The 56,134-nt window shown below is 70.5% G+C and carries 55 protein-coding genes (1 of these 55 cut by a window edge); 38 read left to right on the top strand and 17 right to left on the bottom strand.

The features are described 5' to 3' along the window. The 6 genes in view from VFX14_14595 to VFX14_14570 are tightly spaced (at most 19 nt apart) and all read left to right on the top strand, a layout consistent with a single transcriptional unit that may run on beyond the window. A protein-coding gene (locus VFX14_14595; protein ID HEU5190910.1) for a CpaF family protein crosses the window boundary here: on the top strand, positions 1–580 show its end. Its footprint begins 788 nt before the window's first position; the window shows 580 of its 1,368 coding nt (coding positions 789–1,368); its start codon lies beyond the left edge, outside the window; it ends in the stop codon at positions 578–580. Continuing rightward, the gene (locus VFX14_14590) at positions 580–1,515 is read left to right on the top strand and encodes a type II secretion system F family protein (GenBank protein ID HEU5190909.1); all 936 of its coding nucleotides are present in this window, start codon (positions 580–582) and stop codon (positions 1,513–1,515) included. The genes VFX14_14595 and VFX14_14590 overlap by 1 nt, the downstream gene beginning before the upstream one ends. A 7-nt stretch (positions 1,516–1,522) precedes the next feature. Next, on the top strand, positions 1,523–2,461 hold the full coding sequence (locus VFX14_14585; protein HEU5190908.1) for a type II secretion system F family protein: 939 nt from the start codon (positions 1,523–1,525) through the stop codon (positions 2,459–2,461). Beyond that, a complete protein-coding gene (locus VFX14_14580) occupies positions 2,458–3,075 on the top strand; it encodes a hypothetical protein (GenBank protein ID HEU5190907.1) in 618 nt (205 codons plus the stop codon). Before VFX14_14585 ends, VFX14_14580 begins: the two co-directional genes overlap by 4 nt. 19 nt (positions 3,076–3,094) lie before the next feature. Further along, a complete protein-coding gene (locus VFX14_14575) occupies positions 3,095–4,309 on the top strand; it encodes a pilus assembly protein TadG-related protein (GenBank protein HEU5190906.1) in 1,215 nt (404 codons plus the stop codon). Next, positions 4,306–4,647, top strand: a complete 342-nt coding sequence (locus tag VFX14_14570) for a hypothetical protein (protein HEU5190905.1) — start codon at positions 4,306–4,308, stop codon at positions 4,645–4,647. The genes VFX14_14575 and VFX14_14570 overlap by 4 nt, the downstream gene beginning before the upstream one ends. A 98-nt stretch (positions 4,648–4,745) precedes the next feature. On the opposite strand, the gene VFX14_14565 is transcribed toward VFX14_14570, so the two are convergent. Then, positions 4,746–5,201, bottom strand: a complete 456-nt coding sequence (locus VFX14_14565) for a hypothetical protein (GenBank protein ID HEU5190904.1) — start codon at positions 5,199–5,201, stop codon at positions 4,746–4,748. Between the two features lie 1,036 nt (positions 5,202–6,237). Here VFX14_14565 and VFX14_14560 point away from each other — a divergent pair. From VFX14_14560 to VFX14_14540, 5 genes are read left to right on the top strand one after another with little or no spacing between them, the layout of a single operon-like run. Continuing rightward, complete coding sequence (locus tag VFX14_14560; protein ID HEU5190903.1) at positions 6,238–7,287, top strand: hypothetical protein; 1,050 nt, start codon at positions 6,238–6,240, stop codon at positions 7,285–7,287. Further along, the gene (locus VFX14_14555; GenBank protein HEU5190902.1) at positions 7,257–8,174 is read left to right on the top strand and encodes a prenyltransferase/squalene oxidase repeat-containing protein; all 918 of its coding nucleotides are present in this window, start codon (positions 7,257–7,259) and stop codon (positions 8,172–8,174) included. The genes VFX14_14560 and VFX14_14555 overlap by 31 nt, the downstream gene beginning before the upstream one ends. Before the next feature lie 8 nt (positions 8,175–8,182). Continuing rightward, on the top strand, positions 8,183–9,187 hold the full coding sequence (locus tag VFX14_14550; GenBank protein ID HEU5190901.1) for a DUF362 domain-containing protein: 1,005 nt from the start codon (positions 8,183–8,185) through the stop codon (positions 9,185–9,187). Beyond that, the gene (locus VFX14_14545) at positions 9,180–9,902 is read left to right on the top strand and encodes a retroviral-like aspartic protease family protein (GenBank protein HEU5190900.1); all 723 of its coding nucleotides are present in this window, start codon (positions 9,180–9,182) and stop codon (positions 9,900–9,902) included. The genes VFX14_14550 and VFX14_14545 overlap by 8 nt, the downstream gene beginning before the upstream one ends. Further along, the gene (locus VFX14_14540; GenBank protein ID HEU5190899.1) at positions 9,899–11,221 is read left to right on the top strand and encodes a glycosyltransferase family 87 protein; all 1,323 of its coding nucleotides are present in this window, start codon (positions 9,899–9,901) and stop codon (positions 11,219–11,221) included. Before VFX14_14545 ends, VFX14_14540 begins: the two co-directional genes overlap by 4 nt. Here VFX14_14540 and VFX14_14535 read toward each other — a convergent pair. Then, complete coding sequence (locus tag VFX14_14535) at positions 11,200–11,742, bottom strand: hypothetical protein (GenBank protein ID HEU5190898.1); 543 nt, start codon at positions 11,740–11,742, stop codon at positions 11,200–11,202. The two genes, VFX14_14540 and VFX14_14535, sit on opposite strands and share 22 nt — an antisense overlap. 376 nt (positions 11,743–12,118) lie before the next feature. Between VFX14_14535 and VFX14_14530 the strand changes: the two genes are divergently transcribed. Both VFX14_14530 and VFX14_14525 read left to right on the top strand, forming a co-directional pair. Continuing rightward, positions 12,119–12,295 (top strand): hypothetical protein, encoded by a 177-nt coding sequence (locus VFX14_14530; protein HEU5190897.1) that lies wholly within the window; start codon positions 12,119–12,121, stop codon positions 12,293–12,295. A 49-nt stretch (positions 12,296–12,344) separates the two neighbouring features. Then, positions 12,345–13,913, top strand: a complete 1,569-nt coding sequence (locus VFX14_14525) for a hypothetical protein (GenBank protein ID HEU5190896.1) — start codon at positions 12,345–12,347, stop codon at positions 13,911–13,913. Positions 13,914–13,921: 8 nt separating this feature from the next. Here the strand turns inward: VFX14_14525 and VFX14_14520 are convergent, their stop codons facing one another. From VFX14_14520 to VFX14_14500, 5 genes are all read right to left on the bottom strand, one after another. After that, a complete protein-coding gene (locus tag VFX14_14520) occupies positions 13,922–14,068 on the bottom strand; it encodes a hypothetical protein (GenBank protein HEU5190895.1) in 147 nt (48 codons plus the stop codon). Between the two features lie 36 nt (positions 14,069–14,104). Continuing rightward, positions 14,105–15,928: a VWA domain-containing protein gene (locus VFX14_14515; GenBank protein HEU5190894.1), complete on the bottom strand. Its 1,824-nt coding sequence runs from the start codon at positions 15,926–15,928 to the stop codon at positions 14,105–14,107. Positions 15,929–15,937: 9 nt separating this feature from the next. Continuing rightward, positions 15,938–17,332 carry a magnesium chelatase gene (locus tag VFX14_14510; GenBank protein HEU5190893.1) on the bottom strand — a complete coding sequence of 465 codons (1,395 nt, stop codon included), beginning with the start codon at positions 17,330–17,332 and terminating at the stop codon, positions 15,938–15,940. Positions 17,333–17,419: 87 nt separating this feature from the next. Then, positions 17,420–18,184 (bottom strand): SDR family NAD(P)-dependent oxidoreductase, encoded by a 765-nt coding sequence (locus VFX14_14505; GenBank protein ID HEU5190892.1) that lies wholly within the window; start codon positions 18,182–18,184, stop codon positions 17,420–17,422. Next, positions 18,171–18,986, bottom strand: coding sequence for a creatininase family protein (locus VFX14_14500; protein HEU5190891.1), 816 nt, complete (start codon positions 18,984–18,986; stop codon positions 18,171–18,173). Before VFX14_14500 ends, VFX14_14505 begins: the two co-directional genes overlap by 14 nt. A 49-nt stretch (positions 18,987–19,035) precedes the next feature. On the opposite strand from VFX14_14500, the gene VFX14_14495 reads away from it, so the two are divergent. Together VFX14_14495 and VFX14_14490 are read left to right on the top strand one after the other, a co-directional pair. After that, complete coding sequence (locus VFX14_14495; protein HEU5190890.1) at positions 19,036–19,521, top strand: ASCH domain-containing protein; 486 nt, start codon at positions 19,036–19,038, stop codon at positions 19,519–19,521. Next, complete coding sequence (locus VFX14_14490; GenBank protein ID HEU5190889.1) at positions 19,518–19,871, top strand: nuclear transport factor 2 family protein; 354 nt, start codon at positions 19,518–19,520, stop codon at positions 19,869–19,871. The genes VFX14_14495 and VFX14_14490 overlap by 4 nt, the downstream gene beginning before the upstream one ends. A 16-nt stretch (positions 19,872–19,887) precedes the next feature. Here the strand turns inward: VFX14_14490 and ispG are convergent, their stop codons facing one another. Both ispG and VFX14_14480 read right to left on the bottom strand, forming a co-directional pair. After that, on the bottom strand, positions 19,888–21,093 hold the full coding sequence (ispG, locus tag VFX14_14485; GenBank protein HEU5190888.1) for a flavodoxin-dependent (E)-4-hydroxy-3-methylbut-2-enyl-diphosphate synthase: 1,206 nt from the start codon (positions 21,091–21,093) through the stop codon (positions 19,888–19,890). Positions 21,094–21,110: 17 nt separating this feature from the next. Next, positions 21,111–24,284 (bottom strand): patatin-like phospholipase family protein, encoded by a 3,174-nt coding sequence (locus VFX14_14480; GenBank protein HEU5190887.1) that lies wholly within the window; start codon positions 24,282–24,284, stop codon positions 21,111–21,113. Positions 24,285–24,353: 69 nt separating this feature from the next. On the opposite strand from VFX14_14480, the gene msrB reads away from it, so the two are divergent. Then, positions 24,354–24,770, top strand: coding sequence for a peptide-methionine (R)-S-oxide reductase MsrB (gene msrB / locus VFX14_14475; GenBank protein HEU5190886.1), 417 nt, complete (start codon positions 24,354–24,356; stop codon positions 24,768–24,770). Beyond that, positions 24,767–25,390, top strand: a complete 624-nt coding sequence (locus VFX14_14470; GenBank protein HEU5190885.1) for an LppP/LprE family lipoprotein — start codon at positions 24,767–24,769, stop codon at positions 25,388–25,390. Before msrB ends, VFX14_14470 begins: the two co-directional genes overlap by 4 nt. On the opposite strand, the gene VFX14_14465 is transcribed toward VFX14_14470, so the two are convergent. Beyond that, positions 25,387–25,920, bottom strand: coding sequence for a protoglobin domain-containing protein (locus VFX14_14465; GenBank protein HEU5190884.1), 534 nt, complete (start codon positions 25,918–25,920; stop codon positions 25,387–25,389). The genes VFX14_14470 and VFX14_14465 overlap by 4 nt on opposite strands. A 61-nt stretch (positions 25,921–25,981) precedes the next feature. On the opposite strand from VFX14_14465, the gene VFX14_14460 reads away from it, so the two are divergent. The 6 genes from VFX14_14460 to VFX14_14435 are packed head-to-tail and all read left to right on the top strand — an operon-like array spanning position 25,982 to position 31,396. After that, complete coding sequence (locus VFX14_14460) at positions 25,982–27,391, top strand: amidase (protein ID HEU5190883.1); 1,410 nt, start codon at positions 25,982–25,984, stop codon at positions 27,389–27,391. A gap of 4 nt (positions 27,392–27,395) precedes the next feature. Continuing rightward, positions 27,396–27,572 carry a hypothetical protein gene (locus tag VFX14_14455; GenBank protein HEU5190882.1) on the top strand — a complete coding sequence of 59 codons (177 nt, stop codon included), beginning with the start codon at positions 27,396–27,398 and terminating at the stop codon, positions 27,570–27,572. Continuing rightward, positions 27,563–28,984 (top strand): amidase, encoded by a 1,422-nt coding sequence (locus VFX14_14450; protein HEU5190881.1) that lies wholly within the window; start codon positions 27,563–27,565, stop codon positions 28,982–28,984. The genes VFX14_14455 and VFX14_14450 overlap by 10 nt, the downstream gene beginning before the upstream one ends. Next, on the top strand, positions 28,984–29,706 hold the full coding sequence (locus VFX14_14445; GenBank protein ID HEU5190880.1) for a haloacid dehalogenase type II: 723 nt from the start codon (positions 28,984–28,986) through the stop codon (positions 29,704–29,706). The genes VFX14_14450 and VFX14_14445 overlap by 1 nt, the downstream gene beginning before the upstream one ends. Before the next feature lie 9 nt (positions 29,707–29,715). Continuing rightward, positions 29,716–30,591, top strand: coding sequence for an alpha/beta fold hydrolase (locus tag VFX14_14440; GenBank protein HEU5190879.1), 876 nt, complete (start codon positions 29,716–29,718; stop codon positions 30,589–30,591). 1 nt (position 30,592) lies between these two features. Further along, the gene (locus tag VFX14_14435) at positions 30,593–31,396 is read left to right on the top strand and encodes a class I SAM-dependent methyltransferase (protein ID HEU5190878.1); all 804 of its coding nucleotides are present in this window, start codon (positions 30,593–30,595) and stop codon (positions 31,394–31,396) included. Here VFX14_14435 and VFX14_14430 read toward each other — a convergent pair. The 3 genes from VFX14_14430 to VFX14_14420 are packed head-to-tail and all read right to left on the bottom strand — an operon-like array spanning position 31,296 to position 34,816. Next, the gene (locus VFX14_14430; GenBank protein HEU5190877.1) at positions 31,296–32,957 is read right to left on the bottom strand and encodes a sigma-70 family RNA polymerase sigma factor; all 1,662 of its coding nucleotides are present in this window, start codon (positions 32,955–32,957) and stop codon (positions 31,296–31,298) included. The genes VFX14_14435 and VFX14_14430 overlap by 101 nt on opposite strands. A gap of 43 nt (positions 32,958–33,000) precedes the next feature. Next, positions 33,001–33,519 carry an ankyrin repeat domain-containing protein gene (locus VFX14_14425; GenBank protein ID HEU5190876.1) on the bottom strand — a complete coding sequence of 173 codons (519 nt, stop codon included), beginning with the start codon at positions 33,517–33,519 and terminating at the stop codon, positions 33,001–33,003. A 22-nt stretch (positions 33,520–33,541) separates the two neighbouring features. Further along, positions 33,542–34,816 (bottom strand): CoA transferase, encoded by a 1,275-nt coding sequence (locus VFX14_14420; protein HEU5190875.1) that lies wholly within the window; start codon positions 34,814–34,816, stop codon positions 33,542–33,544. 31 nt (positions 34,817–34,847) lie between these two features. Here VFX14_14420 and VFX14_14415 point away from each other — a divergent pair, with 31 nt between their 5' ends. The 8 genes from VFX14_14415 to VFX14_14380 all read left to right on the top strand — a co-directional run bounded on the left by VFX14_14415 (position 34,848) and on the right by VFX14_14380 (position 45,332). Further along, complete coding sequence (locus tag VFX14_14415) at positions 34,848–36,917, top strand: S9 family peptidase (GenBank protein HEU5190874.1); 2,070 nt, start codon at positions 34,848–34,850, stop codon at positions 36,915–36,917. A 27-nt stretch (positions 36,918–36,944) separates the two neighbouring features. Further along, on the top strand, positions 36,945–37,982 hold the full coding sequence (locus tag VFX14_14410; protein ID HEU5190873.1) for a phosphotransferase: 1,038 nt from the start codon (positions 36,945–36,947) through the stop codon (positions 37,980–37,982). After that, entirely contained in the window at positions 37,979–40,075 is a 2,097-nt protein-coding gene (locus VFX14_14405; GenBank protein ID HEU5190872.1) for a hydantoinase/oxoprolinase family protein, read from the top strand. The genes VFX14_14410 and VFX14_14405 overlap by 4 nt, the downstream gene beginning before the upstream one ends. After that, positions 40,072–41,772 (top strand): hydantoinase B/oxoprolinase family protein, encoded by a 1,701-nt coding sequence (locus VFX14_14400; protein HEU5190871.1) that lies wholly within the window; start codon positions 40,072–40,074, stop codon positions 41,770–41,772. Before VFX14_14405 ends, VFX14_14400 begins: the two co-directional genes overlap by 4 nt. After that, a complete protein-coding gene (locus tag VFX14_14395; protein ID HEU5190870.1) occupies positions 41,769–42,770 on the top strand; it encodes an ABC transporter substrate-binding protein in 1,002 nt (333 codons plus the stop codon). The genes VFX14_14400 and VFX14_14395 overlap by 4 nt, the downstream gene beginning before the upstream one ends. Beyond that, positions 42,770–44,212, top strand: a complete 1,443-nt coding sequence (locus VFX14_14390; GenBank protein HEU5190869.1) for an amidohydrolase family protein — start codon at positions 42,770–42,772, stop codon at positions 44,210–44,212. Before VFX14_14395 ends, VFX14_14390 begins: the two co-directional genes overlap by 1 nt. Positions 44,213–44,291: 79 nt before the next feature. Then, positions 44,292–44,750 carry a maleylpyruvate isomerase N-terminal domain-containing protein gene (locus VFX14_14385; GenBank protein ID HEU5190868.1) on the top strand — a complete coding sequence of 153 codons (459 nt, stop codon included), beginning with the start codon at positions 44,292–44,294 and terminating at the stop codon, positions 44,748–44,750. 15 nt (positions 44,751–44,765) lie between these two features. Then, a complete protein-coding gene (locus VFX14_14380; GenBank protein HEU5190867.1) occupies positions 44,766–45,332 on the top strand; it encodes an AAA family ATPase in 567 nt (188 codons plus the stop codon). On the opposite strand, the gene VFX14_14375 is transcribed toward VFX14_14380, so the two are convergent. After that, positions 45,322–46,869: an ABC transporter substrate-binding protein gene (locus VFX14_14375; protein HEU5190866.1), complete on the bottom strand. Its 1,548-nt coding sequence runs from the start codon at positions 46,867–46,869 to the stop codon at positions 45,322–45,324. The genes VFX14_14380 and VFX14_14375 overlap by 11 nt on opposite strands. 25 nt (positions 46,870–46,894) lie before the next feature. Further along, positions 46,895–47,434, bottom strand: a complete 540-nt coding sequence (locus tag VFX14_14370; GenBank protein ID HEU5190865.1) for a peroxidase-related enzyme — start codon at positions 47,432–47,434, stop codon at positions 46,895–46,897. A gap of 40 nt (positions 47,435–47,474) precedes the next feature. Here VFX14_14370 and VFX14_14365 point away from each other — a divergent pair, with 40 nt between their 5' ends. From VFX14_14365 to VFX14_14350, 4 genes are read left to right on the top strand one after another with little or no spacing between them, the layout of a single operon-like run. Then, entirely contained in the window at positions 47,475–48,479 is a 1,005-nt protein-coding gene (locus VFX14_14365) for an isocitrate/isopropylmalate dehydrogenase family protein (protein HEU5190864.1), read from the top strand. Next, the gene (locus tag VFX14_14360) at positions 48,476–49,498 is read left to right on the top strand and encodes an isocitrate/isopropylmalate family dehydrogenase (protein HEU5190863.1); all 1,023 of its coding nucleotides are present in this window, start codon (positions 48,476–48,478) and stop codon (positions 49,496–49,498) included. Before VFX14_14365 ends, VFX14_14360 begins: the two co-directional genes overlap by 4 nt. Beyond that, a complete protein-coding gene (locus VFX14_14355) occupies positions 49,495–50,358 on the top strand; it encodes a phosphoribosyltransferase family protein (GenBank protein ID HEU5190862.1) in 864 nt (287 codons plus the stop codon). The genes VFX14_14360 and VFX14_14355 overlap by 4 nt, the downstream gene beginning before the upstream one ends. A gap of 7 nt (positions 50,359–50,365) precedes the next feature. Continuing rightward, positions 50,366–50,818 (top strand): MaoC family dehydratase, encoded by a 453-nt coding sequence (locus tag VFX14_14350; GenBank protein HEU5190861.1) that lies wholly within the window; start codon positions 50,366–50,368, stop codon positions 50,816–50,818. 14 nt (positions 50,819–50,832) lie between these two features. Here VFX14_14350 and VFX14_14345 read toward each other — a convergent pair whose 3' ends face one another. Continuing rightward, on the bottom strand, positions 50,833–51,612 hold the full coding sequence (locus tag VFX14_14345) for a phytanoyl-CoA dioxygenase family protein (GenBank protein ID HEU5190860.1): 780 nt from the start codon (positions 51,610–51,612) through the stop codon (positions 50,833–50,835). Next, positions 51,609–52,628: a hypothetical protein gene (locus tag VFX14_14340; GenBank protein HEU5190859.1), complete on the bottom strand. Its 1,020-nt coding sequence runs from the start codon at positions 52,626–52,628 to the stop codon at positions 51,609–51,611. Before VFX14_14340 ends, VFX14_14345 begins: the two co-directional genes overlap by 4 nt. Positions 52,629–52,733: 105 nt before the next feature. On the opposite strand from VFX14_14340, the gene VFX14_14335 reads away from it, so the two are divergent. The 3 genes from VFX14_14335 to VFX14_14325 are packed head-to-tail and all read left to right on the top strand — an operon-like array spanning position 52,734 to position 56,059. Then, positions 52,734–54,254, top strand: a complete 1,521-nt coding sequence (locus VFX14_14335; protein HEU5190858.1) for an ABC transporter substrate-binding protein — start codon at positions 52,734–52,736, stop codon at positions 54,252–54,254. A 15-nt stretch (positions 54,255–54,269) separates the two neighbouring features. Beyond that, positions 54,270–55,190, top strand: a complete 921-nt coding sequence (gene nikB, locus VFX14_14330; protein HEU5190857.1) for a nickel ABC transporter permease — start codon at positions 54,270–54,272, stop codon at positions 55,188–55,190. After that, positions 55,190–56,059 (top strand): ABC transporter permease, encoded by an 870-nt coding sequence (locus VFX14_14325; GenBank protein HEU5190856.1) that lies wholly within the window; start codon positions 55,190–55,192, stop codon positions 56,057–56,059. The genes nikB and VFX14_14325 overlap by 1 nt, the downstream gene beginning before the upstream one ends. Positions 56,060–56,134 lie beyond the last annotated feature (75 nt).

Here is a 56,134-nt window from a genome sequence, read left to right as displayed (position 1 = left end):
GCTCCAGCTCCAGCAGGAGCACAAGGTCCGCCTGGAGACCCGCCCGGCCAACATCGAGGGTGCAGGAAACGTGACCCAGCGCGATCTCGTGCGGAACGCGCTCCGGATGCGGCCCGACCGGATCATCGTCGGTGAGGTGCGGGGCCCCGAGGTCCTGGACATGCTGCAGGCCATGAACACCGGCCACGACGGCTCCCTGTCCACCGTCCATGCGAACTCGACCCGCGACGCGCTGGCCCGGCTCGAGACCATGATTTTGCTCTCCGGCATCTCCCTCCCCGTGCGGGCGATGCGCGACTACATCGCCTCCGCGCTCGACCTGATCATCCATCTCTCGCGGCTGAGCGACGGGAGCCGGAAGATCCTCCGCCTCACCGAGGTGGTCGGCATGGAAGAGGACGTGGTGACCACCCAGGATATCTTCGTCTTCGAGCAGGAGGGCGTGGACAAGGATGGAAAAGTGATCGGCTACCATCGCGCCACCGGCGTTCGGCCCAAGTTCGCGGACCGGCTGCGCCGGGCCGGCATCGAGCTGGACCCGGACATCTTCAACCCGAACAAGCGGCAGGCGGTTCGTTGATGCCCCTGCTGGTCGCCGCGCTGACCTTCCTTCTCGTGCTGGCGCTGATCGCTGGCGTCACCTGGTCCTTCGAGGGAAAGCGCCGGCTCCGCGAACGGCTGGCCGGCGGGATGGCGGCAGGCGCCGGCGTCGACCCCGATCTCCTGCGGGCCCAAGCGCGCCTCGCAGCTTCGTCGTCGCGCCAGGCCGCCCTCTATGATCGTCTGGGACGCCTCGCGGCGCAGGCCGGCTATCCGGGGCTGTCCAACGACTTCCTCCTCTACGTCAGCATCGGCGCCACTCTGGGCCTCTTGCTGGGGTGGCTCCGGACCGGGCTCTTTGTCTGGGGCCTCGGGGCAGCGGCGGCGGTGGGTGCGGCCCCGATCTTGTTCCTCCTCTGGAAAAGGCAGAAGCGGATGCAGCGCTTCGAGGCCCAGTTCCCGGACGCGCTCGACGCGATGTCGCGCGCCATCCGCGCCGGGAACGCGCTCAGCAGCGCCATTCAACTGGTGGGCCAGGAGATGCCGAATCCTCTTGGAGCCGAGTTTACCCAGGTGTTCGAGGAGACAAAGCTCGGCTTGGATCCCGGCGAGGCGCTCTCGCGGCTGGCCGAGCGCACGCCGACCGACGACGTCCGGTTCTTCTGCACCGCGGTCCTCATCCAGCGCGGCTCCGGCGGGAATCTCGCCGAGATCCTGGACCGGCTCAGCGAGGTCATCCGCGAGCGCTTCAAGATCCTGAGCCACGCCCGCGCCCTGTCGGCCCAGCACCGCTGGTCGGCCATATGCGTGGGGCTGAGCCCGGTGGCCTTCGCCATCATGTTCGAGCTGATGAGCCCTGGGTACTTCACGCCCATGCTGGAGTCGCCTCTCGCGCCCGTGCTCCTGGGCGCGGGGCTGACCATGGAGGCCATCGGCTTCTTCATGGTGTGGCGCATCGCCAAGATCAAGGTATGAGGCGCTCATGAACCCACTCACCGTCGCGATCGTCACGTTCCTCCTGGTAGTTGGAGTGACGCTGGTCAGCGCGATGATCGTCATGCGGCTCTGGCCCGCCATCGGGCGCGGTCGGCTCTCCCGCGCGTCCACCGTCGCCGACGGGCCCGTGTCGATCCTGAGATTCGACAGCGAGCCCCAGTCGGGCCTCCAGCGCGCCATCGAGAAGATCGGTCGGAACGTCGTCCCGAAGGACAACGTCCGGCTCACGCGCTACCGGGTGCGCCTGACCCAGGCCGGCTTCAGCGATCCCCGCGGCGTCGCGATGCTCTGGGGCGCCAAGGTCGTGTGCGCGCTGATCGGGTTCCTCGCCTATCCCTTCTTCGGATTTCTCATGCAGCGGGTGCTCTCGAACACGCTGATCATCTCGCTGGTCTGCCTCGCGATCGGGTTCATGCTCCCGGACTTCTGGCTGTACAACCGGATCAAGGAGCGGCAGCGGGCGATCGTGAACATGCTGCCGGACGTGCTCGACCTCCTGATGGTCTGCGTGGAGGCCGGCCTGGGCTTCGACGCGGCGGTGGCGCGCGTGGCCGAGCAGGAGGAGCTGACGCGGAGTCCCCTCCACCAGGAGCTGATGCGCATGCACCTGGAGGTCCGGGCGGGCCGACCCCGCGAGGAGGCGATGCGGAGCCTGGGCGAGCGCTGCGGCGTCCAGGAAGTGCGCTCGATGGTGAGCGCCTTCGTCCAGTCCGATCGGCTCGGGACGCCCCTCGGCAAGACCCTCCGTGTCCACGCCGAGACGGCGCGCGTCCAGCGCCGGCATCGCGCCGAGGAGCGGGCGTCCCTCGCGCCGCTCAAGATGATCTTCCCGACGGTCCTGTTCCTCATGCCGGCGTTCTTCCTGGTGGCGATGGCCCCATCCCTCATCGGTCTCATCAAGTCGTTCAGGAGCCTCGTACAATGACGAAGACCCTGACCTCCCTCGTGCGAGTCACTGCCGTGCTGGTCGGCTTCCTTGCCCTCTGGGTCGCGCCGGTCGCGGCCCAGGACGTGATGGCCGAGGTGCGGACCTGGGACGGACAGTCCTGGCGCATCGCGCAGCCGTCCCTCGAGGTGTTCTACACGATCCCGGCCCCGCATCAGGGGGGTCCTGACCCCTATACGGCGGGGCCGAGCGGCAACACGTCCGGCGGGCAGGTGGGCACTGGATCGGCCGCGTTGCCGGTCTTGTCCGGGTCGGTCGGATCGCTGCAGAACTACTTCCAGGGCGGTCCGGAGCCCCGGCAGGGCCATCGCCAGGCCGACTACATCACCGTCCGTCGTGGTGGGATCGAGCGGCAGATCCCGCTCGTCAGCATCGCGAGCCTCACCTTCGCGCGTTACCTGGTGCCCAGCACGCTGCCGGCCTTTTACGTGAACCGTCATTTCCGGTACACTGCCACCGTTATCCTGACCGATGGTTCCCGGGTAGAGGCCGACTCCATCAACCTCGGCACCCTGGTCCTTCGCGGCCAGACGGCCTCGGGGCGTTTGGACCTGCCCTGGGAAGAGATCCAGTTCGTCAGCTTCCAGCGCTAAACGACGAGGAGCAGAACCCATGAGAATCCAGCGGGTCCGTGACTGGCTCAATAACGAGCGCGGCAATGTCCTGCTTTTCACGTTCACCCTGCTCGTCTTCCTGCTCGTGATGGGCGGGTTCGCGATCGACTTTGCCTATCAGGCCGCCGCCCGCACGGAGCTCCAGCGAACCATCGACGCCGCCGCCCTCGCCGGAGCTGGCAAACTCGGGTTCGACGACACGGTGTTTCCCACCGTGCGCGCCACCGCGCAGCAGTACGGGACGCTGAACCCGCTGCGCACCGGCACGCTCACGCTCAACCTCAATACCGCGAACGCCTCCAATGGCAACATCGTGCTCGGCATCTGGAACGCGGGGACCTTCACCCCGTCGCTAGTGGGCAGTCAGGTCAATGCGGTGCGCTGCCAGGTCCAGACCACGATCCCGACCTCGTTCCTGCGGCTGCTGAACATCGACACACTTCCGATCACGGCCAGCGCGGTCGCCATCTCCAACCCACCCGTGCTACCGGGCTGCGGCACTCCGATCCTGCCCATCGCGGTGACCCCTTGCGCCTTCTACGACGCGGGGACCGGACAGTTCAACAACAGCAATGGCTGCGGCACCGGGCTCACCTGGATCTCGAGCAATAACATCTGCAACAACCAGGCGGGCAGCCCGCAGTCCTGCAACAGCGCCGCTTGGGCCAGCCTCGACGGCAGCAACTGGACCAGCGGTCAGCATCAGGCGGCCATCACGAACGCGGGGCTCGGGGCGGGCGCTGCCTGCAATGCCACGGCACCGGCGGGGGGCAACACCTACCTCGACAACGGCATGGTGCAGCCCACCTTCAACCTGCTTCGGGACACCTTTACCACTAATCGGACTTCGACCCTTAGTGGCGACATCATCAAAATAGTGAACGGGACTCCCCAGGTCGTGTACCAGGCCTCGTGGGGCGGCTGGGAGGTGGGGGTCATGCTGGTGCAGACCGCTTGTCCTCCAGGCGCCATGACCGGGACGGCCCCCATCATGACTTACAGCAAATTCGTGGTGACCCAGGTCTTCGATCAGAACAACGGCTGCGTGATTTCCCCGAACATGGACCCACAGGCGGCGTCCTATTGCGGCACGCGCGACAACAGCCTCCGGGCGGTGTTCGGCTATTTCCGCTGCGACACGCTCGGCCAGGTGGCGACGATCGATCCGGCGCCCCGCACGGCGCTCGCAGCCAAGCTCAAGCTGGTCAGGTGATCGGCCGCGTCCTCGCGGCGCTTCTCGGCTGCGCCCTCGTGACCGGAGGCGCGGGCGTGGGGTTCGGCGAGCCTCGGCCGGCGCCGCGTCTCCTGACGGCCGAGCGCCTCACGCACGATGCGGGGTCGTCCGGGATCGTCGAGCACGCCACGCCGGTGGGCCCGCTCACCGGAGTCGAGGCTCTGTCCTCCACGTCGCCCGGCATGACCGGGACCTCCACCATCTACTCCGTGGGTCGTGACGTCCCGGCGTCGCCCCCGGCCCGCGTCGTCTCCCCGGATCATGCCGAGGCTCTCGAGCCCGCGGGGAAGGCCTTGGAAAGTCGCAGCAAGCCGTAGGTTAACGGCGGCAGCCTCGGCAACAATAGACGCATGAGTGATCCCATCTTTCCGTCGTGGCCGGCGCGATCCAGGCCGGCCGGACGCGGTCAAGGGGATCACGAAGCCCCATCGACTCCACCGGGGCGAAGGCCCTCGGCGCTCACGTTCGGCGTCTGCATGTCGGGCTCGCTGTCTCTCCATGTCATCGTGCTGGGGTTGTTGGTCTGGCTCGCGAGCCTCCCTCCCGGCATGAGCGCGCTGGAGGTGTTCCCCGTGCCCGGCTCCGGCGGCTCGATCTCGATCAGCGAATCGGCGTCGGGTGGACCCGCCCGTCCAGCGCCCGCGGCGGCGCCAGCGGCGACGTCGGCTCGAGCGAACAGTCCGGCCGCGCCGCCCGCACGGTCCGCACCAGCGCCGCCGCCGAGCCCGAGCCCCCCGCCGCCGCCCCGCGTGGATTCTGCGGCAGTGAAGTCTCCCGAGGTGCGCGCTCCGATTGCGACTCCGGATCCTCCGAAACCGGCGACGAGCACGCCGGCCGAACCGCCCGTGCCCATCCCGGTGCCGCCGATCACCTCGCCCGCGGTCGAGGCGGCTCCGACTCCACCCGTCATGACCTGGTCACCGCCGGAGCCCCCGCGTGAGCGGTCCCCCGCCGTGCCAGCGGAGCGGGAGACTGGACCGACGCCGGGCTCCACACCGGATGGACCCACGATTCCGCCGCCTCCCGTCAAGCCGCGTGAGGTGGAGGCGATCGCTGCGCTGCCCGTTCCCGCGCCGCCCGAGGAGATCGTGCGGCCGGAGCCCAAGACTCCTCCGCCGGTGACGCGGGCGCCGATCGTCGAGCCGTCTCCGCTGGCCGGACCCGGCGAGCGCGTCTCGACGGACAAGCCCGCGCCCAGCTCCCCTCCTGCCGAACCTGCCCCGACTCGCTCCGCGCCTGAGCGGCCGGCGACGCCAACCCCCAAGGTGGTAGCGGCGCCACGGCCTGCCGAGCCCGCGCCGGAGCTCCCGCCTGCGCCGCCGGCGCCGACTCCGACGGTGACCGTCCCCACGCCCCCTCCGCCGGCGCCCGTGGTTGCCGCGGCACCGGCTCCCGTCGTCCCGACTCCCGCTCCGTTGGCGACGCCGGCTCCCGCGCTTCCGCCTGCGCCGGTGGCGGTGCCGGTGGCTCCGCCGGCGCCCGTTCCTGTAGGCGACACGCCTGCTCCGGCCGTGCCCGCGCCCGTAGCCGCGACCCCCGCGCCAGTCACGCCGACGCCCGCCCCGGCTCTGGCGCCGGCCGCGCCGCCGCCGGCCCTGACGTCGGTCGCCGCGGCGCCAGCCGTTGCGCCGGCGGCGCCCACTGCCTCTTCCCCGGCGACGATGGCGCCTGCAGCGGGGCCTGCAACGCCAGCGCCGGCGGCCTCGGCACCCGTTGCCGCACCCCCCCGGCCATCTGCCGTTGCGCCTGCTCCCGTAACAGCCTCGCCGGGCGCGGGCGTCCCCGCGGCGCGCCCGGGTCCGTCCTCGTTCGCTCCGGCCGGACCGGGTGGAGCGGCTTCGGCCGGAAGACCCCAGTCCGCTGAAACGGGCGAGCAATCGGCTCAGCGCCCGGCGCCGAGCGCGCCGGTGGGCTCGCCCGTGGGGATCGGCCTCGCCCGCGCCATCGTGCAGTTCCACGGCGCGCGCCACCGCGTCACCGACCGTGCCGTCGAGCCGATGGCGGGGCGCATCATCGGGCCAGCGCCGGAGCGGTTCACGCTCTACGTCAATGGCAGCCCGCAACCCGTGACGGTGGAGGAGCGGAGCTTCTCCGCCTCGGTGACGCTGACACCCGGGTTGAATCGCGTGCGCGTGGTGGCGTCGGGGCCCGACCGAGCCGAGACAGAGGACTCGGTGACCGTAGAGTACGTACCGCCGGCGCCGAAGGGCCGCATCGTCCTGCTCAGCCCCGCGGATGGCTCGAGACTCTCCCCCGACGACCCGCCGTTCGTGGTGGTCGAGGGAAGGGCGGAGGACAAGTCCATCGGGAGCGTGTCGGTCGTCGTGAACGGTCGCGAGACGGTGGTGCCGGTTCGCGACGGGCGATTCCGTCACATCGCGCCCGCCACGGATCCCACGCTGAAGATCTGGGCCGAGGGCGCGGCCGCGGACGGGACCAAGCAACGGAGCGAAGCGGTCACGGTCTACGCGGAAGCGCCGACGGGATCCATGGGCATCCTCGTCGTCGATTGGCCGCCGCTCCATGCCGGCGACCAGGTCGAGATCACCGGCACCTGGCGAGGCATGTCCGCGAGGGTGGACGTTCCGACTCAGCCGCTCGTGCTGAAGAGCGGTGGGCCGTCACCGGGCGGCGGGCGCCCCGAGGTCTACTATCTTCGCAATCTCCGGCCGGGAGTCTACACGTTCGTCCTGCGCTATCGCACGCCCCAGCCCGCGGGCGCCGCGCAGCCGATCCTGTATCTCAACATCGGCGGTACCCTGATCCCGCACATGCTCAAGCCCGTGCCGCTCCAGGGCTCGGGCCGCGCCGTCATGGCGAAGGTGCTCCTGCCGCAGGGCATTCTCTGGGAGCAGGACGACTGGTTCTCGGGACGGAGCGAGAGCGCCGAGACCGTGACGAAGTTCCGCATTCCCGAAGGCATCACGTGGACCGAGCGAAAGATCGACCTCCGCTGACCGCGGCGCTCCTCGCCGCGCAGGACGCGGACGGCGGATGGGGCGCCGAGCCCGGCAAGCGCAGCAACACCGAGGCCACGGCGCTCGCGGTCCTGGCGCTCGCGAAGACCTCCGACTCCGCGGCGGCCTCGGCGCTGCGTCGGGGCCGCGACTGGCTGGTCGGCCATCAGCGCCCGGACGGGGGCTGGCCCCTCGGGGTCGGCCAGGATCAGAGCACCTGGCCGACGCCCCTGGCGGTGCTCGCGTTGCTGGGCCCGCCCGAGACGCGTGAGCAGGCCGCCGGGGGGCTCCGCTGGCTGGTCGGGCATGGCGGGATCGATCCCGGCTGGCTCATCCGCGCGCTCTATCGCCTCTGGCCCGCCGCGCTGCCCGTCCGGATGGATCCCACACTCAAGGGCTGGTCGTGGAATCCCGAAGCCTTCAGCTGGGTGGAGCCCACCGCCTACGCCCTGCTGGCGCTCAAGAAGGGACGCGCCGTGCTCTCGGGGCCCGACGTGGACGCCCGCATCCGCGAAGGCGAGTCGATGCTCTTCGACCGCGTGTGCGAGGGCGGGGGCTGGAACTATGGGAACACGAACGTGTACGGCGTGAGCGTCCCACCGTACCCGGAAGTCACCGCGATCGCCCTGATCGGTCTCCAGGACCGGCGCGACACGCCCGCCCATCGCGCGAGCAGCGAGGCGATGCGCCGCATGCTCGCGGAGGTCGATTCCGGGTTCGGCCTGAGCTGGGCAATCGCGTATCTCGCCGTGCATGGTCGGCAGACGGCCGCGGAGCGCGGGCGACTCGCGGCCAGCTATGCGCGGACCGGCTTTCTCGGCTCCACACGGACCCTGGCGCTCGCGCTCGTCGCGTCGGGCGCCCCCGAGGCCGTGTTCGGCCTATGAGGACGCCGATGACACGCCGTGGCTTCCTGGGTGCGGCCGTTGCGGTGCCGGTTGCCGGTGCGGTGCCGCTGGCCGCCGGCTGCGGGCGAACGCCGAGCTGGGATCGCGCCGCGTATCGAAAGGCCGACCGCTCGCGAGTCGCCATCCTGCCCGCCCGCGACTACACGGTGCCGCTGACCGACGTGGTGCTCCAGGGCATACGACATTTTCCCGTTGCCGTCGCCGGACGGAAGGTGGTGCTCAAGCCGAACCTCGTCGAGTTCGACCCGGCGGGCGTGATCAATACGCATCCGGCCGTCATCGCGGCCGCGGTGGAGGCCTTCCGCCGCCTGGGCGCGCGCGACGTGGTGGTCGCCGAGGGCCCGGGCCACCGACGTGACACCGAGCATCTGGTGGCCGCCTCCGGGCTCTTCCGCACGCTCACCGATCTGGGCGCGCGCTACATCGACCTCAACTACGACGACGTGCGATCGGTGACGCTGCGCAGCCGCTTCACCGAGCTCGGTCGGCTCCACCTGCCCGAGACCATACTCGGCGCGGACCTGATCGTGTCCATGCCCAAGTTGAAGACCCACCACTGGGCCGGGGTGACGCTCTCGCTCAAGAACATGTTCGGGGTCGTGCCGGGCATGGTTTACGGTTGGCCGAAGAACGTCCTGCACTGGGCGGGCATCCACGAGAGCGTCGTCGACATCAACAGCTCGCTGCCCGCTCCCCAGTTCGCCATCGTCGACGGCATCGTCGGCATGGAGGGCAACGGCCCGATCCAGGGCGACCCCAAGCCGTGCGGCGCGCTCATCTTCGGCGACGATCTCGTGGCGGTCGACGCGACGGCGGCGCGCCTCATGAGCATCGAGCCGCGGAAGATCACCTACCTCGAGCACGCGGCTCGGTTTCTCGGGAACGCGGAGCACGAGCGGATCGCGCAGATCGGCGAGTCCCTCGAGTCGCTGCGAAAGGAGTTCCGCGTGATTCCTCGCTTTGAGAGCGTCAGGGGAGTCGGCGGTGGGTAGGGCCCCAGCGCGCCTCCTCGTGCTCCTGCCCCTCGTCGCGCTCCTGGGGGCGGGTCCGGGCGATCTCAACGAGGCGGGCAAGGCCGCGTATCAGCGGGGCGAATATGCCGAGGCCGAGCGCCTCTTCAGCCAGGCGGTGGCCCGCACACCCAGTGACCCGCTGCTCCACTACCATCGCGGCGCCGCCCTCACCAAGCTAGGGCGCTTCCAGGAAGCCACGGTTGCCTACGAGACGGCCCTGCGCCTGAATCCACCGCCCGCGGTGGCGACGGCGGCGCGGGAGGGGCTCCGCGCCATCGGCGCCCTCGGGGCGCCGCCCAGACCGCGGCGGTCCGAGGAGACGGTCATCGCCCTGACCAAGGTTCCCGGCGGCTGGCTCACCGAGGTCGTCATCAACGGGTCCTGGACCGGCCCGCTCCTGCTCGACACGGGCGCGAGCGTGACCCTCATTTCGCCCGCGGTGGCCCGCCTCGCCGGGCTGGACATCGGGCCCGACACGCCCGTGGTCGAGGTGCAGGGGATCGCCGGGCGCACGCGGGGCCCCATCGTCACCCTGACTTCGCTCCAGGTCGGCGAGGTCGAGGCGCGCGGGATCCGCGCGGTCGTCGTCGGGCTGCCCACCGGCCTGAACGGCCTGCTCGGCAACTCCTTCCTGACCCGCTACACCTTCACCCTGGATCCGCGCGAGGGAGCGCTCCGGCTGCAGCCGCGATGACAGGCAGCCCCGTCGGCGAGGCACACCCGCGAGCGCTCTCGGCCCTCGGCCGCACGGCCGTCACCCTCGCCTGTCTCGCGCTCCTGGGCTGGAACGCGGCGCTCGTCCTGGTGATGGAGCGGGGACTCGTCCGGAGCGATTTCGGGAAGCTCCACGCATCCGCCCGGGCCTACCTCGCCGGTCGGGACATGTACGACCTGGGGCCGGCCACGCTGAGTCCGGTGCGCGGGATGAGCGGCGACATCCTCCACTACATCCAGTTCCTGAACCTCAATCCGCCCCATTTCCACCTGATCCTGCTGCCGCTGGCGCCGCTCCCCGGGCGCTGGGCGCTCGTGGTCTGGGGCATCGTGAGCCTGGCCTGTCTCGGCCTGTCGCTCCACCTGATCGCGCGTGAAGCCGGCGTGGTGCTCACGCCGTGGCGCCGGCGGCTCGTCGTCCTGGGCCTGCTGAGCTTCGCGGGGTTCGGCGCGGTGGCGGTGACCGGGCAGGTCTCCTTCGTCCTGCTCCTTCCCATGACACTGGCGTGGATTCGCGCGCGGCGAGGGAGCTGGGCCGAGGCCGGCGTCTACCTCGGCCTCGTGATGAGCGTGAAGCCCTTCCTTGGCATCTTCCTGCCCTATCTCGTGCTGCGCCGGCGGCTCGACGCGCTCGGCGCGACGCTCGGCGCGGCCGCGGGCGCGTTCTTGCTGGGGCTCGGGATCTTCGGGTGGGACGCCCATCGATCCTGGATCGCCGGGCTCTCCGCGGTGACGTGGGAGTGGGTCGCCATGAACGCGTCCCTGCTCGGCTTCCTCAAGCGCGTGCTCGCGCCCAGCGCGTACTACGCGCCCTTGTTCGACGCGCCGGGTCTCATCGGGCCGATCTGGCTCCTCCTGTCCGCGGCCGTCGGAGTCGTGAGTCTCACCATTGCCGCCACCGACTCGAGCGCCCGCACGGTCGATCGGGGCTTCGCGGTGCTCCTCTTCGCGGCGCTTCTCATCTCGCCGCTCGGCTGGACCTACTACTGGTGGCTCGCGCTCGGTCCGATGGTGGCGCTCGTCGCCGCGTGGAATCCCCTCGCGCAGGGGACGACCCTTTCGAGCACGGCCCGCTGGCGCCGGGCGCTGCTCCTCGTCGCGGTGCCAGGGCTCCTCTGGCCCCTACCCGCCACGGTGGCGTTCCAGCCCAACCCCTGGGCGACCGCGCTGACCGGCTCCGCGTACTTCTGGGCGACGCTGGCGCTCTGGGCGGCGTTGATCGCGGACTGGCGCCTGGCCGGCGGCCGCGTCGGCGCCCTCGTCGCCCGGGAGCGACGTCAGCTCCGGGACGCGGCGTGAAACTCGCGGAGCAGCTCTTCGCTGCTGGACGTGCCCCGGTGCCAGACCCACTTGACGTAGGAGCGGACGTCGGGGGCGTACCAGTACTCGTTCCGGTCGCCCTTGTCGCTCTCGTGCAGCACCTTGACCGTGTTGAAGCGCCCGGCCGGCACCTCGATGACCTCGGCGCCGAGGACGAGGAAGGTGTCTTCGCGCTGGACGCTCGCCGTCGAATCTTGGAGGGTCCCGCGGTACGTCCATCGTCGTCCCGGCTCGAGCGGCCAGGAGAACCATGGCAGGGGAGGGTTGATACGGCTCTCGATCTTCCGGTCGCGCGCGTGTCCGGCCCAGTGGAGCTGGGTCGTGTAGAAGTGCTCGAGCTCACCGACCCGGAGCACGTAGAACGGCGCGTTGCCGATGTCCCGCACCTCGACGACCTCGACGGTCTTGGTGCCTTGCTCGGTGCCGATGAGCACCCCGTAGATCCATCGGTCGCCGGGGCGCCAGAGCGGCGGCTTCTGGACGGCGCCGAGCAGCTTCATGGCGGCGGAGCCAGTGACCGGCTGAACCGGGGGCGTCGGTCGCGCCTCCGCCGGTTTCGGCGCTTCGGCGGGTCGCGGGGGCTCGGGCGGTCGCGGCGGGGCGGTCCGGGCGCCGCAAGCCTGGAGGGCCAGTGCCGAGGCGAGGAGCGCGAGCCCCGCCGCCGTCCGTGCTGCGAGCCGCCATCGTGCCACGGGCGGATGATCGCACGGCGGTTCGGGACAGCCCAATTTTCTGGTCGCCCGGTGCCCGGGGCGCCGAAAACACCAATGGACTTCACGAGTCGCGTGCTAGAAGTATCTCGGTGGAATCCCGGCCGCAGGTCGATGGGGGCCTGGACGCCGGTCGGCGCAGCTCACCATGAGCGGGAGGAGCAACATGAAGGTCGTTGGCGTGATCGCGATACTGGTCGGCATCATCTTCATCATCGTGCCCGCCTTGACCAACGCGTGGCAGCCCATGGGCTCGTGGTTGATCGCGGTCATCCTTATCGCGGGCGGGTTCTTCCTGTACCGCGGCTCGTTCGGGAGGTCGTCGCAGAAATCCAATATGTAGGGCTCGAATCTCGATCCTTCCCGTCACTGATGGCAACGGGCCCTTCGCGGTGACCGACGGCCCGGCGCGAGACGGGGAGCGCCCAGCCCCGGCCTCGCTCGCGGTGATCGCCCTCGTGATGGGCCTTGGCCTGTATCGATTCGCTCACACCCTCGCCGATCCCGACATCTGGGGGCACCTCGCCATCGGCCGCCTGTACTACGAGACGGGCCGGATCCGGCAGGCCGATCCCTTCTCCTACGTCACGGCGGGCCACGAGTGGATCAACTTCGAGTGGCTGTTCGAGCTCGGCCTCTACCGGCTCTTCGCCATGGCCGGGCCCCCCGGAATTGTTGCGCTCAAAGTCTCGGTGGGGCTCATCCTGCTCGGTGTCGTCTACCGCGTGCTCTGCCGCCAGGGCGTGCCCGCCGAGCGGGCCGGCATCATCGTGCTGGCGGTCATCCATTTCTTCGTGCCCTTCCTCATCACCATCCGGCCTCATCTTGTCACCTACTCGTTCTTCCTCGTCGTCCTCCTTCTCCTCCGCGCGATGGATCGAGGCAACGCGCGATGGCTTTACGCTGCTCCGGCGCTCTTCGCGCTCTGGGCGAACCTCCATCCGGGGTTTCTCGCCGGCCTTGCCATACTGGGAATCTGGACGGGACTCGAGCTCGTCCGCCGCCGGGTCGGGAGGGGGATGCTCGGGCCTCCCTCGGGCTTGTCGATGTGGACGGTCATCCCGATTCTGCTGGCCTGCGGGCTCGCCACTGGGCTCAACCCCTGGGGATTCCGTCTCCTGCCATTCCTCTGGCGCACGGCGACGGTGCCGCGTCTCGAGATCAGCGAGTGGCAGCCATTGCTCCTCGGCACCGGCCAGGGCGTTACCTACCTGGCCTTCGTGACGGCCGCGGCCCTGGGATGGTACTTCAGCCGACGGCCTCGGAGCTTTGCTCTCCTTGGGGTATTGGGGGTCTGTGTTCTGCTCCCGCTGAACGCGTGGCGGCACGTGCCCCTCGCCGCGCTGGCGATCGCCGTGCTCGCAGGCGAGCATATCGGGGATGCGTGGGCGCAATTGGCGGAAGCCTACACGCGGCGGATTCCCGCGCCCTCGGTCACGGCGAACCGGGTCCTCGTCGCCGCCGCAACGGTAGGAGCCGTCCTCTTCGTCGTGATGGCGGCGCCGCGCTTTGGCTGCATCGTCATCGACCCCCCGTCGGCCCTCGGCCAGCCCGTACGGGCGCTCGGCCTACTTCGTGCGAGCGGGGTCAGCGGCAATCTCGCCATCGAGTTCGACTGGGGACTCTACGCCATGTACCACGTGACCCCGACCTTCAAGATCTCGATGGACGGGCGCCGTGAGACAGCCTACGGCGAGGACTTGTACAACCAGTACCTCGACTTCAAGTTCGGCCAGGGCGACTGGGCCGCACTGCTGCGCGAGTACGACACCCAGCTCGCCCTGGTGCGCCGCTTCCAGCCTGCGGACAATCTGCTCCGCCTCAAGCCGGGCTGGACCCTGATCTACGAGGACCAGATGGCCGCCCTGTTCGCGCGGGCCGACCTGCCCTACCTCGACCGGCTCCGGTCGACTCCGCCGCCGTCGGTCCCGTACGACGGCGCAGGCCTCTGCGTGCCGTAGGGGCGCGATCAGGCGGTCTTGCGCCGCTTGGACCCCACGTAGTCGACCAGCACGTACTCGCCCAGGCGCTCCGGCGTGGCGAAGAAGGCCCGGCCGCGGTTGATGCGCGCCATCTGCTCCACGAAGGCCATCAGCATCTCGCTGCGCTCGAGCATGAAGGTGTTGATGGTGATGCCCTCGCGGGTGCAGCGCTACACTTCCTTGAGCGTCTCCTGGATGGTGCGGCGCGTGGGCGGGTACGCGAACTCCGCCTCGAGGCCCTCCATGTGCGCGGTGGGCTCGCCGTCCGTCACCATGATGATCTGCTTGTTGCCGCCCTTCTGCCGGCCCAGGAGCCGCCGCGCGAGCTGGAAGCCCGCGTGCATGTTGGTGCCCACACTCCACTCGCTGGAGTGCAGCCCTGGGAGCTGCTCGGCGCGGAACTCGCGCGCGTAGAGCGAGAAGCCCACGATGTGGAGCTGATCCCGCGGGAACTGGCCGCGGATGAGCGCGTTCAGCGCGAGCGTGACCTTCTTGGCGGCGAGGAAGCAGCCGTTAAAGATCATGGAGCGGCTCATGTCGAGCATGACCACGGTGGCGGCCTGGGTCGAGAGCTCGGTGCGGAACACCTCGAAGTCGTCGGGGGTCAGGCGCACCGGCGTGCCCGGGCCCTGCCGCTCCAGCGCGTTCATCAGCGTTTCCTTGAGGTCGAGAAGGAACGGATCGCCGAACTCGTAGCGCTTGGCGTCGTCGGTGCGGTCGCCACCCGCGCCGCGCCGCTCCACCGCATGGCGGCCGAAGCGGTCACGCTTCAGGTGCGCGAAGATGTCGCGCAGCGCCTTGTCGCCGATCTTCCGGAGCGCCCGGGCGGTCAGCTCGAGCTTGTCACCTTCGCGCTCGAGATAGCCGGCTTCCTCCAGCTTCTTGGTCAGCTCCTGGAGCTTTTCCAGCTCGCGGGCGGCCTTCTCTCCGAGCAGGCGCTCCACCTCGGCAGGGTCGAGCCCTTCCAGGTCCTTGGGATCGCGGACGCGGCGGAGCTGCCGCTCCAGCTCGTCCATCTTCTGGAGCTCTTCTATCAGCTTCATCGCCTCGCGGAGCGTGACCTCCCGGTCGCCGTGGAAGTCGTAGCGCCGCGCCATCTCGTCGATCGGCATCAGCTCCGCCAGATTCATGGCGAGCTGGGCCATCTCGGCCTCGAGGCGCTCGTCCTTCATGAACAGCGACTGCATCATGTCCTGGAGCTGGCGGCGCTGGGCGGGGGACATGCTGTCCATGAGCGACTGGAGCTGGGCGGCCTGGTTGCCGAGCTGCTCGAGGAGCTGGTCCAGGCTCTCCACGCCGGGGAAATGCGGCCCCCATTTGTCCTTGAATGCCTGGAAGTCGGGCTCGTTGCCGTCGGCGCGCTCGCGGAGCATGCGGTTGAGGTCGCGGAGCATCTCGCGCATCCGCGCCATGTCCTCGGGCGTCATGTTCTGCATCGAGCGCTGGAGGCCCTGCATGAAGGGCTGGAGCATCTGCTGCTGGAGCGACTGCATGAGCTCCCAGAACATGCGGTGGGCGTCGGGATCCATGAACTCGTAGCTCTGGAAGCCCCGGATGCGTCCGGCCGGCTCCTTGGGCATCGCGTCGAGGCTCTGCCGGCGTTGCGCGGCCATCTGCTCGAGCTGGCCCTGCTGCTCCGGCGTGATCTCGCCCTTTTCGCGCCGCTCCCGCGCGTCTGCCCGCCGGCGCTCGATGCCCTCGCGCTCGGTCTTCATGATCTCGTCGAGCTTCTTCTTGATGTCCTCCAGGGCGGAGCCGAGATCGTACCGCTCGAGCTGCTGCTGCCGCCGCTTGCGGAGCTGATTCACCATGTCCTGGAGGCCGGGCATGCGGCCGCCCTGCGGCATGGGCGCGCCCTGCTGGAAGAGGCGGCGCAGGGCGCTCCAGAGGTCGCCGTCCGACATGAGGTCGTCGGACATCGCCTCGAGGAGGTCGTCGGCGTCGGGATCGGGGACGTCCTGCGAGCCGTCCCAGCGCGAGTAGCGATAGAGCACGGTGGCCTCCTACTGGCCCCGGTAGCGATAGCGGCCCGCGTGCACGTCCTTGTTGAGCTTGCGCGAGAGGTGCAGGCCCTCGAGCACGAACTCCACCGCGGAGGCCACACCCGGCGGGTCGCCCGCGCCGAGCTTCTTGGCGGCGGCGTGGAGCGGCCGCACCTCGCCGATCTGGCGCACGTACTCTGCGGAGGGCATGTCGTCGGAGGCCTCGAAGCGGAGGCCCCCCTGGAACGCGGACACCACGTCGTCGAGCTCGCCGCCGGTGAACGAGCGGTTGAACACGTTGAGCACGGCGCGCTGGGCGAGCTTGGCGAGGATCTTGTCCTCGGCGCCATCGCCCACGGACTCCAGCTCGATCTTGCCGCTGGTGGAGGCGACGATGGCGCTGAGGTCGGTCACCCGAGGAGCGACCTGCGTCTCGCCGAGGCGGATGGCGCGCTTGAGCGCGTTCGACAGGAGATTCTCGTAGTTGCAGATGGTCACCCGCACCGACACCCCCGAGCGCTGGCTGATCTCGGATGACTTCCGCGCGAGATGGGTCAGCTCGGCCACGATCTGCTTCATGTATTCGGGGGCCCGCAGGGCGAAGCCGGCGGCGGGGAACTCCGTCCGCTCCGCGTCCATGATGGCGATCTCGTCCTCGAGCTTGCGCGGGTAGTGCGTGCGGATCTGGGAGCCGAAGCGGTCCTTGAGCGGGGTGATGATGCGGCCGCGGTTCGTGTAGTCCTCGGGGTTCGCGCTCGCCACCACGAAGAGATCCAGGGCCAGCCGCACCTTGTAGCCGCGGATCTGGACGTCGCGCTCCTCCATGATGTTGAGGAGGCCGACCTGGATGCGTTCGGCGAGGTCCGGCAATTCGTTGATCGCAAAGATGCCGCGATTGGTCCGGGGCAGCAGGCCGTAGTGGATGGTCAGCTCGTCGGCGAGGTAGCGGCCCTCCGCGACCTTGATCGGGTCCACCTCGCCGATGAGGTCGGCGATGGTGATGTCGGGCGTGGCGAGCTTCTCGCCGTAGCGCCGGTCGCGGGGAATCCACGCGATGGGGGCGGCGTCGCCCTTCTCGGCGAGGAGGGCGCGGCCCGCCGCGGAGATGGGCGCGAACGGATCGTCGTTGGTCTCGCAGCCGGCGAGGGCGGGCACCTCGGCGTCGAGCAATTCCACGAGCAGGCGCGCCATGCGCGTCTTGGCCTGGCCGCGCTCGCCGAGGAAGACGATGTCCTGTCCGGAGAGGATCGCGTTCTCGATCTGCGGGAGCACCGTCTCCTCATACCCGATGATGCCCGGGAAGATCGGCTGGCCGGTCCGCAGCCGCGCCATCAGGTTGTCGCGCAGCTCCTGCTTGACGGTCTTCGGGGTGTAGCCGGCGCGCTTCAGCTCTCCGACGGTGTGGGCGTTGGCCATGAGGGCTCCTTGAGATGACGACGAGGCTGCCGTCACTATGCGGCCGGGGCCGGAACGTGTCAACTCATCCGGGCCCCTGCGCGCGTCTCAGCGCCCGCCCGCGACGGCCAGGGTGTGGCCGGTGATGTAGCTGGCCTCCTCGGAGCCGAGGAAAAGGACGGCGTGGGCCACCTCGATGGGCTCACCGATGCGGTGGAGCGGCGTCATCCGCGAGGGGCTGAACTCCACCGTCGCGTCGAGACGACGGAGGTTCGGGCCGGCGCGCTCGGTGTCGATGGGGCCGGGCGCGACGGCGTTCACGTTGACGCCGTGCTCGGCGAGCTCGAGCGCGACGTCTCGCACGAAGCCATGGACGCCGGCCTTGGAGGCGGAGTAGGCAGCGCCGCCCTGATAGTATGCGGTCCACGGCGTGCCCTCGCGGGCGCCCGAGGACATGCAGACGATGCGGCCATAGCGCTGCCGCATCATGTGTGGGGCGGCCGCGCGCGTGCAGAGGAACGTGCTGCGGAGATTCAGGCGCAGGACGAAGTCCCAGTCCGCCACCGGCATCTCCCAGATCTTGGCGTTCCGGCTCCCGCCCACGTTATTGACGAGGATGTCGAGCCGGCCCCATCGCGCCATCGCGGCCTCGATGAGACGCGCGGCCGGGCCCTCCTCGGTGAGATCGCCGGCGACGGCGACGGCCTCCCCGCCGTCCTGCCGGATCGCCGCGGCGGTGCGCTCCACGCCGTCCGCCTCGAGGTCGCCCACCGCGACCCTGGCCCCCGCCCGCGCCAGCACGCGTGCGATCTCGCGGCCGAGTCCGTTCGCTCCGCCCGTCACCACCGCGATCCGACCCTCAACGCCCGGCATGCTGGAGCGCCTCCGTGATCCGTGCCGCCATGAGCCGCGCCCGCAGCGCCATCACCCGGCGCGCGGTGGCCGCCCGCGCCGCCGCGGGCCAGCCGAAATAGCCCCGTCCACCGGGGTCCATCTGCTCGAAGCGCCGCGCCCCGCGGGCGAGCGCAGCGCGAAAGTCAACCCATCGGGGAGGCAGCCGCCGCGCGATCGCCCGGCGCACCAGCGCCGGCCGCGCGTCGAGCACCAGCGCCGTCTCCATCTCGCCCGAATGCCACTCGCGCTCCGGCCGCGGGCTTCGCAGGAGGCGGAGGACCCGCGGCGTCAGCATCAGCGCCTGCTCCTCGGGCTCAGAGGAGAAGCCGGCGACCAGCACGGTGAGGCGTGGGCGCCGCAGCGCGCGCCGCGCCGCCGCGATCGCGCGCACGTGCTCGGGATCGGCCTGATAGTTGGTGAGGACGAATCGGCGGAAGCCGTGGCGCGCGAGGCCGCGCACGATGTCCACGATGGCGCCTGTCAGCGTACGGCCGCGGAGCGAGACCGTGCCGGGCCAGCGCTCGGCGAGGGGGCTCGCCCCGTAGGGCAGGGCGGGCGCCAGCACCGGCCGCCAGCCCGCGCGCGCGAGATGCGGCGCGAGCCGCCGCGCCAGCTCCTCCGCGCCGAGCCAGTCAACGAGAAGCGGCAGATGCGGGCCGTGCTGCTCCACCGCGCCCAGCGGGAGGAGCACCACGCTGCGCCGATCGCGCGCCAGCGCGCGGGCCTCGGGCCACGTGCACTCGGCGAGGCGGACGAGGCGGGGCCGGGCCGGCGCGGTCACGAAGCGATTCTATAGTGCCGCGACCGCTCCGTGGTTATCCTCTTCCTCGATGGAGATTCCGGAGCGTGTCCGGCCATTCTGGCAGCGGTTCCAGGCGTCGATCGCGTACGACGCCCGGCCGCTCTTCTACGAGGCGTTCCACTTCGACGACAACGAGCGCACCGCCAACGCGCTCGTGGCGCTCGTCCTCTCGGGGCAGAAGCGCGCGACGGCGGGATTGCTGTGGACCAACGAGTGCACCGGCAAGCCTCTTCCCACGGGCGGGGCGCTCAGCGTCGTGACCGACTGGAGCGGCACGCCCCGGTGCGTGATCCGCACCACGCAGGTGGACATCGTTCCGTTCGACGCGGTCAGCGAGAGCTTCGCCGCGCGAGAAGGGGAGGGCGACCGATCCCTGCGCTGGTGGAAGGACGCGCACTGGCGTTTCTTCTCGCGCGAATGCCAGCGGCTCGGCCGGGAGCCGGCGCTGGACATGCCGGTCGTGTGCGAGCAGTTCGTGGTGGTGTACCCGACGCCGGACCGAGGACCATCATGAGCGAGAACAAGCACACCGTGCAGACGTACATGGACGCGTTCGCGCGGACGGATCACGCGGAGATCCTGGCCTGCCTCACCGACGACGTCGAGTGGCTCGTCCCCGGCGCGTTTCACGCGGTCGGGAAGGCCGCCTTCGACCGGGAGATCGAGAACGACGCCTTCGTGGGGCACCCCACCATCCGCGTCAAGCGAATGGTCGAGGAAGGTGACGTCGTGGTCGCGGAAGGCACCGTGCGCAGCGCCCGGAAGGACGGCGGGACGCTGAATCTGGTCTTCTGCGACGTGTTCGTGATGCGGACGGCGAAGATACGCCACCTCACGTCCTACCTGATGGAAGTGAAGGCGTGAGGGGCGGGCGCGCCGGCTAGACGCGCGCGCGGTACCGCTTCTCGACGTAATCGTCGAGGATCTTCAGGAAGTCGGCGACGATGGTGTCGCCCTTGAGGGTGAGCTTGAGCGCGCCGTCCACGAACACCGGCGCCTTCGGCTCCTCGAAGGTGCCGGGCAGCGAGATGCCGATGTCGGCGTGCTTGGACTCGCCCGGCCCGTTCACCACGCAGCCCATCACCGCGACCTTGAGCTCCTCCACGCCGGCATAGCGGTTCTTCCAGGCGGGCATCTGGTCGCGGATGTAGGTCTGGATCTCCTCGGCCATCTCCTGGAAGAATGTCGAGGTCGTGCGCCCACAGCCGGGGCAGGCGGTGACCAGCGGCAGGAAGCTCCGCAGCCCGAGCGACTGGAGGATGAGCTGCGCGACCTGCACTTCTTCCGTGCGGTCGCCGTTGGGCTTGGGCGTGAGCGACACGCGAATCGTATCGCCGATGCCCTCCTGCAGCAGGATGGCCAGGCCCGCGGTGCTCGCCACGATGCCCTTCGCGCCCATGCCCGCCTCGGTGAGGCCAAGATGCAGCGGGTAGTCCGAGCGGGGCGCGAGCTTGCGGTACACGTCGACGAGGTCCTGGACGCCCGACACCTTCGCGGAGAGGATGATGCGGTCGTGGCCGAGGCCGGTCTCCTCGGCCAACTCCGCGGACTGGATCGCGCTCTCCACCATGGCGTTCATGGTGACGTCGCGCGCGTCGAGCGGCTGGGCGCTCTGGGCGTTCTCGTCCATCATCTGGGTGAGGAGGTTCTGGTCGAGGCTGCCCCAGTTGACGCCGATTCGCACCGGCTTGCCGTTGTCGATCGCGACCTGGACGATGGCGCGGAAGTTGTCGTCGTGGTGCTTGCCGCCCACGTTTCCGGGATTGATCCGGTACTTCGCGAGGGCCTTCGCGCACGCGGGGTACTTGGTCAGGAGCACGTGGCCGTTGTAGTGGAAGTCGCCGATCACCGGCACCGTGACCTGCTTGACGATCTCGGGGACGGCGCGCGCAGCCGCGTCGGTGTTGACGGTCACCCGCACGAGCTCGCTGCCCGTAGCATGGAGGGCGTTGACCTGGGCCACCGTGGCCGCCACGTCGGCGGTATCGGTGTTGGTCATCGACTGCACGACGACGGGCCGGCGGCCACCGACGGTGACTCCGCCCACGTCCACCGCCACGGTCTTTCGCCGCTCGGGAGCGCTCATGTCGACTTATCTTACCATCAGGGGCGCGTCCCCCAGAACCGCTCCCAGTCGCGCGCGCCCGTGTTCCAGGCGCCTTCCGCCATCTTCCCGAAGGTCGTGAAGGCCACCGCCTCGCCAAGCGCGCGGTAGGACTCGAACTGGTCGTCGTCGAAGAACTGATCCCCGGTGGTCTGATGGGGGAAGTCCGCGTTCTCCTGCCGGTAGTTCAGCACGGTGGCGGGCTCGTTCCCCACCAACGACGACTTGAGCACGACGAGATAGCCGGTCTCGGGGGGATAGATCTCGCGCCCTGTCGCGTCGACCACGCGCGGGTAGTGGATGACGCCGAGAGCGTGGTGCGAGCGGGTCCGGCCGGTGGCCGCGTCCAGACGCAACTCGTCGAGGTCGATGTCCACGACCACGTTCTCGTCGATGTAGATCTGCCGCAGCGCCTCGGTGAGCGAGCCGAAGCTGTGCGTGGGATCCGCCTCCGCGTCACAGGCGACGATGATCGCGCAGCGGCGCTTGAGCAGCGGGCAGATGCCGAGGTTGTCGCCGGTGTGGCCCCCGTCGGAGAGGTTCACCAGGCGTCGGTTGGCGTTCGTCGCGCCGAGGATCTCGCGCAGGAGGTAATGGGGCCAGAACACGCCGCCTTCCGTGCGGTGCGCGTAGCGGCCGTCCTTGTAACGCGGGTTCTCGATCCACTGCCCCAGGCGCACGTTGAGCAGGGTCAGCGCGAAGGACTGGGCGAGGAACGTCCGGCTGCCCATCGCCGAGGAGGCGGCGGCCCCCGAGATCGTCATAGCGCGGGCCAGCTTGGTCTCGCCGCTCCGGTAGCGCGCGGAGTCCATGTAGCCGGTGGTCTCGGAGCCGCAGTGCAGCCGCGAGAACACGAAGTAATCGCTCTTGCGGTCACGCCGGGCCATGTCGCGGCTCGAGGTGAGGTTGAGCGCGGTGACCACGAGGTGGAGGGGGGACGCGGTGACGGCGGGCAGGCCCGCGGCCTCCTCGCCGTGTGCCACCCCGTGCACGTGCGTGAGCGGCATCTCCGCGTCGTCGCGCATGGGGACCTGGAAGCCCACCCGCCGCGCGTCGGCGCGGGGCACGAAGGTCTGGAGATAGGTCTCGGCGAGGCGGTCGCGGTAGAAGTAGTGGAGCGAGAGGCTATTGAAGTCGAGCGCCACGCCGAGCGCCCCGAAGAAGCCCAGCGCGGCGGAGCCCACCGCGAAGGCCAGCAGCACCGGCGCGGCCCCCGGCGGCGTCAAGGCGATGAGCGCGGCGCAGACCAGCACCACGCCGCCCAGCAGGATCACCGCCACGCACACCGCGAGGAGGGCGTTGCGCAGACCGACGGACAGGCTGGTGAGACGCCCCATCCACGACGTGGCGGGCACCGCCGCGCTCGCCCCCTTGATCATGACGAGGAAACGGGCGGCCACCACGCTGCCGAGCCAGCTCCCGATGGTGCGGAGACTGAACCCGGCGCCGTAGACCCAGTAGGCGAGGTAGGGGATCCACACCACCACGAGCGAGATCGCGGTGAGGTAGTTGAAGATGCCCTTGGCGGCGGCGAAGCGCGAGCGGTCGTTGCGCATGAAGCGTTTCGAGATCGACACGAAGGGATGGAGCAGGAGCGCGGTGGCCTGCCCGCCCACGTAGACGCCGAGGGGGAGTAGCAGATACGAGAGCCGTGGCCCCGTCCGCGCGACGTAGTGCCACGTGACGAAGGTGGCGGTGAGGAGGCTCACGATGAACATTGCCCAGAGCGAGCTGTACTCGCGGCTCTCCTCCACCGACTGGCCCTCGACGTAGAAGACCCGCTCGGGCAGCACGTACGGCACCAGCCCGGCGACGAAGAAGCTCGTGAACGTGACGACGGCCCCGATGGCGACCGACCAGAAGAGGGCCCAGCGCGCCACGCCCCCGCTGAGCGGCCAGTCGAGCAGCGCGAGCACGTAGCCCGCCGGAGGAAGCTGGACGATGTTGGCAAGCGTCGAGCCTGTCATGAGGAGTACGGTGCCCCAGTAGATGCCGGTGAAGGCGACGAGGAAGAGCGTGAAGATCAGCAGGTGATAGAAGATGCCACCGAGAAGGTTGCCCACCGCGCGCAGCACCTCGCGGGAGAGGATCCAGCGCCGGGTGATGATGAAGTCGCCGTGCGTGCGCAGATGGCGGACCTCGTCGCGCCCGTTGAATTCGCGGAGGGCCGGCTGGGCCGTCGCATCCGGGTTGAAGGGGAAGAGCGGCTGCGTGGTGCCGAAGTACGGGGTGTCGCCTTGCCGGTACACGTAGGCCTCGCGTCCCGTGCGGGGCGTGCCGCCGTGCCGGCCCCGCCGGTGCGAGAGCAGGGAAGAGAGGCAGCTCCCGATGTAGCCACCCCCGGACACCGTGCTGAGGTAGTCCATGCGCAGGAGGATGCCCAGCCGCGCGAGGCTCTGGAGCACGCCCAGGTTGAACGTGGCGGACCGGATGCCGCCGCCGGACAGGGCGAGGCCGACCGGGCGCAATGTCTCCGGCGTCTCCGCCTTGGGGACGAGCCCGGCGAGGGCGCGCCGCTCCGCGAGATACCGCCGCTCGGTCGCGTACACGGTGCGGAACTCCTCCACGCGCGTGTCCACGCCGCGGGCGCGGCGCGGCAGCCGGAACAGCGCCCACAGCGCGGCGACGAGGCTCTCCGCAAGGAGGATGAACTTGGCCGAGCTCGTCACGCCGGCGAGGGCGACGTAGATGCCGGCCGGTCGCCGCGGCGGCTGCGCCGCCATGCCCGCGAGCATGGCCTGGACGCAGAGGTTCTCGGCGATGGCGAAGAGCGCGGCGCAGATCGGATAGCAGATCAGCACCGGGGCGAAGGAGCGGCTTTCGAACCGGAGCAGCCAGGTGAAGAGGAGCCCGTTCGACAGGAGGTAGACGGTGTAGATGCCGAGCAGGACCCAGTCCGCCCGCAGCGCCTGCTCGACCAGCGGCATGATCTCGGGCGCCTGCCAGCGCTGGATGATGCGCTCGGCCTCGGCGGAGTTGAAGGCCAGTGGCAGGACGAAGGTCGGGTGCGCGCCGGCGGCGCTGAGCCGTCGCTCGAACTGCCACACGTGCGGCACCATCCACACCAGCGCGGCCGCCGACATGACGATGATCGGAACGAGCACCGCCTGGCGCCATCCGGGGGCGCCCGTGCCGGGGACCGGCTGCTCGGGCGCCGCCGTGGGTCGCGCCATGTCGCCCCTAGACTCGGGCAAGCGGGGGGGCAAACGCAATGCGAGAGTGACGCGTGGTAGGCTAGGCGCATGGCCAAGCCCAAGCACGCGGAACAGTTGTTCGAGGTCACCAAAAGTGACGCGGAATGGAAAGCGCAACTGAGCCCGGAGAGCTATCGTGTGCTGCGCGAGCACGGCACCGAGCGCGCGGGCACGAGCCCGCTCGACAAGGAGTACGGCAAGGGGACCTTTCTCTGCGCCGGCTGCGGGCTGCCGCTCTTCGCGTCGGACACCAAGTTCGACAGCCGGACCGGCTGGCCGAGCTTCTGGCGGCCGCTCGACAACGCGATCGGCACCAGCACCGACCGCGGCTTCTTCATGGTGCGCACCGAGGTGCATTGCCGGCGCTGCGGCGGGCATCTCGGCCACGTGTTCGACGACGGTCCGCCGCCCACGGGGCTCCGCTACTGCATGAACGGGGTCTCGCTCAGCTTCCAGCGCGGGTGACGGCGCGGGGCGCGGCATCCGCGCTCCTCACCCTGGTCCTGGGGCTTGGAGGCTGCGCGACCACGAGCGCGCCATCTCCCGATCTCCCGCGTGGCGGCGGGTGGCTCGACCAGATCCTCCTGCCGTGGAACGAGCGCGGCGCCGCGGTGCCGAAGCCCCCGCCCCCCTCGCCGCAGCATGGGGACAATCTCGCGCGCTGCCGCCCCGGCATTCGCGGGCCCCTCACCCCCGCCGAGCGCGCGGTGACCGCGGCGGGCTGGTGGCTCTACCCGAATTCCACGCGCAGCCTCGGCGACGTCAGCGTGGTGGGCGCCTCGTCGGACTGGGACGGCATGTGCCGGCCGTGGTCGTATCAGGCCTTCGGGTTCGTGGGGGAGCGCTTCGTGGGCACGCTCTCGCCCGTCCTCATGGACTCCCGCACCGACGGCGCCTGGCAGACGGCGAAGATCGAGACGCCGGTGCACCTGAGCGCCCAGTTCCTCCGTTACGCCCGCGAGGACCCGCTCTGCTGTCCCACGCGGGTCAGCGAGGTCACCTACCGCATCGATCTCCCGATGAGCGCTCGGGAAAGTCCGGTTCTCGTGCCCCTCGTCGTCGACACGCGCTCGCTGCCCCGCTAGGCCTCGGGCAGGAAGTACCCCACGAGGAAGACGTTCAAGTGGATGAGGAGCAGCTTGTTCCACGCCACCGCCGCGTCGTACGCCGCGTCCACCGGCAGTTCCGCCTTGAGGACGTCGGCGAGGGCGGATTGCGTGATGCTCATCGTCGCCACCATGAGCTGCGGCGGGACCTTGCCGCCGGGGCCGAACTCGCGGTGGCTGTGCGAGATGCCCACGCCGAGGAGGTAGTAGGCGAAGTCGTGGGTGAGCGCCGCCTCCGCCGACTCGCGGAGCCAGCGCGCGAGGCTGTGGCGCCGGCGCTCGATGCGCGTGCGATCGGGCGTGCCGTCGGGGCCGAGGAAGAAGCGCGCGGAATGCGGGAACTTCAAGAAGTGCTCGTACACCGCGGCGGTGAGGGCGTCGCCGTGCTTGAGTACGGCGGGCGCGCTCGCGCGCACCGCGGCCATCGCCGCCTCGTCGAAGCCGACGAACACCGCGAGCTCGCGGATGAATCCCTCCATGTCCGCGCCGGGGTGCCGCCACGCCTCCATGTCGTGCGATAATACGCGGGCTCCGCGCGAGGGCAAGCGGAGCCACACGAAAGGGATCGCGATGAACGCCACCGACCTCTGCTACACGCCCGCCACCCGGCTCGCCGAGATGATCCGCACCAAGGCGCTCTCGCCCGTGGAGCTCACGCGGGCGGTGCTCGAGCGCATCGAGCGGCTGAACCCGAAGGTGAATGCGTTCTGCACGCTGCTCGCCGATGCCGCGGTGGATTCCGCGCGCGCGGCCGAGGCTGCGGTCATGAAGGGCGGGCCGCTCGGGCCGCTCCACGGCATCCCGTTCTCCATCAAGGACCTCGCGTTCACCAAGGGCGTGCGCACCATGGGCGGCTCCTTCATATACGAGCACCGCGTGCCCGACCTCGACGCGCCCTACGTGCGGCGACTGAAGGAGGCGGGCGGCGTCTTCCTCGGCAAGACCACCACGCCGGAATTCGGCTGGAAGGGCCTCAGCGACTCGCCGCTCACCGGCGCCACACGGAATCCGTGGAACCTCGCCATGACCGCGGGGGGCTCCAGCGCGGGCGCCGGAGCGGGCGCCGCCTGCGGGCTGGGACCACTCCATCAGGGGTCGGACGGCGCCGGCTCCATCCGTATCCCGTCCGCCTTCTGCGGGGTCTTCGGCCACAAGCCGTCCTACGGCCGCGTGTCCCAGGCGCCGGTGTCGAACGCCGATTACACCACCCACATCGGCCCCATGACGCGCACGGTGCAGGATGCCGCCCTCATGCTCTCGGTGATGGCGGGTCCCGACCCGCTCGACAAGACGGCGCTCGACGCGGCGCCGGCGGACTACGTGGGCCTGCTCGGCAGGGGCGTGAAGGGCCTCAAGATCGCCTGGAGTCCCCATCTCGACGGGCTTCGCGTCGATCCTGAGGTGGGGGAGCTGGCGCAGCAGGCGGCGCGCGCCTTCGAGGGACTCGGGGCGAAGGTGGAGCAGGTGACGTGCAACTTCATGGACACGCACGAGATGATTCGCGCCATGTGGGCCGCGCACGAGGCCGGCATCTACGGCGAGCATCTCCCGAAGTGGCGCGACAAGATGGACCCGGGCCTCGTGGCCTGCATCGCCGACGGCTACAAGGTGAGCATGGAGCAGTACATCCAGTGGCGCGGGCGCAAGCTCACCTTCTGCGACAGCGTGTGGCCGCTCTTTCGGCAGTACGATCTCCTCCTCACGCCGAGCCTGTCGGTGGCGGCCTTCCCGGTGAACCGGCTGAACCCCGAGCACTGGCCGCAGCACGTGTGGGACTGGCTGCCCTGGGCATCGTTCTCGTACCCGTTCAACTTCACCGGCCAGCCCGCCGCCACCGTGCCCTGCGGCTTCACGCTGTCGGGGTTGCCGGTCGGTCTGCAGATCGTGGGGCGGCTGCGCGACGATCTCACCGTGCTCCAGGCCTCCGCCGCCTTCGAGTCGGCGCGGCCGTGGGCGGCGCGCCGCCCCGCGCTGGACTAGCCCCATGGCCCCCGACGACGCGACGCTGCGCGCGCGCTTCGACGCCGAGGTGGCCGCCGCCGGCCTCACCGTCACCGGCCGCGATCGCGAGCTCCTGTTCGCGATGTGGCTCGAGCACTTGCCCCAGCGCGAGGCGCTCCGCGCCGCCGCGCTGGCCCCGGAGGATGAGCCATGGCGGTGACCGCGGGCTCCATCTGCGATCTCGATCTCGCCGGCGTGAGCGAAGCTCTCGCCGCGCGGCGCATCTCCTCCGTCGAGGCGACCGAGGCGTATCTCGAACGCATCGCCCGCCACGACGGCGTGCTCCAGGCCTACATCACGGTGATGCGCGACACGGCGCTGTCGCGCGCCCGGGCCGCCGACGCCGAGCAGTCGCGCGGCAGCCGGCGCGGCCCGCTCCATGGCGTGCCGCTCGCCCTCAAGGACCTCATCGCCGTGGCCGGTGTGCGCATGACGGGAGGCTCTGAGGTGCTCGCCGACCACGTGCCCATGCGCGACGCCTTCGTCACCGAGCGGCTGCACGCGGCGGGGGCGGTGGTGCTCGGCAAGCTCACCATGCACGAGTGGGCCTTCGGCCGCCCCGCGCGAGATGGGCGCTTTCCCACCGGGCGCAACCCGTGGGATGTGACCCGCGCGCCCGCCGGCTCCTCCTCGGGCTCCGCGGTGGCGGTGGTGGCGGGCCTCTGCGCGGGCGCGCTCGGCTCGGACACCGGCGGCTCCATCCGCGGGCCGGCGGCGATGTGCGGCATCGTGGGCCACAAGCCGACCTACGGCCTCGTGAGCCGGGGCGGCGTGCTCGCCATGGACTGGTCGCTCGACCACGTGGGGCCGATGACGCGCTCGGTGTGGGACGCGGCGGCCATCCTGCAGGCCATTGCCGGCCACGACCCCGCCGATCCCGGCTCGCTCCACGGGCCCGTGCCTGACTTCATGGCCGGGCTCGATCGGGGCGCGAGGGGTATCCGGCTCGGCCTGCTCCGCCGCTACTACGTGGACTGGCCGGGCCTCGACGCCGAGGTGAAGGCCGCCGCGCTCGAGGCCTTCGACGTGCTCACGCGCGAGGGCGCCACGTTCCAGGACGTGGACGCGCCCATGCTCGACATGGCTCCGGCGGTGTGGACGTGCTTTCTCGCCGAGATGTTCGAGTACCACCGCGAGATGGCGGCCCGCGCGCCCGAGAAATATCGCGAGGGCACGCGCATCCGCATGTACATGGGCGCGCTCGTCTCCGCCCCGGATTTCCTCCGCGCCCAGCGGCTGCGTGCCCGCTTCCGCCGCGAGATCGACGGGCTCCTCGCGCGCTGTGACGCGCTGATCTTCCCCGGCCAGGCTGGCCCCGCCCAGCGCTTCGAGGACATCTCCTCCGCCGAGGTGATGGCGTCGGGATCGCGCTACACGAGCCCCTGGAACCTGCTGGGGCTGCCCGCGGCGAACGTGCCGTCGGGCTTTACCCGCGCCGGCTTGCCCGTGTCCATCCAGATCGTGGGGCGCGCGGGCGACGACGCCACCGTGCTGCGCATCGCGCGCGCCTACGAGCGCGTGACGGAGTGGCACCGGCGGCGTCCCGATCCCGCGGGGTGGAAGCTCGCCTGATGGCGGCGTCCACCCTGGCCGGCGTCAAGGCCCTCGGCTTCGACGTGTTTGGCACGGTGGTGGATTGGCGGTCGAGCATCATCCGCGAGGGCGAGGCGCTCGGCCGCGCCAAGGGTCTCGATGTGGATTGGGAGGCCTTCACCGACGCATGGCGCGGGCTCTATCAGCCCGGCCTCGACAGGGTGCGCTCCGGCGCGATGCCGTGGACACGGCTCGACGACCTCCACCGCATGAGCCTCGACCGGTTGCTCGTCGACTTCGAGATCCAGGGCCTTTCCGAGAGCGAGGTCGACCACCTCAACCGCGTCTGGCACCGCCTCGATCCCTGGCCCGACTCCGTGCCCGGGCTCACCCGCCTGCGGAAGAAATACGTGCTCGCCACGCTCTCCAACGGCAACATCGCGCTCATGGTGAACATGGCCAAGCGCGCGGGGCTGCCGTGGGATGCCATCCTCGGCGCCGAGCCCGCGCGTCACTACAAGCCGCAGCCGGAGGCCTATCTCCGCACCGCGGACTTCCTCAGCCTCCGTCCTGAGGAGTGCATGCTGGTCGCCGCGCACAACGGCGATCTCGCCGCCGCCGCCCGCGTGGGCTTTCACACCGCGTTCGTGCGGCGGCCCACCGAGTACGGGCCGACGCAGACGCGCGATCTCCGCGCCGAACAAGCCTGGGACGTCGTGGCCGAGAGCATGGTGGACCTCGCCGCCAAGCTCGGCTGCTGATCCGGCGCGGTGGCCGCGCCGGACTGGCTCGATCGCGTCGCGTACCCCTTTACCTCACGGTGGCTCGATCTGCCCTCGGGTCGCCTGCACTACATCGATGAGGGGCAGGGCCGGCCCGTGGTCATGGTGCACGGCACGCCCGACTGGTCGTTCCTCTGGCGGCACCTCGTCAAGGCGCTGGCCCCGCGCTACCGCTGCGTCGCGCTCGACCATTTGGGCTTTGGCCTCTCCGATCGCCCGCCCGGCTCGTGGTATCTGCCCGAGCATCAGGCGGCCAATCTCAGGACGCTGATCGAGCGCCTCGGGTTGCGCGACCTCACTCTGGTTCTCCACGACTTCGGTGGGCCCTTCGGTCTGCACTACGCCATCGATCAGACGCAGAACGTGCGAAGCCTCGTCCTCATGAACACGTGGATGTGGTCCCTCGCCGACGATCGCCGCGTCGCGCGCTTCGCGCGGCTGGCGGGGAGCCGCCTCGGACGCTATCTCTATCTCGAGTGGAACGTCTCGGCGCGGCTCATCATGAAGCGGGCGTTCGGCGACCCGCGGCGCCTTCCGCCAAACGTCCACGCGCAGTACCTGGCGCCCTTCCCCGATCCCCCCTCGCGCGCGGCGACCTGGGCCTACGCCCGCGCCCTCCTCGGCAGCCGCGCATGGTTCGACCGCCTGTGGACGCGCCGCGAGCGCCTGCGCGATCTGCCGGTGCTGATCCTGTGGGGCATGAAGGACCAGGCGATCCGCGAGCCGGAGCTCCTTCGCCTGCAGTCGGCCTTTTCCCGGGCCGAGGTGGTGCGGCTACCCGACGTGGGCCATTTCCCGCCCGAGGAGGCGCCGGACCGGCTGGCCATGCTGATCGGCGGGTTCCTCGACCGAGACGGACGGTGACGTGCCGGCGCCGCGCGAGTGGTTCCGCGGGTTCTTCGACGAGACCTACCTCGCCACCGATCGGCCCGTCCTGACGCCCCGGCGCACCCGCGCCGAGGTGAGCTTCGCGGAGCGCGTCCTGGCCCTCCGGCCCAGCGCGCGCGTGCTGGACGTGCCCTGCGGCTTCGGCCGGCACGCGGGCGAGCTGGCCCGCCGCGGCTACACGGCGGTGGGCGTCGATCTCTCCCCGCTCATGCTGCGCGAGGCGCGCCGCGCCCACCGCGAGGGCGGGCGCCTGCGCTTCGTCAGGGCCGACATGCGTCGGCTCGCCTACCGCGCCGAGTTCGATGCGGTGATCTGTCTGTTCACGAGCTTCGGCTACTTCAGCGAGCGCGAGAACGTGGCGGCGCTCCGGCGCATGGCCCGCGCGCTCAGGCCGGGCGGCCGGCTGCTGATGGACCATCGCAACCCCGCGTACGACGTCACGCTGCCCACGCATTACTGGCGCCGACCGCGGCGGGGCCTCTACGTGCTCTGGACGCTCGAGGTGGACCGCCGCACCCACGTGCAGGAGGCCACGTGGCTCATCGTCCGCAGCGGCGGGACGGCGCGCGGCACGCCCAGGGTCACGCGTAAACGCTTTCGGCTTCGCCTCTGGACGCCGGCCCAGTGGCGCCGTCATCTGCGGGCGGCGGGGCTCCGCCTCCTTCGCGCCTACGGCGACTTCAAGGGCTCGCGCTTCCGCCGGAGCTCGCCGCGCCTCCTGCTCCTTGCCGAGCGGCCGGCGCGGCTGCGGCGCGGCGCACGTCGTCCAGCGTCCCGGTGAAGTAGAACGCCTGGGCGGGGAGGTCGTCGCACTCGCCGTCGAGGATGGCGCGGCAGCCGCGCAGAGCCTCGGCGAGGGGAACGTGGGAGCCGGGCCGCTTGGTGTAGGGTTCGGCCACGAAGAAGGGCTGGGCGAAGAAGCGCAGGAGCTTGCGTGCCCGCTGCCGGGCGAGCTCGTGCTCGGGCGCCCCCTCGGGCGCGGTGGCGAGGGCGAGCGCCTGCCTCGCGCGCCGCGCGAGGTCCATGTGCGCGGGACTCACAGCGGCGGTTTCTAACACGCGCGAGCGCGAGGCGAGGGGATCGACCGGCGGGTAGATCCCGATCTTCGCGACGGCCTCCGAGAGGCGGATCATCGCGTCCACGCCGGCAAGGCTCGCCAGGCGGTCGGTCGTCCATGCCCCTTCCTCTCCGGGGAAGTAGAAGGTCTCGACCGCGCCTACCGTACCCTCGCTGAAGCCCTCCTTCTTCCACAGCTCCTCGACGGACATCGTCATCGGCACCGGGATCATGGAGAAGATCGACAACCGGTCGGCGCCGCTGCAGAGCCGCCGCACCAGCTCTTCCACGAGCACCACCGTCCCCGCCTGGTACTCACCGGCCACCGCGAGAGTGCCGCCGGCGTTGAGCGGGCACATCACGTCGATGACCTTGACCCCGGTCTCGAGCAGCCGCGCCCCACTGCTCTTCGGTTCGGGCGGACCGCTCAGGATCGCGACGGTTCGCGCGAAGTCCTCCCGCCGGAGCGGCGTCCGGGGCGGACGACGCTCGCTCAGCACCGCCATGCCGGGGCTGAGGGCGTCGGCGGGCCCGGTCGAGACCGCGCGGACCAGGCCGTCGGGCCGCCGCTGGACGACCTGCGCGATGATCGCCCGCTGCCGCGCCTCGTCGCTCACCGTCAGCTCGGTGAGGACACCCGGCAGGGCCTCCGGATCGAAGCGGGCCTCGATCACGCCCTCCCGCGCACGCACGATACGGCCGATGCGCGCGGCGAAGTCGTCGGGCAGGGCGTGTGAGGCGAGCGTGTCCTTCACCATCGCGATGACCTTTCTCTTGAGCTTCGCGCGGGCGGCGTGCAGGCGGTTGTTCACCGTGGTCACGGGCAGGCCCAGGAACGTGGCGATGTCCTGCTGCGAGCACTCGTGCACGTAAAAGAGGATAACGACCTCGCGCAGGGGGTCGGGCAGCTCCGTGATGGCGGCGAGGATGGTGTTCGCGCGCCGGCCCCGCTCGATGCGCCCTTCCGGCTCCGGCGCCTCGGCGGCGAGCCCATGGGCCTCGGCCAGCGGCAGGGCCGCCTCCAGATGCTTGCGGCGCAGCACTCGGTGCGCCTGATGGCGGACGATGCCCCGAAGCCAGCCGGGGAAGGCGGCCGGATCCTCCAGCCGGGCCAGGCCGAACCACGCCGCGACGAAGGACTCTTGCACGACGTCCTCGGCCTTCCCGAGGTCACGGAGGATCGAGAGCGCATAGCCGAAGGCCATGTGCTGGAACCGACGCGTGATCTCGGCGAACGCGTCGAGATCCTGCTGCTGGGCCCGACCGATCAGGGTCGCGAGATCCATCTCCCTCCTCCTACCAGGAGGTGCCGGGAGCCGGGCGGGACCTTTACCTCCATCCGAGGCGGCGCGCCGCTTCCTCGTGGCCCCGCGAGCGGGCATGGTCGGCAGCCGAGTGGCCTTCACCGTCGTGAACGGTCGGGTCGGCCCCGAACCCGAGGAGCAGCTCGATTAGCTCCACCCGCATGCCGTTGGCCGAGGCCTGGTCCACGTGGGCCCCGCGGGAGAGCAGCAGCCGCACGGCGGGCTCGTGATCGAAGAAGGAGGCCAGGCCGAGGGGACCGAACCCGTCCTCGGCCACCGCGTTGACCAGCGCCGGATCGGCGTCCAGCAGCGCGGCGAGCCGCTCGGTGTCGCCGAGGGCGCAGGCCTCGAAGACGTCGAGGGCGGTAACCCGGCGGCGAATGAGCACGACGATCTCGTGGTGGCCGCAGTAGCGGGCGAAGAGCACGGCGGAGGCGCCATCCTTCCGCGCGCGGGCCAGAGTCGGCTCGCCATCGAGCAGGGAGGCGACGCGCGCGAGCTCGTTCTTGCGGACGGCGCCGAAGAGCTCGTCGATCTGCGACATGGCGCGCGCTCGGCCGCGTCCGTTACTGCGCGCGCGTGGCGCCCTCGCGCAGCATGGCGGCGATCTCGTCCGGCGTGAACCCCAGGCCCGCGAGGATGTCGCGCGTCTCCGAGGCGAGCGCGCGCGTGGCCGGCGAGGGCCGGAAGCCTCCGCCGTCCATCCGGATCGGGGTGGACACCACCCGCACCGTGCCCAGCGCGGGGTGGTCGAGATCGTGGAGCATGTCGTTGGCCAGCGCCTGCTCGTCCTCCATCATCTCGATGGGCAGCTTCACGCCCGCCGCCGGCAGGGCCGCCGCATCCAGCGCCGCCTTCCACTCCGCGGTGGTGCGCGTCCGCATGAGCGCCTCCATCGAGGCGCCCAGCGCCTGATAGTGACGCTGGAGCTCGGCGGGATCGGTGATGGGATGCTCGTGGGCGCGGTCCTTCATCCCCACCGCGCGCATGAAGGCCCGCTGGAGGCTCGGGCTCACGCAAGCGACGGCGAGGGTCGCGTCCTTGGTGGCGTAGGTGCGGTAGTACACGCGCACCATGGCGTGCGTGCGGATCTGCGGCACCAGGCTCGCCTGCTCGGTGTAGGGCGCGCCGCGCGCGCGCAGCTCGGCGAGGCGCGCGTTGAGGTCGTCGAGCACGGGCTTGTCGGCCTTGTCCACCCGCACCATGCCGTTGTTCTGCAGCACGAGGGCGGCCATGAGCAGCGCCACGTCTACCTCGCCGCCCCGCCCGGTTTGCGTGCGGCGCAGGAGCGCGGAGGCGATGCCGAAGGCCAGCGTCATCGCGCACATGTAGTCAGCCGCGGGTGGATCGCCCACCGCCGGGTTCCCGTCCTGGAGGCGGCCGTTCGCGGTCATGAGTCCGCTGCGCGCCTGTACCACGAGGTCCATGCCGGGCAGGAGCGCGTCGGGACCGCGCGGACCGAACGCGGTGACGTTGCCCACGATCAACCGCGGATAGCGCGGGGCGAGCGTGGCGTAGTCGAGGCCCAGGTCGCGCGCCAGGCCCGGCCGGAAGTTCGTCAGCACGACGTCCGCGCGCGCGAGCAGCGCATCGATGATGCGCTGAGCGCCCGGGTGCTTGAGATTCAAGGGCAGGGAATGCTTCCCGCGATTGCGCGAGATGAAGTGCCGCGTCTCCCCGGGAGCCAGTGGCGCCAGCAGACGCACGGGATCGCCCTCGAGCGCTTCGATCTTGATCACGTGCGCGCCGCCGTCGGCGAGGAGCTGCGCGCAATAGGGGACTGCGATGAACTGGCCGAACTCGACGACCTCGATGCCCGAGAAGGGCTGAGCGCCCGGCATGGGGCTCATCTTACCGTGTTATATGGATAGCGTGAGCCTCGGGACACCCTCCGCTCCCACGCCGCCGCGCGCCCGGAAAGACCCCCGGGTGACCGAGGTCCACGGCGACCGCCTCGTGGACGAGTACCACTGGCTGCGCCGGAAGGAGGACGCCGAGGTCCTCGCCTATCTCGAGGCCGAGAACGCCTACTCCGACGCGGTGATGAAGCCCACTGAGGCCTTCCAGCAGGCGCTCTACGCGGAGATGCTGGGCCGCATCAAGGAAGACGACGAGACGGTGCCCTATCGCCGGGGCGGGCACTTCTACTACGCGCGTACCGAGAAGGGCAAGCAGTACCCGATCTACTGCCGCAAGGCCGGCGGCCTGAGCGCGCCCGAGGAGGTCACGCTCGATCTCAACGCGCTGGCCGTCGGGCTGCCGTTCCTCGCCCTCGGCATGTATTCGGTGTCGGACGACGGCCAACTCCTCGCCTACACGCTCGACACCACCGGGTTCCGCGAATACACGCTCCACGTGAAGGATCTCCGGACGGGCGCGCTCCTCCCGGACCGGATCGAGCGCGTGTCGTCGGTGGCGTGGGCGGCGGACTCCGCCACCCTCTTCCACGTCACCGAGGACGACGCCAAGCGCGCCTACCGCCTGTGGCGTCATCGCCTGGGCGACCGCGACGACGTGCTCCTCTGGCAGGAGGACGACGAGCTGTTCCGCCTGGGCGTGTGGCGCTCGCGGAGCCGGGCCCTCGTCCTCTGCGCCTCGCGCTCCTTCACCACCACCGAGCATCGCTTCATCCCTGCCCACCGAGTGGACGCCGAGTGGCGCACCATTCTCTCGCGCGAGAAGGAGCACGAGTACGAGGTGGACCACGGCCTCGGGCCCGATGGCGGCCGCTTCTACATCCGCACCAACGCCGGCGGCCGCCGTAACTTTCGCCTCGTCTGGGCGCCGGAGGGCGAACCGGGTTCGGAGAGCTGGACGGAGCTGATCGCGCACCGCGAGGATGTGACGCTGGAGGACGTGGACGTGTTCGCGTCCCACTACGTGGTGCTCGAGCGCGAGGAGGGGCTCAACCGCCTCCGCGTCGTCTCGCTGGCCGACGGGACCTCGCGCCACGTGCAGTTCCCCGAACCGGCCTACGACATCGAGGCGGAGGCGAATCCCGAGTTCGACGCCTCCGGCTACCGCTTCGCGTATCAGTCCTTCATCACCCCGCCCACCATCTACGACTACGAGATGGGGACGGCGCGGCTCAACCTCCTCAAGCGGCAGGAGGTGCTGGGACACTACGACTCCACGCGCTATCGCGTGGAGCGCATTCACGCCACCGCGTCCGACGGGACGCGTGTGCCGATCTCGCTCGTCTGCCGCAAGGACACGCCGCGCGACGGCTCGAGCCCGCTGCTGCTGAACGGCTACGGCGCCTACGGCATCGTGGCCTCGCCGGCGTTCTCGTCCAACCGTCTCAGCCTGCTGGATCGGGGCGTCGCCTTCGCCATCGCCCACGTGCGCGGCGGCGGCGACATGGGCAAGCGCTGGCACGATGCCGGCCGGATGCTGCAGAAGAAGCACACGTTCACCGACTTCATCGCGTGCGCTGAGCACCTGATCGGCCAGGGCTACACGGCGAGCCCCCGTCTCGTGATCGAGGGCGGCAGCGCGGGTGGGCTCCTCATCGGCGCCGTGCTGAACATGCGGCCGGAGCTCTGCCACGCCGCGCTCCTGCGCGTGCCATTCGTGGACGTGATCAACACCATGCTGGACGAGAGCCTTCCGCTGACGGTGGGCGAGTTCGAGGAGTGGGGCAATCCCAAGATCCGCGAGCACTACGAGTACATGAGGAGCTATTGCCCCTACACCAACCTGGGCCCGCGGCACTACCCGATCATCCTCGCGCGCACCGCCCTCAACGACAGCCAGGTCATGTACTGGGAGCCCGCCAAGTGGGTAGCCCGCATGCGGGACCTGAAGGCCGACGACCACCCCCTCCTCTTCAAGATCAACATGGCGGCGGGGCACGGGGGCGCCTCCGGCCGCTACGACTTCCTCCGCGAGATCGCCCTGGACCACGCCTTCACGCTGACCACGCTCGGCCGGGCGTCGTGAGCGAGCCAGCGTCGTGAGCGCGCCCGCGTGATCGACGGGGCCCGGCTCGTCGAGTACCTGAGCGCGTCGCTCGACGGTGCTCGCGTCGGGCTGGCCGAGCCGCCCGCGCCGGTGTCGGGCGGCTTCGACACCACGATCTATACGCTGCGCCTCGTCGGGGCGCCGCCCAATCTGTCCGGGCCGCTCATTCTCCGCGTGCTGGCGCCGCACTACGATCCACGGCGGGCGCTCCGCGAGCAGGCCATCCAGAATGCGCTCGCCGAGCAGGGCTATCCCGCGCCGCGCGTGCCGCTGGCCAGCGCGGACCCGGGCATCCTCGGCGCGGGCTTTCTGATCATGGAGCGGCTGCCCGGCCGGCCGCTCCTCGCGATGCGCCGGCTCGGCATGGCGCGGGCATTGGTGCGGGCGCAGCGCCGCCTGCACGCTCTCGATCCGGAGCCGGTGCTGAAGGCCATCGAGGGCGCGATGCCGAACGGCAGCCGCGAGCACACGGTGGAGGGTGAGCTCGCCCAGTACGAGCGGCGCGTGGCGCGCAGCTCGCTCCTGGGCCTGGCGCCCGCGCTCGGCTGGCTCCGCGCGAGCCGGCCGTCGGTGGAGGGGCCGACCGTGGTCTGCCACGGCGACTTCCACCCCCAGAACCTCCTCGTGAACGATCGACTCGAGCTCACCGGCGTGCTCGACTGGCCCAACACGCTCTTCGCCGAGCGCGAGTACGACGTGGCGAACTCGCGGGTGATCCTGCGCTACGCACCGGCGGACCTGGTGGAGGTGCCGCGGTCCATGCGGTGGGTGGTCCGCGCCGCGCGCCTGGCCCTGGTGCGTCGTTTCATGGCCGGGCATCGACGCGCGGCCCCGCTCGCCCCGTCCGCCTTCCGGTACTACGAGGCCCTGGGCTGCATGCGCGGGTTTCTCCGCGTAGCCGAGCAGCGCGTCCTGGCCGCGCGCGCGGGCACGCCGCTGACCCGCATCGACGCCTCGAGCTTCGGCGAGCGGCTGGCGCGGCGCTTCGCGCGGCTGACCGGCGTGCGCCCCTCGCTCCCTCCCATCAAAGGACCATCGAAATGACCTGGCGCATCGGCGTGGACATCGGCGGCACGTTCACCGACGTGGTGGTGGCGGACGAGGCCACGGGCAGCCTCGACGTGGTCAAGGTCCCGACGACGCCGCGCGACTTCGCCCGCGGCGTCCTGGACGCGCTGGATGCCGCCACACGGCGGCACGGCGTCGTGCCCTCCCAGGTCTCGTTCCTCGCGCATGCCACCACCGTGGTGACCAACGCGCTGCTCGAGGAGAAGGGGGCGCGCACCGCGCTCCTCACGACGCAGGGCATGCGCGACGTGCTGGAATTGCGCCGCTCCGCCCGGGCCAGCCTCTACGACCTTTTCCAGGACGGCCCGCACGTGATCGTGCCGCGGCACATGCGGCTCGAGATCCGCGAGCGCCTGGACGCCCAAGGGCAGGTGGTGACGCCGCTCCGGATCGAGGACGTGGATCGCGCCATCGACTTCCTGCGCCGCCACGAGGTGCAGGCGGTGGCGGTCTGCTTCCTCTACTCCTTCCTGAACGACGCGCACGAGCGCGCGGTGGGTGCGCGGCTTCGCGCCGCGCTGCCCGGCGTGCCCGTGTTCCTGTCATCGGAGGTGCTGCCCGAGATCCGCGAGTTCGAGCGCACCAGCACCACCGCGGTGTGCGCCTACGTCGGGCCCATCCTGGCCTCCTATCTCGACCGGCTCGAGTCGGCGGTGAAGAGCCAGGGCTTTCCCTCGCCCTACGTCATGGGCTCGTCCGGCGGCGTGTTCACGGTGGCGGAGGGGCTCACCATGCCGGCGATGGCGGTGGAGTCCGGGCCCGCCGCCGGCGTCATCGCCGCCCAGCTCATCGGCCGGCGGCTGGGGCTGCCGAATCTCATCTCGTTCGACATGGGCGGCACCACCGCGAAGGCGAGCCTCATCGAGCGCGGCGAGGTGAGCACGACCTCGGAATACGAGGTGGGCGGCGGCGCGAGCGCACGACGTTGGATGCACGGCACCGGGCATCCGATCCGCGTGCCGGTGATCGACCTGGCCGAGGTCTCCGCGGGTGGGGGAAGCATCGCATGGATCGATCCGGGCGGGGCGCTGCGCGTGGGGCCCGAGTCCGCGGGCGCCGAGCCGGGGCCCGTGTGCTATGGCCAGGGGGGCGAGGCACCCACCGTGACCGACGCCGATCTGGTGCTGGGCTACCTGAACCCGGTGGCGCTCCTGGGCGGCGCGCTGCCCGTGCACCTGGACCGCGCCCGCGCCGCCATCGAGTCGCGGATCGCGCGGCCGCTGAAGCAGGGCGTGCTCGAGGCCGCCACCGGCATCGTGGACGTGGTGACGGCCGGCATGGCCGCGGCGCTCCGCATCGTGTCGGTCGAGCGCGGGCACGATCCCCGCGAGTTCACGCTGGTGGCCTTCGGCGGCGCGGGCCCGGTGCACGCGGCGCGGCTGGCCCAGGAGCTCGAGATTCCGCGCGTGATCGTTCCGCCGATTCCCGGCGGCTTCTCGGCGCTGGGGCTGGTCGCCTCTGATTTTCGCCGCGACTACGTGAAGACGTTCTACGCCCGTCTCGACGAGGCGCGCATGGAGGACGTGGCCGCGGCCTATGCCGCCATGGAGGACTCGGCGCGCGCCATGCTGCGCGCGGCCGGCGTGTCCGAGGCGCGCTGGGAGGTCACGCGCGCCGCCGACTGCCGCTACGGCCGCCAGGCCTACGAGCTGACGGTGCCGATGGCGGCAGGCCCGGTGAGCGCGGCGAGCCTCGCGCGGCTGGCCGCGGACTTCCACGGAAAGCACCGGCAGACCTACGGCCACGCGAGTCCGGACGAGGCGGTGCAGTGCGTGAACCTGCGCGTGGCCGCGGTGGGGCGACTGGACGCGCTGGACGTGGCGAAGCGGGGTGGCACGCCGGTGACGAGCGACCGCACGCCCGCGAGCAGCCCCCGCGAGGTCTATTTCAAGGAGACGGGCTCGGTGCGCTGCGACGTGATCCCGCGGGAGGCGCTGGCCCCCGGCGCGCGCCGCGCGGGTCCCCTCATCATCGAGGCGATGGACGCCACCGTGGTGGTCCCGCCGGGCTGGCGCGCCCGCGTGGACGCCGGCGGCTTCATCGAGCTCACGCAGGAGGCGTGGTCATGACCGCGATGTCGAGCACCGATCCCGCGACCTTCGAGGTGGTCAAGAACGCGCTCTACTGCGCCGCCGAGGAGATGAAGGTGGTCCTGGCCAAGACCGCCTACTCGCCGCTGCTCAAGGTGGCGGGCGACTATTCCTGCGGCCTCTTCGACGTGGGGGGCGAGATGGTCGCGCAGGGGCCGGATCTGCCCATTCATCTTGGCTCCATGCCGCTCGCGGTGAAGGCGGTGATCCGCGCGTTCCCATCCTTCGAGCCTGGCGACGTCTTCATCCACAACGATCCCTACTTCGGCGGGAGCCACCTGCCCGACGTGAACGTCGTGATGCCCGCGTTCCACGAGGGCACGCTGCTGGGCTTCGCGTGCGTGCGCGCGCATTGGCCCGACATCGGCAGCAACACACCGGGCTCCTACGGCACCGCGACGGAGATCTACGGTGAGGGCCTGCGGCTGCCGCCGGTGCGCCTGGTCAAGGCGGGCGTGCCCAATGCGGACGTGGAGGCCATCATCTTCACCAACGTGCGCACGCCGGAAGAGCGCCGCGGCGACCTGCGCGCCCAGATCGCGGCGAATCTCCGTGGCGTCACGCGGCTCGCCGAGCTGGCCAAGAAGTACGGCGCGGGGCGCCTGCTCAAGATCATGCAGGAGGTGCTGGATTACTCCGAGCGCATGATGCGCGCGATGCTCTCGGGGCTGCCCGACGGGACCGCGTCTTTCGAGGAGCTCTGCGACGGCGACGGCGTGCTCGAGCAGGGCGAGACCACGGATCGTCCGTTCAAGATCCGCATGACGGTGACCAAGCGCGGCGACACGCTCACCGTCGACTTCGCCGGCACCGACAAGCAGGTCGCCGGCCCCATGAACGCGCCACTCAACGTCACCGCCTCCGGCATCTACTGTGCGATCAAGATGGTGGCGGATCCGACCGACCTCGTCCCCCCCAACTCCGGCTGCTGGCGCCCGGTGGAGCTTCACGCCGAGCCCGGCACGGTGGTGCATGCCCAGGCCCCCGCGCCCGTGGTGTTCGCCAACCACGAGATCTCCCACCGCGTGGCCGACATGCTCTTCGGCGCCCTCGCTCAGCTCGCGCCCGAGCGCGTGATGGCCTGCTCGCAGGGCACGTCCGCCATTCTCACCGTGGGCGGCGTGGACTACCGGAACGGCGCACGCTTCGTCTCCTACGAGACTATCAAGGGCGGCTTCGGCGCCCGCCCCACCAAGGACGGCGTCAACGGAATGTCCAGCGGCATCTCCAACACCATGAACACGCCCATCGAGATCCTGGAGATGTCCTTCCCCGTGCGGGTGGAGCGCTACGCCGTCATCCCGGACTCGGGCGGGGTGGGGAAGTACCGCGGCGGCTGCGGTGTCGAGCGCGTGTGGCGCATTCTTGGGAATCCCGCCCAGGTCAGCGTCTGCCTCGAGCGCGGCGTCACCCCGCCCTTCGGCCTGGCCGGCGGCGGTCCCGGCGCGGGCGCGCGCGTGAGCCTGATCGCATCCGACGGCGCCGAGCGGCGGCTCAACACCAAGGGCACGTTCACCGCCGAGCCGGAGTCCCAGGTGGTGATGCACGCGCCGGGCGCCGGCGGCTACGGCCCGCCGAGCGAGCGCGATCCGGCGCGGGCGCGGGAGGACGCAGTGAACGGGTACGTGGGGACCGGCGCGGATTGCAGCGCCTGTGCGCCCGCCGGAGGTCGATGATCGTCCGAACCACCCTCGCGGCGTTCTTCGCCGTCGCCCTGCTCGCCACGCCGTTGATCGCAGACGCCCAGTCGGCGGAGAGGATGGTCCGGCTGGGCTATCTCTCCATCGGCAGCCAGAGTGGGAGCGGCCTCTATACCCGTCCCCTGGAGGGATTCAAGCAGCAGCTACGCGAGCTCGGCTGGGTCGAAGGGCGGAACCTCGCCATCGAGTACCGCTTCGCCGACGGCCGCACCGAGCGGCTGCCCGCCCTGGCGGAGGAGCTGGTCCGCATCAAAGTCGACCTCATCTACGCCAGCCCGACGCCCGCGGCGCTCGCCGCGAAGAAGGCCACGAGCACGATCCCGATCGTCGGAGGGAGCCTGACCGAGCCGGTCGCGGTAGGCCTCGTGGCCAGCCTCGCCCGCCCGGGGGGCAACGTCACGGGGGTGTCGTACGCCTTCGGCACCGAAATCTTCGGAAAGCAGCTGGAGATGCTCAGAGACGTGGCCCCCAGGGTGCGGCGCGTGGCGGTCCTCGCGAATCCGCCTAGCACTCCCGCGTATCCGCAGATGCTGGAAGCCACCAAGGCCGCGGCCAGGTCGCTCGGATTGGAACTGCAGCTGATCGAGATTCACGAGGCCAAGGAGTTCGACGCGGCCTTCGCGGCCATGACCAAGGAGCGCGCGGAGGCACTCCTGGTGATGGGGCACCCGATATTCTTCCTCAACCGCCAGCGGCTCGCCGAGCTCGCGGTGAAGCATCGGCTCCCCTCGATGTCCACGCAGGAGCAATGGGTGGACGCGGGAGGCCTCATGTCCTATGGGCCGAACTTCGTCGATCTGGCTCGCCGAGGCGCCGTCTACGTGGACCGGGTTCTCAGGGGCGCCAAGCCCGGCGACCTCCCCATCGAGCAGCCGACCAATCTGGCGCTCGTGCTGAACCTCAAGACGGCCAAGCGGCTCGGGATCACGATCCCGCCGGCGCTGCGGGAGCGGGCGAATCAGGTGATCGAGTGATGCTCGACACGCTGATCACCGGCGGCCACCTCCTCACCATGACGGGCCCCGGCGTCGGCTTCGTGGAAGACGGTGCCGTCGGCATCCGTGGCCGCAAGATCGTCGCGGTGGGGCCGCGCGCTCAGGTCGAGGCCCAGGGCCCCGCCACCATGACGCTCGACGCGCGAGATCGTCTCGTCATGCCTGGCCTCGTCGACGCCCACATGCACTCGGCGGCGGTGCTCGGGCGAGGGTGGGCGCAGGAAGTCGAGAAGTGGATGGACTCGGCCTACGGGCCCATGCTGCGCAACGTGGATCCGGCCGACGCGCCGCTGGCCACGCTCTGGGCGTTGATGGAGGGCGTGGCGAACGGCACCACCACGTTCGCCGACTACACGCGGCCCATGGGCGAGCTGGTGAAGAGCCACGCGCTGCTGGGGAGCCGCGGCGTCGTGTGCGACAGCATCAGCGAGCGGAACTTCGCCAACCGCGATCAGTGGATCGCCCAGGGCTGGAAGCCGGGGGATCCCACGCCGCTGGACGCGGAGGCGGGCAAGGAGTCGCTCGAGCGCTCACTGCGGCTTCACGAGCAGTGGGACGGCCATGACGAGGGGCGCATCCGCGTGATCTTCGGCCCGCACGCCGCGGACTTCCTCTCCAAGGAAATGCTGCTGCGCGTGCAGGCCGAGGCGCGCAAGCGCGGCTGCCGACTGCATCTTCACGTGGCGCAGGACCCGCGGGAGAACAACGCCACCCAGCAGCGCTTCGGCCTGCGCGCCATTCCCTACCTCGAGTCGATCGGGCTCCTGGCCCCCGACCTGATCGCGGTGCACCTCTCCACCGCCACCGAAGCCGAGGTGGAGACGGTGGTGAAGGCCGGCGGCGGGATGGTCTGCTGCGCCAACTCCATCGGCATCATCGACGGGGCGATGCCGCCGGCGGCGCTGTTCAAGCGCCTCGGCGGGCGGGTGGCCCTGGGCTCGGATCAAGCCCCGGGCAACAACTCGCACAACATCTTCAGCGAGATGCGGGCGACGGCGATGTATCCCAAGATCCGCGCCGAGCATCCGCTGGCCATTCCCTCGTGGCAGGTGCTGCGGAGCGCGACCATCGAGGGCGCGGAGGTGCTGGGCGTGGCCGATCGTGTGGGCTCGCTGGAGGTCGGCAAGGACGCGGATCTGATCTTCCTCGATCTCACGCGCCCGCCGCTGGCCCCCGTGCTGCTGCGCCCGGCGCGGAACCTTGTGGCGAACCTCGTCTACGCGGAGACGGGGCGGAATGTCGTGCTTTCGATGGTGGCCGGCAAGATCATCTACCGGGACGGCCGTTTCACCAACGTCGACGCGGAGCAAGTCCACCGCGACGTGCGGGCCGCCGCCGAGCGCCTGCAGCGCGCCACCGCTGCCGACGATCGCACGCGCGACCTGCCCATCGTGGACCTCACGCGGCGCGGCCTGGTCTAGCCCGCGCGCAAGGGGCTTTCACAACGGGGTGTCGGCGGGGTCTAATGGGTCGAACCCATTTTTTCCGAGGAGGCCCACCATGGCGGCCGACCGCAGCCACAATGCCCTGAACGACACGCAGCGCGCCCGCCTCGAGGCCTTCATCAAGGGCCAGAGCGACGCCGATCTCCAGCGCCCGCTCCCCGCGGGCTGGACGGTGGCGGGGGTGCTGGCGCACATCGCCTTCTGGGATCAGCGCGCGTTCCTGCTCCTGGACGAGTGGGAGAAGACGGGCAAGGCCCCAAAAGCCCTCGACGAAGGCGCCGGCGCCATCGACTGGATCAACGACGCCTCCAAGCCGATGTTCCTCGCGATGCCGCCCCGGCGCGCCGCCGAGCTGACGCTCTCGATCGCGCGGGCCACCGATGCCAAGATCGCGGGGCTGCGCGACGACCTCATCGAGAAGAACAAGGCGGCGGGCACGCCTGTGTCGCTGGATCGCGCCGAGCATCGAAGGGAGCATCTCGACGAGATGGAGCGCGCGCTCAAGCCCCGCTAGGCTAGCGCGCAGCGGATGCAGAAGCGCATCCACATTCTCGGAGCGTCGGGTTCGGGCACCACAACGCTCGCGGCGGCGCTCGCCGAGCGGCTCGGCTGCGCCCATCACGACACGGACACATTCTTCTGGCTCTCGACGGATCCGCCCTTCCAGCACATCCGCGAGCGGGTGGCGCGGACCGCCTTGCTCCGCACCGAGCTGGAACAGCCCGGAGGGTGGGTACTCTCGGGCTCGCTCTGCGGCTGGGGCGACGTATTCATTCCGTTGTTCGATCTCGTGGTGTTCTTGTTCGTCCCCGCCGACCTCCGCATGGCACGGCTGCGGGCCCGGGAAGTCACGCGCTACGGCGCGGAGACGATCGCCCCCGGCGGGGCGATGCACAAGGGATCGACCGAGTTTCTCCAGTGGGCGGCCGGCTACGACGAGGGCGGGCTCGAGATCCGCAGCCTGCGCGTGCACAACGAGTGGCTGGCCACGCTGCCCGGGCCGGTGCTCCGGCTCGAGCGCGTGGCCAGCGTCGCGGACAATCTCGCCGCGGTGCTGCGGGCCCTCGGCGAGCCCGCTCCCGCGGCTACTTCTTGACCTTCACGTCCTCGTAGGGCGCCGAATAGGCGTGGCCCGGGATGAGGCTCATCCCGGATTCCTCCACGCGCGGGCCGACCGCCCACAGGAACGCCGACTCCATCAGCGGCGCGTGGGTCACGCGGTCGGCGATGAGCTTCTGGATCTGCTGCAGCATGGCCTCGCGCTTCTTCCGGTCCAGCTCGCGCGACTGGCGGATGAAGAGATCCTCGGCCTCGGGGATCACGCTGTACGAGTAGAAGCCGTCCTTCGTGACGAAGGGCTCGAGCCGCGTGGCCGCGTTGCCGGCCGGCGCCACCAGCGCCATGATCACGCCAGGGATCTTCTTCTCGCGCCAGGCGGTGAGGAAGGCGGCGCGCTCCATGGTCTTCAGGGAGGTGCGGATGCCGACGGCGCGGAGATAGTTGGCGATGGCCTCGCCCATGGAGAAGTAGGGCGGAAATGGGGTGAAGTCCCCCGCGTCGAGGCCGTTGGGGAAGCCGGCCTCGGCGAGGAGTGCCTTGGCCTTGGTGGGATCGTAGGGCGCCGGCGGAATGTCCAGCGCGAACTCCATGGCCTTGGGGACGATGCTGCCCGACGGGCGCGCGAAGCCGAGCCACTCCGCGTCGCTCACCGCCTTGCGGTCCACCGCGAGGCTCGCGGCCAGGCGCACCCGCCGGTCATGCCACGGGGATTTCGGATTGGCCTGCTCGGGGAAGTCGAGCCAGTACTTGCCGAGCGACGGCAGGGGCGAGGCCACCTTGAAGCCGGGGGTGCGCTTGAGCTCCTCTGCAATGGGCCCGGACACGAGGTAGGCGATGTCCACCTCGCCGCGCTTCACCGCGGCGGCGCGCGTCGCCTCGTCGGTGATGGACCGGAAGACGAGCCGCTTCACGGCGGGCGCCTTCCGCCAGTAGCCCTCGAAGGCCTCGAGCACCAGGTCGACGCCGGGATTGAACGACACCACCTTGTACGGGCCCGCGCCGATCGGCGCCTTCTTGAAACCCTCGTCGCCCACCTTCTCCACGTACTTCTTGGGCACCACCCAGCCGATGCCGGAGGCGGTGGTGCCGAAGAACGCCATGAAGTCCGGCCACGGCTCTTTCAGGATGATGCGGACGTGGAGCGGGTCCGGCGTCTGCACCTCCTTCACGCGGTCCTTGATGAGCTTGGCCGCCGCGCCCTTGTAGCGGTCGAAGGAGAACTTCACGTCCTCGGACGTGAGCGGGTCGCCGTTGTGGAACTTGACGTTCTTGCGCAGTACGAAGTCGTAGGCGAGCCCGTCCTTCGACGGTGTCCACGACTCGGCGAGGCTCGGCCCCGAGGCGACGCCTGGCATCGGCTTCACGAGCGCGTCGTGGATGGCGTAGAGCACGAGGAACGGCGTGACCAGCGCCTCGGTCTCCGCAGGGTCGAGCCAGCGGTTGGCGAGGGTCACATGCACGCCCCACGTCATGGTGCCCTCGGGCGCGGCGCCGGCACGTTCGGCGATGGTGAATGAGAGCGCGGTGAGAACGAGCAGCGCGGGCAAGGCGCGAGCGATCCGGGTCCGGGTCATGGATGTCCTCCGTGCCGGCAGAGTATCACTCCGGCTCGACGCCCAGCCCCACCCCGATGCGGTTCGTGTAGTTGAAATATCCGGTGAGGAGCGCCACCTCGAAGATCTCGGGCTCGGAGAGGCCGGCCGCCCGGAGGCTGTCCACGTCCGCCGGCGCCATGGCGCGGGGCGCGCGCGTGAGCTTGAGCGCGTAGGCCACGACGACGGCGTCGGGCCCGGTCACGAGCCCGTCGGCGAGAGCGCGGTCGGGGTCGGCGGCGAGAACGCCCACCACCGTCTCGTCCACGCGGTGCGCGCGGAGCAGCTCCGAGTGGAGCTGGGTGCAATCGCGGCAGCCGTTCTCCGCGGAGACCGCCACCGCGATCAGCTCCTTCCGCCGCTTCGACAGCACGCCGAGCTTGCCGATGCGCTCGTAGAAGTCCAGGTGCGCGTGCAGATGCGCGGGGCTCACGCTGTATGCGCGGTAGAAGGGAATGACGCGGCCGAGCGCGCGCACGATGCGCGCGTACGCGTCCTTGAGCGTGCCCTCCGCCCTGTCTTCGTGGGTTTCGCCGATCCAGGCCATGCCGGTGCCTCCGAGGGGAAGCAGTATATAGTGATCGGCGATGAAGGTCGTGCTGATTCCCGGCGACGGCATCGGCCCCGAGGTGTCGGCGGCGGCGCAGGAAGTCGTGGCGGCGGCGGGCGTCGCCATCGACTGGGACATCGCGCATGCCGGCGTGGCCGCCGCCGAGCGGTTCGGCGATCCCTTGCCCGAGGCGACGCTGGCGGCGGTGCGGCGCCACCGCGTGGCGCTCAAGGGCCCGTGCACCACGCCCATCGGCGGGGGCTTCCGCTCCATCAACGTGCGCCTGCGCCAGGGGTTGGATCTCTTCGCGAGCGTGCGCCCGGTGCGCACCTTGCCCGGCGTCACCGTGCCCTTCGACCACGTGGACCTCGTGGTCGTCCGCGAGAACACGGAAGGCCTCTACTCCGGGCTCGAGCACGTGGTGGTGCCGGGCGTGATCGAGAGCCTGCGCATCGTGACGCGTGCGGCTGCCGACCGCATCGTGCGCTTCGCCTTCGAGCTCGCGCGACGCGAGGGGCGCCGGCGCGTGACCTTCTGCCACAAGGTGGACGTGCTCCGTCTCTCCGACGGCCTCTTTCTCGATGCCGCCCGCGCCGTCGCCGAGGCGTATCCCTTCATCGAGTTCGAGGAGCGCCGCATCGACAACCTCTGCATGGAGCTGGCCCTCGATCCCTCGCGCTTCGACGTGCTCGTGATGGAGAACCTCTTCGGCGACGTGATCAGCGACCTCTGCGCGGGGCTGGTGGGCGGGCTCGGCCTGGTCCCCGGCGCCAACATCGGCGAGCGCTACGCGGTGTTCGAGGCCGTGCACGGGAGCGCGCCCGACATCGCCGGCAAGGGGCTGGCAAACCCCATCGCCGTCATCCGCTCCGCCGCGCTGCTCCTCGACCACATCGGCCAGCGCCAGGCGGCCCGCCGCGTGGAGACCGCGGTGGAGCGCACCCTCGCCGCCCGGCGCGGGCTCACCCGCGATCTGGGCGGGCAGGGCACCACGCGCAGCCTGACCGACCAGATCATCGCGTATCTGAAGGAGGCCGCGTGAGCCGCGACCTCGTCCTCATCCAGGGCGGCGGGGTCGGCCTCGACGAGGAGGCGGCGGTGCGCCGCATCGTGGCCGCCGCCGGCGTGGACGTGCGCTGGCGTGTCTTCGAGGCCGGCCAGGCCGCCATGGACAAGGGCCTGCCGCCCCTGCCGCCCGCCACGCTGGAGGCGGTGCGGGAGGCCGGCCGCGCGCTCAAGACCAAGCTCCTGAACCCGCCGGGTAGCCACGACACCAACTTCAACGTGGAGCTGCGCCGCGCCCTCGAGCTCTTCGCCTCGGTGCGCCCGCTCCGCAACCTCGAGGGCGTGCCCGCGCGCTTCCGCAACGTGGACATCCTCCTCGTGCGAGAGATCACGGAGGATCTCTACGCGGCCGGCGAGCACGAGATCGTGCCGGGCGTGGTGCAGAGCATCAAGGTGGTGACGGAGGCGGCCTGCCGCCGGATCTGCCGCTTCGCTTTTGCCCTCGCCCGAGTCGAGGGCCGGAAGGTCATCCACTGCATCCACAAGGCGAATATCTTGAAGCTCGCCGACGGCCTCTTCCTCGAGTGCTTCCGCGAGACCGCGCGCGATTTCCCGGAGATCCTGCCGCGGGAGATGATCGTGGACAACTGCTGCATGCAGCTCGTGTCCAACCCCGCCCAGTTCCAGATGCTGGTCACCGGCAATCTCTACGGCGACCTCCTGAGCGATCTCGGCGCGGGGCTCGTCGGGGGGATCTCCGCGACGGTAGGCATCAACCACGGCGTCTGGCACGGCGCGCCGCTCCGCGTGTACGAATCCATCCACGGGGCGCCGCGCGAGGTGGTGGGGGAGAACCGCGCCAATCCCCTCGCGCTCACGTTCGCCGCCTGCGCGCTGCTTCGTGATGAGGGCGAAGCGGCGGCCGCCGAGCGCATCCGCGGCGCGGTGCGCCGCGTGCTCGAGGCGGGACGCGTGCGCACGGGCGATCTGGGGGGCACCGCCACCACGCTCGACATGGCCGCCGCCATCGAGTCGGCGCTGCGCGAGGCGGCGTGAGCGAGATCGTCATTGGCGCCTACGCCGATGCGGAGCGGGCGGTGGCGGCGCTCGCCCCGCGCCCCGCCGCCCGCCGCGCCGCCGTGCTGCCCCGGGGCGTCGTGGGCGACGAGGCGCGGCTGGCCCTCCGCGACGCGGGCATCGAGTGCCTGACCACGCTGGACGCCGGCGGGCCCGCCGAGGCAACCTGGCTGGCCCGCGAGCTGGCGGATGCCGAGGGGTGGACGCTGGCCGACGGAGCCGGCGGCGGCGCCGGCGCCGCGGGGCAGGGGCCGGGCGACGTGGTCGGCTGGTACGAGCTGCGCGTGGCGCCCCATGCCCTCACCACCGACCGGCCGATCACGCGCCTCCATGGCGCGCGGCACTACATCGCCTCGTTCAACCTGCTCGGACAGGGACGCCTGAACCAGCGCTGCGGCGAGCTCCTCTACGAGCGCCTGGCCGACGAGGGCATCGCGCGAGACGAATCCTTCGACACCGTGGTCTGCTCCGAATCCAAGGCGGTGGGCATGGTGCAGGTGCTGGTCGAGTCCTTCGGTCTCGACCGCTACGTCGTGCTCCGCAAGGGTCTCAAGAACTACATGCCGCGCGCGCCGCGGCCGCCCCTCGTCGAAGAGGCCACCAGCATCACCACCGCGGGCGCCCAGGCCCTCGTGCTCGACCCGCTCGACCTCGCCCTCGTCGAGGGCCGCCGCGTCCTCCTCGTGGACGACGTCGTCGCCACCGGGGGCACCGTCCGCGCCGCCTGCCGCCTGCTCGGGCGCGCGGGGGCGACCGTCGCCGCCACCGCCACCGTCCTGCTCAAGGGCCCCGAGCCCGACGTGCCTCGCTTCGTCGCGCTCGCGCGGCCCCTCCTCTGAGGCCCCCATGTCCACGCGCTACTTCGAAGACTTCAAGGTCGGCGACGTCGTCGAGGCCGGCTCCCGCACCGTCACCAAGGAGGAAGTGCTCGCCTTCGCCCGCGAGTTCGATCCCCAGCCGTTCCACGTCGACGAGCCGGCGGCGAAGCAATCGATCTACGGGGGGCTCATCGCGAGCGGCTGGCACTCCGGCTCCCTGCTCATGCGCATGTTCTACGAGGCGGTGTTTCGCGACGCCGCGTCGATGGGCTCGCCTGGCATCGACGAGCTGCGCTGGCTCAAGCCGGTTCGCCCGGGCGACACCCTGAGCTTCCGCGCGACCGTGCTCGAGGCGACGCCGTCGCGCTCCAAGCCGGACCGGGGGCTCATCAAGACCCACTGCGAGCTGCTGAACCAGCACGGCGAGGTGGTGATGTCGCTCAAGCCCATCAACTTCATCCGGCGGCGCCCCTCCCCCTGACGGGGGCCGTGGCGTCAGACGCGGTACACGTACTCCCGGCCAGGCTCCCGCTCGCAGTCGGGAGGATACGAGCGGCGCTTCTCCGCGAAATAGCGAAGCCGGTGGTCGCCGTCGGACGCGCGATTGTAGGTGACGTAGAGCACGCGGCGGGGCGCGTCGGTGCCATTGGGCGCGGACCGGTGGGGCACGTAGGAATCGAAGAACACCGCGTCGCCCGACTGCGTGGGGCAGACCTCGAAGCGCATGCCTGCTGTCTCCGCCTCGCCGAGCGGCTTCCACTCGGCGCCCACGAGGCCACGCCGGTGCTGTCCGGCCGCGAGCTCGAGACAGCCGTTCTCGACAGTGGCGTCATCGATGCTCACGAGTGCGGTGAGGAAGAGCGGGGCGAAGACCGACCAGCCCGCCTGCTGGTCCTGATGGGGCTCGAAGCCGGTCCCGCCCGGCATCTTGAAGTTGATCTTGTCCTTGAAGAGCGCCGCCGGCCCGCCGAGCAGGGCCGCGGCGACTTCCGCGAGCCGACCCGCGAACAGCGCGCGAAAACCCTCGTGGTACGGCTCGAAATTTTCGATGCGGTTCCGGACGCGGCGCCCCGGCTCGGTGCGATGCGGCTCCCAGTAGACCATGTGCCGCCCCGGCACTTCCGGCCAGGCGGTGAGCTCGTCGGTCCACGCGCCGAGACGCGCGGCCTCCGCGGGCGAGAGCAGGCCGGGAAGGACGAGGAAGCCGTCGCGTGCGTAGCGGGCGCGTTGCTCGGATGAAAGAAGCCGGCTCACCGCCCCAGTATAGCCAGTCATGCCTTCTCCACGCGCGCCTCCAGCTTCGGGCGCGCCGCCATGCGGGTGGCGTACCAGGCGCCGAGGAGGCCACCGAGCACCGCGAAGACGGTCTCGCCGCCGAGCCGCCAGAGGATATTGGGCGCGGCGGCCGCAAAGGCCACCCAGTCTACCTGCTGGCCGTTCTTCCCCGCCTGCTGCTGGAGGTGATAGCCGACCAGCAGCAGCTCGCCGAGCAGCACCGACGCCAGCGTGAACACCGCGGCGGTCACCTGGACGGGGCGCGCGCGCTTGCCTGCCGCCAGGGTCGCGCCCCAGCCGATGAGCAGTCCGGTGCCGATGGCGACGAACCAGAACACGCGGTGGGTCGTGACGGCCAGGCCCGCCCACACGACGGCGCCGAGCACCGCGAGGATGGCGGCGGCAAGGACGGCGAGCGGCAGGTTCATCGGCGCGGCCTCGTAGCGCTCCATGGCCTGGCGCACCTCGTGCTGCAGCCGCTCCGTGCAGGCGGGGCAGACGCGATCCACCACCCCGTTGAGGAGCACCGGCTCGGCGCCGCTATCGCTGCCGCAAAGACGGCAGCGGGCGGGCGCGGGCGGGCTCGCCGTCTGCACGGCATGGAGCAGCGCGTCCAGCTCGCCCGCCACCGCGTCCACGCCGGGGCGCTGGAAGAAGATCACGGGGTGGCGATGCACGACCATGCCCTCTTCCACCTTCACGCGCTTGGGCTTGATGCCCTTCGCCGTCACCTCGGCGGAGCGGCCGATGGCCTCCCGCACCGCGGGATCGCGCGCGGCATCCCCGTGACGGATGATCTCCACGATGCACTCCGTGTTGCCGTCGCGGCCGCAGGCCACCTCGACCAGATAGCCGTCGCGGACGCCGTAGGCGAGCTTTCTGTCGGGGACGCTCTTGAGCCCGAGCCGGGAGCCTGCCTGAGCGACCGTGTCGGCGAGGCTGGCGATGACGCCCTCCCTGTCCGGTGACGGATCGATCGGATCGCTGCGTCGAGGGTAGGGGGCCGGCGCCTTCACGGTCAAGAAATCCGCGTGACCCGCTCGGGAACCGGGGGTAGACTCGCCGCGTTGATCTTCCCGGAACGACATCGCAGCTTCCCAATGCGGTCAAGGAGGTCGTGTATGGCGGGTTGGCGGCGCATGGTGCTCCTGGGCGTGCTCGCCTCGGTGGGATTCTGGCTCGCCACCGCGCCGGCGGACGCGCAGGTGCGGGGTGGGACGCTGCGCATCGGGATGGACGCGGACAACACGACCATGGACCCGCATCTCTCCACCGCCGCGGTGGACCGGCAGGTCTACAACAACATCTACGGCAAGCTCTTCGACATCGACGCGAAGTTCGGCATCGTGCCGCAGCTCGTGCAGTCCTGGGAGGTCAAGTCCGGCGGCCTCCTGTACGTCTTCAAGCTCCGCCGCGGCGTCAAGTTTCACGACGGCACCGACTTCAACGCCGACATCGTGAAGTGGAACTTCGACCGCATGCGCGATCCCGCCCTGGCCTCCCCCCGTCGCAGCGAGATTGCCCCCGTGAAGGACGTGAAGGTGGTGGATCCCTACACGGTGGAGCTCACCCTGTCCACCCCCTACGCGCCCTTGCTGTCCGTCCTCACCGATCGCGCGGGGATGATGGTGTCGAAAGCCGCCGTCGAGAAGTACAAGGACGACTACGCGCGCAATCCCGTGGGCACCGGGCCCTTTCGCTTCGTGGAGTGGATGAAGGACGACCACCTCACGATCAAGCGCTTCGACGGCTACTGGGAGAAGGGCCTGCCCTATCTCGACGAGGTGATCTACCGGCCCATCCCGGACCAGTCCGTGCGGTTCACCGCGATGCGCACGGGGCAGATCGACTTCATGCACCAGATCGCGCCGAAGGACGTGGCGGCGGCCAAGGCCGAGAAGGGGCTCAAGGTCTCCGAGATCCCGAGCCTCTGGTGGCAGGGTATTCATTTGAACAATCAGGTGGCGCCGTTCACGAGCAAGCCGATCCGCCAGGCCATCTGGTATGCGGTGGACCGCACCGTGATACAGCGCGTGGCGTACCAGGGGCTGGGCACGCCGGCCTGGAGCCCGTTCCCCTCGAGCATGTGGGCGCAGGACACGGACTTCTCCGACTGGCGCCGCGATCCCGCCAAGGCCAAGGCGAAGCTCGCCGAGGGCGGGATGCCCAACGGCTTGTCCTTCACCGTGAAGGGACTGCCCGCGCAGGTGCAGGAGCTCCAGATCATCCAGGCCCAGCTCAAGGACGTCGGCGTGGACATGAAGATCGAGCAGCTCGAGTTCGGCAAGCTCCTCGCCGACCTCAACAGCCACAACTTCGTGGCCCTCCGCATCGGCTGGTCCGGGCGTCCCGACCCCGACGGCAACGCCCACGCGTTCCTGCACAGCAAGGGCGGCCTCAACCGCGTGCGCTACAGCAACCCCAAGATGGACGAGCTGCTGGACGCCGCGCGCACGGAGGGCGACCAGGCCAAGCGCAAGGCGCTCTACGCCCAGGTCACCCGGATCGCCGCGGAGGACGCTCCCTACATCTGGATTCACCACGACGCCGAGGTGAAGGTGTGGGGCGAGCACGTCAAGGGCTTCGAGCACATCTCGGACGGGATGATCCGCGTCAAGGGGGTCTCGCTCGACAAGAAGTAACCCGCGCGGCCGCGCATGCTTCAGCTGATCGGGCGGCGCCTGCTCGCCACGCTGCCGCTCCTGCTGGCGGTGAGCGTGGTGGTGTTCTCGTTCATTCACATGCTGCCCGGCGACCCCGCCGTGCTCTTCCTCGGCGAGGAAGCGACGCCGGACAACCTCGCCCGCTTCCGGGCGAAGCTGGGCTTCGACCGGCCGCTCGTCGTCCAGTACGGCGACTGGCTGGGCCACGCCGTGCGCGGCGATCTCGGCCGGTCGATCAGGACCAACCAGCCGGTTGTATCCGCCATCGTCGAGCGGCTGCCGGTGACGCTCCGGCTGATCGGGATGGCCATGCTCATTTCCCTCTGCATCGCCCTGCCCCTCGGCATCGTCTCCGCGGTGAAGCGGAACTCCGGCGTGGACCTCGCCAGCACGTTCTTTGCCCTCTTCGGCTTCTCCACGCCCAATTTCTGGCTGGGCCTGATCCTCATCTACGTCTTCGCTCTCGTGCTGCGGTGGCTGCCGCCCTCGGGCTTCGACGGGACGCGCTCGCTGATCCTGCCCGCGATCACGCTCGGCACCGCGCTGGCCGCGCTCGTCACCCGCCAGCTCCGCTCGGGCATGCTCGAGGTGCTGCGCCAGGACTACGTGCGCACCGCACAGGCGAAGGGGCTCGCCGACCGCGTGGTGATCGGCAAGCATGCGCTCAAGAACGCGCTGATCTCGGTGGTGACGGTGATCGGGCTTCAGATCGGCGCGCTCCTCGGCAACACCATCATCACCGAGAGCCTGTTCGCGTTGCCCGGCGTCGGGCGACTCATGATCGACTCCGTGTTCAGCCGCGACTTCTTCGTGGTCCAGGGCGTGATCCTGTTCCTCGCGGTGGGCTACGTCGTCGCGAACCTCGCCGTGGACATCCTCTACTCGTATCTGGATCCGCGGATCCGGGTGCACTGATGGCGATTCGTGCGGCGTCCCTCGGCGGCACCAGCCTCGGCGCCATCGCGCTCGGCCAGTTCCGGCGGAGCATCGTGGGGCTGGTCGGCGCGGCGCTCGTGGGGCTCTTCATCCTCGTGGCCGCGCTGGCGCCGCTGCTGAGTCCCTACGACCCCGTGGCCACGGACTTCGCCGAGGTGCTGACGCCGCCCTCCGCCAAGCATCTCTTCGGCACCGACGACATTGGCCGCGACATCCTGAGCCGCGTGATCTACGGCAGCCGCGTGTCCATGCAGGCCGGGCTCTTCACGGTGGCGGTGGCGCTCTCCATCGGCCTTCCGCTCGGCCTCATCGCCGGCTACGTCGGCGGGCGCGTGGACAACCTGCTCATGCGCGCGCTCGAGGTCGTGCTCTCCTTTCCGGGTCTCGTGCTCGCGCTGGGCATCACCGCGGTGCTCGGGCCCAAGCTGATCCACGCCCTCTTCGCCATCGGCGTCGTGTTCGTGCCGAACTTCGCACGGCTGATCCGGGCGCAGGTGCTGACCGTGAAGGAGAACGACTTCGTGGCGGCGGCGCGCGCGCTCGGCGCCTCCGACGGCCGGCTCGTGATCCTGCACATCCTCCCCAACTGCCTGGCGCCGTTGCTCGTGCAGTCCTCCTTCTCGGTGGCCTTCGGCATCCTCACCGAGTCCGCGCTCTCGTTCCTGGGCATGGGCACGCAGCCGCCAACACCGTCGTGGGGCATCATGCTCTCGATGGGGCGGGGCTACCTCGAGCAGGCGCCCTGGCTGGGCGCGTTTCCCGGCGCCGCCATCTTCCTCACCGTGCTCGGCTTCAACCTCCTCGGCGACGGCATCCGCGACGCGCTCGACCCGCGGCTCAAGACCTGAGCGACTGTCTCGGGAGTCAAGCGGGTTGCCATGGGCGTCTGTCGCGGAGGATGGCGTTGAGCATGACGAGGAGCT

The organism is Candidatus Methylomirabilota bacterium, assembly GCA_035764725.1.
Lineage (GTDB): Bacteria > Methylomirabilota > Methylomirabilia > Rokubacteriales > CSP1-6 > DASRWT01.
This window is presented reverse-complemented; position numbering and strand designations above follow the sequence as displayed.

Bases quoted from the DNA above. Each gene is read 5' to 3' on its own strand.
- VFX14_14445 (HEU5190880.1), top strand. From the start codon at position 28,984: ATGGCGGCGTCCACCCTGGCCGGCGTCAAGGCCCTCGGCTTCGACGTG.
- VFX14_14510 (HEU5190893.1), bottom strand. From the start codon at position 17,332: ATGGCCAACGCCCACACCGTCGGAGAGCTGAAGCGCGCCGGCTACACC.
- VFX14_14540 (HEU5190899.1), top strand. From the start codon at position 9,899: ATGACAGGCAGCCCCGTCGGCGAGGCACACCCGCGAGCGCTCTCGGCC.
- VFX14_14395 (HEU5190870.1), top strand. From the start codon at position 41,769: ATGATCGTCCGAACCACCCTCGCGGCGTTCTTCGCCGTCGCCCTGCTC.
- VFX14_14370 (HEU5190865.1), bottom strand. From the start codon at position 47,434: ATGGCCTGGATCGGCGAAACCCACGAAGACAGGGCGGAGGGCACGCTC.
- VFX14_14385 (HEU5190868.1), top strand. From the start codon at position 44,292: ATGGCGGCCGACCGCAGCCACAATGCCCTGAACGACACGCAGCGCGCC.
- VFX14_14345 (HEU5190860.1), bottom strand. From the start codon at position 51,612: ATGACTGGCTATACTGGGGCGGTGAGCCGGCTTCTTTCATCCGAGCAA.
- VFX14_14405 (HEU5190872.1), top strand. From the start codon at position 37,979: ATGACCTGGCGCATCGGCGTGGACATCGGCGGCACGTTCACCGACGTG.
- VFX14_14325 (HEU5190856.1), top strand. From the start codon at position 55,190: ATGGCGATTCGTGCGGCGTCCCTCGGCGGCACCAGCCTCGGCGCCATC.
- VFX14_14455 (HEU5190882.1), top strand. From the start codon at position 27,396: ATGGCCCCCGACGACGCGACGCTGCGCGCGCGCTTCGACGCCGAGGTG.
- msrB (HEU5190886.1), top strand. From the start codon at position 24,354: ATGGCCAAGCCCAAGCACGCGGAACAGTTGTTCGAGGTCACCAAAAGT.
- VFX14_14530 (HEU5190897.1), top strand. From the start codon at position 12,119: ATGAAGGTCGTTGGCGTGATCGCGATACTGGTCGGCATCATCTTCATC.
- VFX14_14480 (HEU5190887.1), bottom strand. From the start codon at position 24,284: ATGGCGCGACCCACGGCGGCGCCCGAGCAGCCGGTCCCCGGCACGGGC.
- VFX14_14590 (HEU5190909.1), top strand. From the start codon at position 580: ATGCCCCTGCTGGTCGCCGCGCTGACCTTCCTTCTCGTGCTGGCGCTG.
- VFX14_14550 (HEU5190901.1), top strand. From the start codon at position 8,183: ATGACACGCCGTGGCTTCCTGGGTGCGGCCGTTGCGGTGCCGGTTGCC.
- VFX14_14490 (HEU5190889.1), top strand. From the start codon at position 19,518: ATGAGCGAGAACAAGCACACCGTGCAGACGTACATGGACGCGTTCGCG.
- VFX14_14585 (HEU5190908.1), top strand. From the start codon at position 1,523: ATGAACCCACTCACCGTCGCGATCGTCACGTTCCTCCTGGTAGTTGGA.
- VFX14_14450 (HEU5190881.1), top strand. From the start codon at position 27,563: ATGGCGGTGACCGCGGGCTCCATCTGCGATCTCGATCTCGCCGGCGTG.
- VFX14_14430 (HEU5190877.1), bottom strand. From the start codon at position 32,957: ATGGATCTCGCGACCCTGATCGGTCGGGCCCAGCAGCAGGATCTCGAC.
- VFX14_14460 (HEU5190883.1), top strand. From the start codon at position 25,982: ATGAACGCCACCGACCTCTGCTACACGCCCGCCACCCGGCTCGCCGAG.
- ispG (HEU5190888.1), bottom strand. From the start codon at position 21,093: ATGAGCGCTCCCGAGCGGCGAAAGACCGTGGCGGTGGACGTGGGCGGA.
- VFX14_14335 (HEU5190858.1), top strand. From the start codon at position 52,734: ATGGCGGGTTGGCGGCGCATGGTGCTCCTGGGCGTGCTCGCCTCGGTG.
- VFX14_14425 (HEU5190876.1), bottom strand. From the start codon at position 33,519: ATGTCGCAGATCGACGAGCTCTTCGGCGCCGTCCGCAAGAACGAGCTC.
- VFX14_14390 (HEU5190869.1), top strand. From the start codon at position 42,770: ATGCTCGACACGCTGATCACCGGCGGCCACCTCCTCACCATGACGGGC.
- VFX14_14365 (HEU5190864.1), top strand. From the start codon at position 47,475: ATGAAGGTCGTGCTGATTCCCGGCGACGGCATCGGCCCCGAGGTGTCG.
- VFX14_14465 (HEU5190884.1), bottom strand. From the start codon at position 25,920: ATGGAGGCGTGGCGGCACCCCGGCGCGGACATGGAGGGATTCATCCGC.
- VFX14_14380 (HEU5190867.1), top strand. From the start codon at position 44,766: ATGCAGAAGCGCATCCACATTCTCGGAGCGTCGGGTTCGGGCACCACA.
- VFX14_14575 (HEU5190906.1), top strand. From the start codon at position 3,095: ATGAGAATCCAGCGGGTCCGTGACTGGCTCAATAACGAGCGCGGCAAT.
- VFX14_14495 (HEU5190890.1), top strand. From the start codon at position 19,036: ATGGAGATTCCGGAGCGTGTCCGGCCATTCTGGCAGCGGTTCCAGGCG.
- VFX14_14505 (HEU5190892.1), bottom strand. From the start codon at position 18,184: ATGCCGGGCGTTGAGGGTCGGATCGCGGTGGTGACGGGCGGAGCGAAC.
- VFX14_14350 (HEU5190861.1), top strand. From the start codon at position 50,366: ATGTCCACGCGCTACTTCGAAGACTTCAAGGTCGGCGACGTCGTCGAG.
- VFX14_14375 (HEU5190866.1), bottom strand. From the start codon at position 46,869: ATGACCCGGACCCGGATCGCTCGCGCCTTGCCCGCGCTGCTCGTTCTC.
- VFX14_14535 (HEU5190898.1), bottom strand. From the start codon at position 11,742: ATGAAGCTGCTCGGCGCCGTCCAGAAGCCGCCGCTCTGGCGCCCCGGC.
- VFX14_14580 (HEU5190907.1), top strand. From the start codon at position 2,458: ATGACGAAGACCCTGACCTCCCTCGTGCGAGTCACTGCCGTGCTGGTC.
- VFX14_14520 (HEU5190895.1), bottom strand. From the start codon at position 14,068: ATGCTCGAGCGCAGCGAGATGCTGATGGCCTTCGTGGAGCAGATGGCG.
- VFX14_14420 (HEU5190875.1), bottom strand. From the start codon at position 34,816: ATGCCGGGCGCTCAGCCCTTCTCGGGCATCGAGGTCGTCGAGTTCGGC.
- VFX14_14400 (HEU5190871.1), top strand. From the start codon at position 40,072: ATGACCGCGATGTCGAGCACCGATCCCGCGACCTTCGAGGTGGTCAAG.
- nikB (HEU5190857.1), top strand. From the start codon at position 54,270: ATGCTTCAGCTGATCGGGCGGCGCCTGCTCGCCACGCTGCCGCTCCTG.